Origin of the sequence: Pseudomonas frederiksbergensis, from assembly GCF_900105495.1 — a bacterium.
Lineage (GTDB): Bacteria > Pseudomonadota > Gammaproteobacteria > Pseudomonadales > Pseudomonadaceae > Aquipseudomonas > Aquipseudomonas frederiksbergensis.
The window spans coordinates 3,402,501-3,459,030 of record NZ_FNTF01000002.1 but is presented as its reverse complement, the minus strand read 5'-3'; the positions used below and the strand labels follow the sequence as shown (position 1 = coordinate 3,459,030).

Genomic DNA, 56,530 nt, shown 5'->3' with positions numbered 1-56,530 from the left:
CTGCCACCAGCGAGGCCAGACTTTGCGGCCCACGGCTGTTGGCGATTACCACTTCAATGCCTTGACGCGACAGTGCTCTGGCAAAGGCTGCGCCGATTGCGCCGGCGCCGATGATTCCGATGGTGCTCATGGTTGTTCACTCCGTGGGTTGTCGTTGGAGTGAATACTGCACTTGCCATTAGCGCTTGATTAGCGGGTAATGCCTTGAATGATCTTCAAGCATGACTATCAGGTGATGTCCATGGAAACCCTCGCCAACCTCGAATCCTTCGTCCGCAGTGCCGAGACCGGCAGTTTTTCCGCCGCCGCACGGGTGCTCGCCCTGACCCCTGCCGCTGTCAGCCGCAACGTGGCGATGCTCGAACGCAACATCGGCGTGCGGCTGTTCCAGCGTTCGACCCGCAAGTTGTCGCTGACCGAGGCCGGGGAACGCTTTCTGACGAGCATCGGCGGCAATCTGCAAGCGTTACAGACCGCCATCAGCGCGGTGAGCAGCGACCAAGGCGAGCCGGCGGGCGTGCTCAAGGTCAGTCTGGCGCCGACCTTTGGCATCGATCATGTGTTGCCGCTGCTGCCGGCGTTCCTGGCGCGCTACCCATTGATTCGCCCGGAATGGCACTTCGAAAACCGCCCTGTGGATCTGATTGCCGAAGGGTATGACGCGGCCATTGGCGGCGGTTTCGAGTTAATGCCAGGGGTGGTGTCGCGGACGTTGGCGGCGGCGCATGTGGTGGCAGTCGCCTCTCCCGCCTACCTTGCAGGACGCAGCCTGCCCGAGAGTCCGGCAGACCTGTGCGGACACACCGGCATTGTGATGCGCGGCACCCGCACCGGACGGATTCGCCAATGGCTGATGCACGATGGCGCGGGCAACGAAGCACCGGCCAATCTCAACGAACACATTGTGCTCAACGACCCGGCCGCCATGCGCCAAGCGGCGATCCTCGGCCTGGGCGTGACACTGCTGGTGTTGCCGGATGTGCTGGCGAATATCCAGCGGGGCGAACTGGTGCGCCTGCTGCCCGACTGGCACGCCGACGCGGGACCGATTTCGCTGTATTACCCGAGCCGGACGTTAATGCCGGCCAAGACCCGGGTGTTCATCGATTTTATCGTTGAGGCGCTTAAGCACGACTGATCGTTCCCACGCTCTGCGTGGGAATGCAGCCCGGGACGCTCCGCGTCCCTGCCGAAGCGGACGCGGGGCGTCCATTGAGGCATTCCCACGCGGCGCGTGGGAACGATCAAGCATTGAAGCCCTGATATTTGTATACAAAATCACGACATCTATAGAGCAATCGCTCCCACGCAATGCTAACGTTGCCGCCTCACTCAGGTCGGAGGTACGTGCGTGCTGCTACTCAAACTGCTGGTCATCCCAGGGTTTCTCTTGCTGATTTCCCTGGCCGGTAAACGCTGGGGACCGAGTGTCGCCGGTTGGTTGTCGGGGTTGCCGGTGGTGGTCGGGCCGATTCTGTTCTTTCTCGCCATCGAGCAGGGCCAGGTGTTCGCCGCTCAATCGGCGACGGCAGCGCTGTCGGCGATGTTCGCGATGATTGCCTTTTGCGTGACCTACGCTCAGGTTGCACAACGCGCGAAATGGCCGTGGGCGCTGGTGATTTCGCTGTTAGTCTGGGCCACGGTGGCCGTTGTGCTGTCGTTGATTCCGCCGTCCCTGGTGTTCTCGGTGATCGCCGCCGCGACCGCTCTGCTGGCGGCGCCCTATCTGTTTCCCTCGGTACAGCCGATCATTTCTGGCCCGGCGCCGAAGTCCGACAAATTGCTGTTGCGCATGATTGCCGGTGCCCTGCTCACCCTCGCCGTCACGTTGCTGGCCAGCACCGTCGGCGAACGCTGGAGCGGTCTGCTCGCAGTGTTCCCGGTGCTGGGCAGCGTGATGGCGGTGTTCTCCCAGCAAACCCGCGGCCCCGCGTTTACCGCGGCATTGTTGCGGGCCACCGCAACCGGGATGTATTCGTTCGCCGCGTTTTGCCTGGTGTTGGCGCTGACGTTGCCGAAGTTTGGTTGGTGGGGATTCGCGATGGGAGTGGTGGTTTCATTGGGGATGTTGCTGGTGACGAAGAGACTGCTAATGAGTTCAAAAGACAGTTCGACCGTATCGAAAAACTTGCAGAAGGCCAACACGTAACACCATGGTCTTAAAGAGAACTCTCTAGCCGCAGAATCAGGCGTAACACCGCTGTCCCCCTGCTACAGGGCTGAGGGCTGCCAGAAAGTGGATTCCATGGGATGATTGCGCCGAACGCGCGACCATCCCTGGAGTTTCTGAATGTCATTGTTGAGTAAAAAAGCCGTTGTGCTGTTGTTGACGGCGGTTGCCAGTCTGGGAGCGCTGAATGCGCAGGCCGCCAAGGCCACTGCCAGCGATACCGCGCCAGCACAGAAAGTCTCGATGCTCGGCGGCAAGTTCAAGTTCACCCTGCCCAAAGGCTTCGTCGCCAACCCGTTGCCTGCCGGCGACGCGGCCACCGGCACCGGCGGGGCAACGGGCACCATGTACACCAATCAGGCGACTAAAACTGTCGTGATCGCCGCTGAAAACACCATCCCCGGCGGCCTCAACGTCAAAGACAACGACGGTCAGTTCCTCGACTCCGTGGCGTCTGACTTCGCCACCCAACAAGCCACGGCGCTGCCGGACTTCACCAAGCTCAGCGAAAAGAGCCTGACCCAGAAAGGCACGGGCCTGGGACTGCGACAGATCGACAGCACCGCCACCCAGGGCGGCGGCAAAACCCTCGACACTACGCTGATGGCCGCCTCCAACACGCGCATGGCGATCGTTCAGGTGATTTCCCGCCTCAGTGACAATGCTGGCCACGAGACGCTGGTCAAACAGATCGTCAGCGGCAAGTAAGCGTCAGGGATTGAGACGCTGCAACCAGGCGCTCAAGTCTTGTATCTCGGTGGCAGTAATGCTGTGACCGACGCCAGGGTAGGCATGAAATTCAGGCTTGAGTGACAGGCTCTGCAACAGGCTGTCGGCGTCCGTGCCGTCCTTGTAGGGAAGGAGTGTGTCGGCGGTGCCATGACCAATGAAAATCGCCAGCTGCTGGCGTTTTTCATCGGGTTTCAACCCGGACTTGAGCACTGGCAGAATCCGCCCGCTCAACGCCGCGATCCCGCCCACCGCCTCAGGATGACGCAGGGCCACCTCGTAGGACATCATCGCGCCCTGGCTGAAACCCACCAGGAATACCTTATTAGGTTCGGTGTGATACTTCTTCGCCGCCTGTGCGACAAAATCCAGCAACACTGCGCCGCTGGCCTTCAAATCATCTGTCTCGCCGTCATAGGCGCCATCACCTTTCTGGCGAAACCACTGATAACGGCCCTCCTCTATCACCATCGGTGCGCGTACCGACAGGTAGTTGTATGACGCGGGCAGTTCATCCTTGATGTCGAACAGGTCTTCTTCGTTACTGCCAAAACCGTGGAGGAAAATCACCAGGGGCTGATGGCGCGATTCAGAGTTGGCCTGCTCCAGGTACTTGAGCGGCAGATCGGTTTGCAGCGGGGTTTGAGCGTGGACGGCGGTGGACGCCAGGAGTGTCAGCAGAGCGAGAAACTTCAACATAAACCTTCCTTCACAAGTGCAGGATTCGGGGCAGAGCCTAACACCTCTTTTGGCCTTTGATCGTTCCCATGCTCTGCATGGGAATGCAGCCCGGGACGCTCTGCGTCCCAGAAGCCGAACGCGGAGCGTCCGTTGAGGCATTCCCACGCAGAGCATGGGAACGATCAGTGAGGATCTTCAATCGTTGACGAGTTTCCCGACCCGAATCGGCTCGCGCCCCGCCACCTTCGCCTGCCAGGTCCCCGGTTGCGTATAGCGCCCACGGTCAATCGCAAACAACACCCCACTGGTCCCGGCGCAAACAGTGGTGACCCGATCGTTCAATGGATCGACCACTTCGAACAGCGCATCCCCTTTTTCCACCCACTCACCCGAGTCGCGCAGAAAACTGACGACCCCATGATGCGGCGCGAACAGGTATTGGGTGCCTTCGAACGGCATGCCTTCACAGCATTCGCTCGGGGCCGCAGGCCAAGCGCCTTTGATGAAACCCTGCTCGGCGAGGAAGCCGAGAATCGCCTCGCAATTGGCTTGGGCCTGATCGACGCGGGTATCACCCATGCTGCCCAGTTCCAGCGTTGTCGCCAGGTTGGCCGGCGGTATCGCGGCCTCTGGGAAAGCCCTGGCCAGGCGCAACCACGGGGTTGAACACGACTCATCGAATGAACTGCCGCCGGAGTCTTCGCAGAGCAACGCCACCCCGGCCTTCAAACGCGCCGCCAGGGATTGCCACTGCGGCCAGTGTTGCGGCAAGGCGTACAGATGAATCGCCGCGTCGAAATCACAATGCAGATCGAGAGTGATGTCGGCCTCACAGGCGTGGCGCAACAGCAAACGGTGCATGGCTTCAAGCTGCGAGGCCGGTGCCGGCAAATCGTCGAGTACCTGGCCCATGGTTTGGCGAATCAGCGCAATGTTGGCCGCCGCGTCACTGCCCAAGCGATCACCGATTAACTCGGCCACCGGTGCGCTGAGTTCGACGAAGGAGCGGTTGAAGTTCTTGCCGCTGCCCAGCTCGAAGCGGCCCATGTGGCTGCCTTGCAGGTGTTGATCGAGGCCGATGGGATTGGCCACCGGGACCAGTTCGATCACGCCCTGCAACTGGCCCTGGGTTTCGAGTTCGGCCAGACGCTTTTTCAGTTCCCACGCCGTGCGCATGCCCGGCAGTTCATCCGCGTGCAGGCTGGCCTGGATGTAGACCTTGCGAGTGCCCGCGCCATAACGAAACACGCTGAGGGTGCGTTCGGTGCCCAAGTGACTCCAGGGCAGTGAATGGTCGATGCGTTGCATGGAAACTCCTGAATATCTGAACGGCGAAAATCACCTGTAGGAGCGAGCCTGCTCGCGAAAGCAGTGTGTCAGGCAAAAGACTTACCACTGAAAAACCGCTTTCGCGAGGCTCACTCCCACAGGGATCTTATTTCAACAGAGAGAGCATAAAAAAAGTGGCAACCGCGTCAACGGTTGCCACTTTTTTGAACGGCGTGATTAATGGCCGTAAACGTCAAAGTCGAAGTACTTGTCTTGCACTTGCTTGTACTTGCCGTTGGCGCGGATTTCGTTGATGGCAGTGTTGAATTTCTCAGCCAAAGCGGTATCGCCCTTGCGCACGGCAATACCGGCGCCGCCGCCGAAGTACTTGGCGTCTTCGTAGGTCGGGCCGACGAAAGCGAAGCCTTTGCCGGCGTCGGTTTTCAGGAAACCGTCGTCCAGGTTGACCGAGTCGGCCAGCATCGCATCGAGACGACCGGCGACCATGTCCAGGTTGGCTTCCTGCTGGGAGCCGTAGCGAACCAGGTTGATCCCGGCCGGCACCAGCACTTCAGTGGCGAAGCGGTCGTGGGTACTGGCGCGCAGCACACCGACTTTCTTGCCTTTGAGTTCGGTCAGCGGATCCTTGATGTCGGTGCCTTCCTTCATCACGAAGCGCGCCGGGGTGTGGTAGTACTTGATGGTGAAGTCGACGTTCTTTTTGCGATCGTCGGTGATGGTCATGGAGGACAGGATTGCGTCGATTTTCTTGACCTTCAGCGCCGGGATCAGACCGTCGAACTCTTGCTCGACCCAGGTGCATTTCACTTTCATCTGCTCGCACAGTGCGTCGCCGATGTCCACGTCGAAGCCGGTGAGTTTGCCGTCAGCGGTTTTCATCGAGAATGGCGGGTAACCGGCTTCGATACCGAGGCGGATCGGCTTGGCGTCTTCGGCCACGGCCGTCAGGGACAACATCGACAGTGCCAGGGCACCGAACATCACTAGCTTCTTCATTTATAACTCCTGTGTGCGGAGGCTTTTATTGGCAGCTTTCGATTGGCATTCGGTGGCGGGTTCCGATTGGAAAGCACCGAAGTGGCCGGCAGTCTAGAGCGGCTTCAGGAGGGTCAATTGTGTTTAAGCGACAAATACTTATAGAAAAGCAGCCGAGGGATACGAGTCCCTTGAAGCGTGCGCCAAGCCGGTGCAAAGACTGTAGGACAAGTCCTTTTTTCAGACAAAACCTACAAGTAAAAACTACAAGAGAGCCCTTATGGCCACGTTGAACCTGATCCAGCACCACCCTGCCGAAGGTCCCGGCGCCATTGCCACGTGGGCCACGTCCCGAGGTTTGACCTTGAACGTGTTTCGCGCCGACCTCGGCCAGTTGCCGCCAGTCAGTGCAGCGCCCGTCATTCTGTTGGGCGGGCCTTATGAGTCCAACGCCGGGCCGGCCTGGCTGGAAGCTGAACGCCAGTGGTTGGCCGGCAGCCTGGATCAAGGCGCGGCGGTGTTTGCGATTTGTCTGGGGGCGCAGTTACTGGCGCGGAGCCTGGGCGGGAATGTGCGACGGATGGATCGATGGGAGACCGGCTGGACGCCCGTGACCTTTGTCGATGGCCAGACGTTACAAGTGCTGGAATGGCACGAAGACGCCATCGACCTGCCGCCAAACGCGCAGTTGCTGGCCAGCAGTGATCAGTGCGAGCAGCAGATGTTTTGCGTCGGGCCGACGCGGGTGGGTTTGCAGTTTCATCCGGAATGGACGGCTGAATCGGTGGCAACGCTCAATGAACACTTTGGCGACGAGTCACCGCTACCTCGGGGTCAACAGGACAGCGCCGCCTATGCAACCGTGTTCGAATGGTTGCAGGTGACGCTTGATGGGTGGTGGTCGGCACAGGTTTAAAGAAGCAAGATCAACAGATCGCAGCCTCGTTTCACTCGACAGCTCCTACAGGTCTACGCGATTGCCTGTAGGAGCTGTCGAGTGAAAACGAGGCTGCGATCTTTTCGACTACATCAACATTCGCAACCGATCACGCTGCTGGCAGGCCGTTGCACAGCAACGCTCAACTCAAACCCTTCATCCAGCCACCCGGTCACCCCGCCGATCATTTCCTTGACCGGGTACCCCAGCGCCGCCAGTTTCACCGCAGCCTTGTTGGCACCGTTGCAGTGGGGCCCGGCGCAATACACCACGAACAGGCTGGTTTTCGGGTAGGCCGCCAGGCTTGCAGCGTTCAGCAGTCGCCCCGGAATATTGATCGCTCCCGGCACATGGCCACGCTCGAACGCGAGCGGGCCGCGCACGTCTATCAGGACAAAATCCACTTCGCCGGCCTGTTGGCTGCCGTGAACGTCGGAACAGTCGGTTTCGAAGGTCAGACGGTTACTGAAATGCATCAGGGCGATGGCCGATGGGGCGGCGGGAATCTCTCGGACCAGGCTGGTCATGGGCTGTACTCCAAAGTCTCGGTGGGTGTGAGAAGACTTTATCCACCCGGCGCTTGCGGCTACAGTGGCGCACAAGACACTCACCGGGAACTTTCCGCCAAATGCAGCCCACCCCAGGATTGGTCGCGATTCTGGCCTACGACGGCCTCTGCACATTCGAGTTCGGCATCGCCGTGGAGATCTTCGGCCTGGCCCGTCCGGAATTCGACTTCCCTTGGTACGAGCACCGGATCGCCGCGGTCGATCAGGGCCCGATGCACGCCATGGGCGGTATTCAAGTGCTGGCCGATGGCGGCATGGAGCTGCTCGAAGATGCCCGGACCATCATCATTCCCGGCTGGCGTGACCGCAGCGCCCCGGTGCCTGAGGCATTGATCGCGGCCCTGCGCCAAGCCCATGCGCGGGGTGCGCGGCTGCTGTCGATCTGCTCGGGTGTGTTCGTGCTGGCGGCCACCGGTTTGCTCGACGGTCACGGCGCCACCACGCACTGGCGCTACACCTCTGAGCTGGCCGAGCGGTTTCCGAACATTCTGGTGGACCCGGACGTGCTCTATGTCGATTCAGGTCAGCTGATCACCTCGGCCGGCAGCGCTGCCGGTATCGATGCCTGCCTGCATCTGGTGGCGCGGGACTTCGGTACGCAAGTGGCCAACTCGGTGGCGCGGCGGCTGGTGATGTCGCCGCAACGCACCGGCGGCCAGGCGCAGTTCATTCCGACACCGGTCAGTCCTACGCCGCGTAGCGATTTGTCGCGCGTCATGCAGTGGGCACGCGAGCGTTTGCATGAACCGCTGGAGGTGCGCGAGCTGGCGAGTGAAGCGGCGATGAGTGAACGGACGTTTCTGCGCCGCTTCACTGAAGCCACCGGCATGCCGCCCAAGGCCTGGTTGCAGCATGAGCGCCTGGGCCGGGCTCGCGAGCTGCTTGAAAGCACGAGCCAGAACACCGACCAGATTGCCCAGCGCTGCGGATATCGCTCGGTGGAGAGTTTTCGGGTGGCGTTTCGCAGCGTGGTCGGCGTGCCGCCGTCGGTGTATCGGGAGCGGTTTGGAGTCAAAGGCGATTTTTTGAGGTGTTCTTTAGGGCCTCATCACGAGCAGGCTCGCTCCCACAGTTGACCGAGTTGTCTGGACGGACGCGGTCTAATGTGGGAGTGAGCCTGCTCGCGATGAGGCCAGCCCAGACAACAATTTTCTCAAGGCTTGCGCAACAGATAGGTATCCATAATCCACCCATTCTCCAACCGGGCCGCCTTGCGCACTCGCTCGATCTCATCCGCCACATCCTTGAGCTTGCCGCTGATCAAAATCTCATCCGGCGTGCCCAAGTAAGCCCCCCAATAAATCTCTGTCTCCTGATCCGCCACCTGATGGTAGGAATCTTCTGCATCGAGCATCACCACCAGGCTGTCGGCATCACTCACCTGCCCCGCCGCCAGCCGTCGGCCAGTGGTGATTTCAATTGAGCGGCCAATGCGGTTCAGCGGCACTTTATGTTGCGCCGCCAGCGCCTGGACACTGGTGATGCCGGGGATCACTTCAAATTCGAAGACGCACCGGCCCGAGGCCAGAATCGCCTGCAAGATCCGGATGGTGCTGTCGTACAACGCCGGATCGCCCCACACCAGAAAACCGCCGCACTGCTCGTCAGTCATTTCCTCGCTGATCAACCGTTCGAACGTCCGCTGTTTAGCCAGATTGAGATCTTCCACGCTGGCCTTGTAGTCCACATCACCGCGTTCGCGCTCCGGGCTGTGGGCTTCGACGAAGCGGTAGTCGCGATCGGTGATGTAGCGTTCGCAGATCTCTCGGCGCAGGTCGATCAGCTTGTCCTTGCTCTGCCCCTTGTCCATGAGGAAAAACACGTCGACGAGGTTCAGCGCTTTCACGGCTTGCATGGTGATGTAGTCGGGGTTGCCGGCGCCGATGCCGATGACCAGAAGTTTTTTCATCAATAGGCTCCTTCAGGCTCAGTGCCCAACAAGCGTAAACGCCAACGGCCGTTGAACCGCAACTCGATGGCCGACAGCGGTTCAACATCGATCAGGTTGAACGCTGCGCTTTGCAGCACCTGCGTCAGCGCGGCGCGAATCACAAACGGATGGGTGATGGCAACGATGTGTCCCGGTGTGGCCTCCAGGGTTTTCAGCCACGCGGCCACCCGTCCTGCGAGTTGCGCCACCGACTCGCCGCCATGGGGCGCCGAATTCGGATCATCGAGCCAGGTCTGCAGCGCTTCGGCTGCGTTTTTTTGCAGATCGTCGATCCGCACGCCTTGCCAGCGCCCGAAATCGCAATCCCTCAATGCCTCGACAATTTCCACGGCGCTGCCGAACAGCTCGGCGGTTTGCCGGGTTCGCAGTTCAGGTCCACATACTAGTCGCGGCGTCCCCTTGAACTGAGCACGACGCGATCCCCTTGCCGATTGCCAATCCATTTCTATTGGCTCATTTGTAGGAAAACACGCCAATTTTTGTGCGACGGTTCGAGCGTGGCACATCAAAGTCAAACGGGTTGCCTGCACGAAGGATCACTCTGTCGATGGAATGGAAAACGGCAACACGCCGCAAACAATTGGCCAATTGTGCCGCAAGAAGCGCGATCCAGGGCGTTTCGTTTGATCGGGCAAACACAGGTTTCAACCCACACCCGCCTGAAAAAATCAGCGATATCCGACACCACTATGGGCGATGGCCTACAAGCTCTGTCGACTTCCATGTAGCCCACAGCCCACGGGGTTTTCGCCCTTTTTTCTAACGTTAAAAATCCATTGAAAAATTCACTAGACATGTTGAGTCCGCTACATAAATACTGTTTTAGCAATTTATGAAATGAAACCGACATATCCATCCAGCAGGAGCCCGGATGCCTTCTCTCAGAGACCTGATCACCGATCCCGGCCTGGACCTTACGCCGTCGGAACGCAAAGTGATCCGTGCCTTGCTGGACCAGTACCCGCGTAACGGACTGGGCCCGATGTCACGTTTGGCCGAACATGCCGGTGTCAGCGATCCCACCATCGTGCGACTGGTCAAAAAACTGGGTTTCAGCGGTTATGCCGATTTCCAGGATGCCCTGCTCAGCGACATGGACCACCGCCTCCGTTCTCCCAGCACCCTGTTGCAACCCCGTGCTCATCTTCAGAAAGGCGACGCCTGGAGCCAATATCTGGCGCACAGCCATCGAGCGCTGGTGGACACCCATGCGCTGACCCAACCCGAAGATGTGCGAATTCTGCTGGAATGGCTGCTCGACACCCGCCATCAGGTGCATTGCTTCGGCGGGCGCTTCAGCAGTTTCCTCGCCAGTTATTTACTCAATCACTTGCGCTTGCTGCGTCCGGGCTGTTTCGCCCTGGAAGACAACGCGCAACTGCCCGACCGTTTGTTCGACGTGCAGCGCCAGGACGTGGTGCTGGTGTTCGACTATCGCCGCTACCAGTCACAGGCCCTGCGCGTGGCCAATGCGGCGAAAAGTCGCTATGCACGCGTGGTGTTGTTCACTGACATCTATGCTTCACCGTTGCGGGAAATGGCCGACCTGATCATCAGTGCGCCAGTGGAATCGGTGTCGGCCTTCGACACCCTGGTTCCGGCGCTGGCCCAGGTCGAGGCGCTGATCGCCTGCCTGACCCTGCGCAGTCCGGACCTGGCCGATCGCCTGGAAGGCATCGACGCCCTGCGGACCGACTTCGACACCCACCTGCTGGAGGAAAAATAAGGATGTTCAAGCTCCCCCACCACTCACCTCGGGATTTGCCCTTCGTCACCGATCACACCGCGCTGTTACTGGTGGACATGCAACGCGCCTGGCTTGAGCCGCAGTTCGACCCGCACCTCAACGGGCCGGATGCCGAATACTTCCTGACCCGCACCCACATGCAGGTGGTTCCCAATCAACGCCGGCTGCTCAGCGCTTTTCGCAGCGCCCGGCAAAACGTGCTGCACACGATCATCGAAAGCCTCACCGCCGATGGCCGCGACCGCTCGCTGGACCACAAGCTCTCGGACATGCACTTGCCCAAGGGCAGCCCGCCAGCACGGATCATCGACGACCTGACCCCGGCAGAAAACGAAATCGTGCTGCCCAAGACCTCGTCCGGGGTCTTCAATTCCACCAACATCGACTACGTGCTGCGCAACCTCGGGACGCGGCACCTGATCATCGCCGGCATCGTCACCGACCAGTGCGTGGACATGGCCGTGCGTGATGCCGCCGACCGCGGTTATCTGGTGACGCTGGTGGAAGATGCCTGCGCGACTTACACGCCTGCGCGGCATCAGGCGTGCCTGAATGCAATCAGGGGTTACTGCTGGATTACCGACACCCAGACCGTGCTCGGCCGGTTGCAGGAGATGCAGCCATGAGCGAGCGCCTGCTGCCACTGCCCATGACCACCCTCGTCACCACCGACCTGATCGGCGTCACGCGTGGACGCTCCTTTCCCACGGACGAACTCGAGCGCTATCTAAAGATGGGGTGTGGCTGGGTGCCGGCCAACAGTGCGCTGACCCCGCAAGACATCATCGCCTACGCCAACCCGTGGGGCGCTTATGGTGATTTGCGACTGATGCCCGATCTGCTCAGTCGAGTGACGGTCGACAACGGCCCGGATGCCAGTGCCCCGGCACTGGATTTCATGCACAGCGACATTTGCGAAACCGATGGCCGCCCGTGGGGAGCCTGCCCGCGTACGTTGTTGCGCAACGAGGTGGAGCGTTATCGCGCCGAATTGGGCTTGCAAATCAATGCAGCGTTTGAGCATGAATTCAACTTGAACACCGGCGACGTTGAACACCTGGCGTTTTCCCTGCAAGCCCAGCGTCAGGGGGCCGAGTTTGGCGGTTGGCTGCTCGGCGCCCTGCGGGCCGGTGGCGTCGAGCCGGAAATGTTCCTGCCCGAGTACGGCAAGCATCAATACGAAATCACCTGTCGCCCGACCCTTGGAGTGGCCGCTGCCGATCGCGCGGTGAACGTGCGTGAAATCACTCGCGAGATCGCCCGGCAAATGGGCCTGGCGTTGAGCTTCGCGCCCAAGACCTCGGAGCATGCGGTGTGCAACGGCGTGCACCTGCACGTCAGCCTGCTGGATCTGGCTGGTCAGCCGGTGATGTATGACGCCGGCACCACCAATGGCTTGTCGACTCTCGGCCAGCACTGGGCCGCCGGCATCCTGCATTACCTGCCCGCACTCTGTGCGTTTACCGCGCCGACGCCGGTATCCTACGAGCGTTTGCAGCCCCACCACTGGAGCGCATCCTACGCGTGCCTCGGGCAACGCAACCGTGAAGCGGCGCTGCGAATCTGCCCGACGACAAGCCTGGGCGGCAAATCGGTGGCGTCGCAATACAACCTGGAATTTCGCGCCATGGACGCCACGTCCTCGCCGCACCTGGCCATGGCTGCGCTGCTGATTGCCGGCCGGTTGGGCATCGAACAACGCCTGGCCTTGAACGCAATCACCAATGAAGTCCCCGACGCACTGAACGAAGAACAACGCCAGGCGCGCGGCATCGTCGCCCTGCCCGCGTCCCTTGCCCAGGCCCTGGATTGCCTGCGCAACAGCGAGGCACTGATCGAGGCCCTGCCGAGCGCGTTGCTGGAAACCTACTTCGCCCTGAAAACCGAGGAACTGACCCTGACGGAACAGCTGTCGCCCGCCGAACGCTGTGAGCACTATGCGCGCCTGTACTGAATCTGCTGAGTTCGGTCTTTACACCGGGCCCGCGTACACCCTGAGTCGGGAAGACTCCGATCACCCGTTGATTCTGGTGTGCGAGCACGCCAGCCGTTTTATTCCCGCCGGGTTGAATGACCTGGGCTTGAGTCACGAGGCGGCCCGCGAGCACATCGCCTGGGACATCGGCGCCCTGGCGCTGGCCGAGGGTTTGTCCCGCGCATTGGGCGCAACCCTGTTGGCGGCCAATTATTCGCGGCTGCTGGTGGACCTCAACCGACCGCTGCAAGCCCCGGACAGCATTCCGGCACAGAGCGAAATCTATCAGGTGCCGGGCAACCGGGACCTGGATGAAGCCACCCGCGAGTACCGTCGGCAATCCTTGTTCGAGCCGTTTCATTCGCGTCTGACTGACTTGATCGACGAGCGTGTCGCTCAAGGACGAGCGCTGCGGGTGGTGGGAATTCACAGTTTCACACCGGTCTATCACGGCCAGCCCCGTACGCTGGAAGTCGGCGTGTTGTTTGGCAAGAGCATGGAATATGCCCAGCGTTTGATCGATGGCTTGGGCCGGCATCCATTGAAGGTTGCCGGTAATGAACCGTACAAAATCAACCCGCTGGGCGACATGACCGTGCCGGTCCATGGCGATGCACGAGGGCTGGAATCGGTGTTGATCGAGGTGCGCAACGACCTGCTGCGCACGCCTGAAAATGTCCGTCGTTTTACCGAATACCTGGCGCCACTGTTGTAAAGCAATCGCTTCAAACTCGCAGCTTGCAGCTGCTTTCATCCCAAGGAGAAAGGCTTCATGGAAATAGAAGAATTCGGCTACAAGCAAGAGTTGAAACGCAGCCTGTCGCTGACCGACCTGGTGGTGTACGGGATGATCTTCATGATCCCCATCGCACCGTTCGGTGTGTATGGCTACGTCAACGCCGAGGCGCCAGGGCTGGTACCGCTGGCGTACATCATCGGCATGGTGGCGATGCTCTTCACGGCCCTGAGTTACGGCAGCATGGCACGGGCCTTTCCGATTGCCGGTTCGGTTTATTCCTACGCGCAACGGGGCCTGAACCCGCACGCAGGGTTTATCGCCGGCTGGCTGATGCTCCTCGATTACCTGCTGATTCCGCCGCTGCTGTATGTGTACGCGGCCATGGCCCTGAATCATTTGTACCCGGACATTCCGAAGGTCGGTTTCATCCTGGCCTTCCTGGTCAGCGCGACCTTCGTTAACTTGCGCGGCATCACCTTCACCGCGCGAATGAACATCATCTTTCTGCTGGCGCAACTGGTGGTGCTGGGGATCTTCCTGTTCTACGCCTGGAACGCACTGCACAGTGGCGGCGGTAACGGTCAGCTGACACTGGCGCCGTTGTACAACCCCGAGACATTCAACTTCGCCCTGCTGATGCAAGCGGTGTCGATTGCGGTGCTGTCGTTCCTCGGTTTCGATGCGATTTCCACCCTCGCCGAAGAGATCAAGGGTGACCCGGGCCGCAGCGTCGGCAAGGCCGCGCTGATCACGCTGGTGGTCATGGGCGTGATCTTCGTCGTGCAGACCTGGATTGCGACCGATCTGGCGGCCGGTATGGGTTTCAAAACGGCTGACACGGCTTTTTATGAAATCGCTGAACTCGCGGCCGGCAGCTGGCTGGCCACCCTCACCGCCGTGGCGACCGCACTGGCCTGGGGCGTTGCGGTGGCAATCACCTCCCAAGCGGCAGTGTCTCGCCTGCTGTTCGGCATGGCCCGGGACGGCAAGTTGCCAAAGGTTCTGGCCAAGATTCATCCCAAACACAACACGCCGTACGTGAGCATCTACCTGGTGGCCGTGCTGTCGCTGCTGATCTGCTACCTGTTCATCAACTCGGTGGACACCCTTACCTCGCTGGTGAATTTCGGCGCACTGAGCGGTTTCATGTTGCTGCACCTGACGGTCATCAACTACTACTGGCGCCGGCAGAAATCCGGCCAGGTCATCCGTCACCTGATCTGCCCGGTGATCGGCTTCGTTATCGTCGCGGCGATCATGTACAACATGGGCGTCGATGCGCAGAAACTCGGCCTGATCTGGATTGCCCTGGGCCTGGTCTACCTGTTTGTACTCAACAAGCTGGGCAGCCGCGCAGCACTGCCTGACCCAAGCAACGGCTGACAAGAAAAAGAGCGGCGTCTGACAAAAATTCAGGCGACCGCCGATTGAACGCGTGGAAACCGACAGTGATAGTCAGGTTCGGTGTCAACCGCTGAACCCTTTGATACAGGAGTGCATCCATGCTGGTCTTACGTCCAGTCGAGTTAACCGACCTGCCCCAGTTGCAGCAACTGGCGCGCGACAGTCTGGTAGGCGTTACGTCCTTGCCGGACGACACCGAATGCCTGCGCGAGAAGATTCTCGACTCCTGCGCCTCGTTTGAAAAAGACGTTGAGAGTCACGGCCCGGAGAACTATTTCTTCGTGTTGGAAGATCTGACCCGAGAGCGCTTGGTGGGCTGCTCGGAGATCCTCGCCACCGCCGGTTTCAGCGAGCCGTTCTACAGCCTGCGCAACCGGCATTTCACCAGCGCCTCGCGGGAGCTGAACATCGAGCACGGCGTGCCCGCGTTGTCGTTGTGCCACGACCTCAGCGGCCATACCTTGCTGCGCGGTTTTCATATTGACGCAGCGCTGGTGCGCACACGGTTCTCTGAACTGCTGTCCCGGGCGCGGCTATTGTTCATCGCCGCCCACGCGCGACGCTTTTCCGAAGCCGTCATCACCGAGATCGTCGGCTTCAGCAGCGATGACGGGCACTCGCCGTTCTGGGATGCGGTGGGCAAGCACTTTTTCGACCTGCCCTACGTCGAGGCCGAGCGACTTTGCGGCCTGGAAAGCCGTACTTTCCTCGCCGAACTGATGCCGCAATACCCGATCTACGTGCCGATGCTGCCCCAGGCGGCGCAGGACTGCATCGGCCGCATCCACCCCGATGGCCAGGAGGCTTTCGATATCCTCGAGCGCGAAGGCTTCGAGACCAACAGCTACATCGACCTGTTCGACGGCGGTCCGACGTTGTATGCGCGCACTCCCGGCATCCGCTCCATCGCCCAGAGCCAGACCGGCACGGTGAAACCGGGTGCGTCCATCGATGCCCGTGGCAGCTATCTGGTGTGCAACGATTCGCTGAAGGACTACCGCGCCATCGTTGCCGATCTGGATTACCAGGCCGGGCAACCTGTGAGGTTGAGCGGCGAAATGTGCGCCGCCCTGAACGTGACCGAAGGCAGCCCGATCCGGCTGATCGCCCTGTGAGCATCACCCGGCCCCGCGCCCAACGACAGCGCCCGAGCGGGCGTGCAGAAGGAGTTGCATCATGATTGTCCGCCCGGTTCGCGTCACCGACCTGCCCGCCTTGCTGGACCTGGTGCACCAGGCCGGCCCCGGCTTCACTACCCTGCCGGCCAACGAGGAACGCCTGTCCCACCGGGTACGCTGGGCTCAACGAACCTTCGCCGAACAGGTCGAACGCGCCGATGCTGATTACCTCTTCGTGCTCGAAGACGACGACCAGCAATTGGTGGGTGTCAGCGCCCTGGTCGGCGCCGTAGGCCTGCGCGAGCCCTGGTACAACTACCGCGTCGGGCTCACGGTCAGTTCGTCACCAGACCTGGGTATCCGGCGTCAGATTCCGACGTTGTTCCTGAACAATGAAATGACCGGCCAATCGGAGATTTGCTCGCTGTTTCTACGTCCTGATCAACGCCAGGGCAGTAACGGTCGATTGTTGTCGTTGGGGCGGCTGTTGTTTGTGGCCGAGTTTCCGCACCTGTTCGGCGACAAACTCATCGCCGAACTGCGTGGCAGCGCCGACGAACAAGGTTGTTCGCCATTCTGGGACAGCCTGGGCCGGCACTTCTTCAAGATGGATTTCAGCCACGCCGATCACTTGTCGGGGCTGGGCAGCAAGTCGTTCATCGCTGAACTGATGCCACGCCAACCGCTTTACACCTGCCTGCTCACCGAACAGGCCCAGGCCGTGATCGGCAAGGCGCACCCGAACACCGAACCGGCCCTGAAAATCCTCACCGCCGAAGGTTTTGCCCATAAGGGTTACATCGACATCTTTGACGCGGGCCCGGTGATCGAAGCCCCGGTCTCGAATATCCGCACCGTGCGCGACAGCCAACCGCTGGTGCTGGCCATCGGCACACCCGACGAGCAGGCCCCGGTGTGGCTGATCCATAACCGTCGCCTGGAAAACTGCCGCATCACCGCCGCCCAGGGCAGACTGGTGGGCAACAGCCTGATCGTCGACCGCCTCACCGCCAAACGCCTGCAACTGCAACCCGGCAATTCGGTGCGCGCCGTGCCACTGCTTAATCAACAACAGCAGCAGTCAGTGGCGGCGTGACCGACGCAGGTCCATTCGCCTCTGAAAATCGTCATCATCCTTTCCCCGCCCGCGTGATAGCCTTTTGTTCCTTCGGCGTTGACACTTTTGCTCAAGCCTTTCCATGCCCTTTGCAGTGGTGGAACTCATATGTCCAGGCTTTCTCATCAAGATTTACGCCGTAACTTTCGCGAGCTTTTCGCCTCCAGCGCCTGCTATCACACCGCCTCGGTCTTCGACCCGATGTCGGCCCGCATTGCCGCTGACCTGGGTTTTGAGGTAGGGATCCTGGGCGGTTCAGTCGCATCGTTACAGGTACTGGGCGCGCCTGACTTTGCCTTGATCACCCTCAGCGAATTCGCCGAGCAGGCCACTCGCATTGGCCGCGTCGCCCAACTGCCGGTGATCGCCGACGCCGACCACGGCTACGGCAACGCGCTCAACGTCATGCGCACCATCGTCGAACTCGAGCGCGCCGGCGTCGCCGCCCTGACCATCGAAGACACCTTGCTGCCCGCCCAGTTCGGCCGCAAGTCCACCGACCTGATCGGGGTGGCGGAAGGCGTCGGCAAGATTCGTGCAGCACTGGAAGCCCGGGTCGACTCGGAAATGGCAATCATCGCCCGCACCAACGCCGGCATCCTGCCGGTACAGGAAGTCATCAGCCGTACCTGTCATTACCAGCAGGCCGGTGCGGACGGGATTTGCATGGTGGGCGTGCGGGACTTCGACCATCTCGAACAAATCGCCGAGCACCTGAGCGTGCCGCTGATGCTGGTCACCTACGGCAACCCGTTGCTGCGCGACGACAAACGCCTGGCCGAACTCGGCGTGCGGGTCACCATCGATGGTCACGGCGCCTACTTCGCCGCGATCAAGGCCACGTATGACAGCCTGCGGGAACAGCGGCAGATCTTTAATCAGGCGTCGGACCTGAATGCGACAGAGTTGACTCATACCTATACGCAGCCTGAGGAATACATCCGTTGGGCGGAAGAGTTTATGAGCGTTAAGGAATGATTCCTCTCTGATTTCGGCTCCTGAAGCGACTTGTAATTCGGCCGGTAGACGCAATGTCACCGGCGGGATTGCAAGATCTTGAGCCGAATGGCTGTCATCTGTCGCCCCCAAAATACACACTTAAAAACAAACACCAATATTTAATAACAACTCCAAAGTTGATATTAAATATCGCCCTCTATAATCTCCAAACCGTTAAATAACAAAAAATATTTAACCCAGACAGCAACAAACTCAAAGCAATATCGCTACTTATACGACAAGCGCTTTATCCTCACTCAACCCCTATCAAAGGAAACCTTATGAAAACCACTACCAGCAACTGGGAAAACTCCCCGCTATTGCGCGCCGAAGCCAAAGTCATCACCACACCGACAAAATCCACTCACGAGTCCAACTGTCCTGGTTGGGACGGGCTTCGATTTAACGTAGGCAACATTCACGAAATCAAGAAATACCGTAACGTATCAGCCCAGGATTAAGACCTTATAACGATTTACCGGGGTCGCACCCAGCCAGATGTTCGTACCTGCCTGGAAGCACCATCCCCCATTTGTTAAACCGACGTCAGTGGCCACACCATTCAGCCTCTGACGTCTCTTAACAACTGATGGGCTTGATGAGTTAAAAGCAACTACCCTAACAATAATAGACTGAACTATTCCATTTGCTAAAACATCTGTTCCGCCTCATTAGAAACCATAAAAAGCCAAGCAGAATTCTTCATGATAAAAACGTTGCTCGACCCTGACCTTACACCTTCACAACTTATCACCAGCATCAAGACACTGGACATGAGTGTCGAAGTAAAAAATCTCGCAGACCAGCTACCCGAACAAACAGCACACACTTTAGATTCATCTCGCCGTGCTGAAATCATGAAACTGACGAACATCCATACCGGAACATTGACATTACATTGTAATAAAAATGGCAATATCAGCCTCAAGGCACCTGATAACACACCGGCGTCCGAGCAACTTTATTCCGTACCCGGCAACAGTGTTTTATTTGCGATCAACGCAGAATCGTTTTGTATTCAGCTTTACGCGCTCGAAGAAGATCATCTGACTCGCGCAGAGCTGGTCATCGTAGATGCCAGTAACCCGTTGTTCATCGACGGCACGAAGGTCCTGTTCGATAGCAACCCGACTGGATACGGGCATCCGGCATTTATCGGCAGCATCAACCTGCCAGACAGAAGCGCAGACATCAGTGTTTTCGACCGTGTTTCATTGAACAAAATCGCCTGGTTCCCTCATGACGATAGCGCCGCACGGTACCTGGTGAGCCTTGAGCTGCTTGAAGCCGCACAGGATCCCGGGGCATTCAGAGTGGCCGAAGAATTGATCTATCACTACCACCCCGCTGTCGCCTGGAAGGCATTTCAGGTAATACAGCAAACGGATCCCCGCGCCGCATTGCATTACATACCGCTGTTGAGAAATCTGCAAAACAGCCGCCTGAATCTTTTACTCGACCAGAGTGAAGCGGCATGAAACTAAAGACTTTCGTTGAGCGTATGACGACTTACGATCTGGAGCGAGACAAGCCAAAGATCGTGGAAGATCTGCGTCAACTGGCAACAAACCGTACGTTGCTGAGCGAGCACCTTTACACCACTATTCAACAAGCGGGTTTCAGTACCAAAAACAGTCTATACGGCGCTTATGCATTTGTACTGCACTACAACGATCTGTTTACTGTCCGATTGGGTTTTTGGTCTCCGGTCACGTCAAAAGATGAAAGTGAAACGTTCATCTATGACCTGAACCACACCCATGACTTCGAACTCTATGCCGTGGGTTACGGCGGTGACGGCTACACAACCGTCTCGCGAAAGATACTGGATCAAACTCCGTTACAAGCCGGAAGAAGGCCCGTACTCGGTGAAGAGCGAGTACTTAAACTTGCACCCGGGGAAGTTCTGCACATGCTTCCACTACAGGAAGTGCACAAACAGCTTCCACCGAAAAGTATGTCCGCATCGTTGAGTTTGCTTATTCATCCTCAGCAATCGGTTAAAACCGAAGAAGCCTGGTGCTTCGACGAAAACTACGTACCGACTTACCCCGGTATCGCCATGCAGGAAACAGCGCTCTATGAAAATACGCTGTCACTGCTTGAACGAGGATAGTTACTGACTACCCTCCAAATTTAAAAAAGGAATGAATATGAACAAACCACTGAACAACTGGAATGAAACTTCGCTTCTGCGCGCCGGGACTGCCGTAATCAATACGCCAGTCAAGACAACAATGGAAGTTCCGTGCGCCGATTTCATGCCTCGTTATAACGTGGGCAATATCCACGAAATCAAGAAATTCTGGAGCTTGCCAGCCAAAGACTGATATCGCTCTCGTTAAGTGCACTACCAAGGCTGCCGACCCACAAGGTCGGCAGCCTTTTCTTTGATCGTTCCCACGCTCTGCGTGGGAATGCAGCCCGGGACGCTACGCGTCCCATCCAAAGCCGAATGCAAAGCGTCCGTTGAGGCATTCCCACGCGGGAGCGTGGGAACGATCACGTTTCACACCGAATCAAGTAATGAGTGATGTGGTGCGCCATCGCTGCAACAAATGACGCGGTTGCGACCGGTGGCCTTGGCTTCATAGAGCGCCTGGTCGGCGTCGTTGAGCCACAGGGTCGCGTCAGTGTGTGCCGGGTTGAAGGCGGCAAGGCCGATGCTCAGGCTGACTCTCAGCGCCGGGCTCTGCTCATAGCCCAAGGTGGCGAAGCGATCACGCAGCACATCCATGGCGGCCGCCGCGCTCGTGAGCGGAAGGTCCGGGAGGATCACGCAGAATTCGTCGCCGCCGTAGCGCCCGGCAACATCCGCCGCGCGCAGGTTCTGCTTGAGCATTTTGCTCAACTGACGCAGCACGATATCCCCGGCAACGTGGCCGTAGGTGTCGTTGATGGTTTTGAAATGGTCGATGTCGATCAGCGCAATCGCCCCGCCCTGCTGCTGACGTTTGCAACGCTGGAATTCGATTTCCAGTTGATCCTTCCAGGCGCCGTGATTCAACAGGCCGGTGAGGCTGTCGGTGCGGCTCAGTGCCAGCAATTCACGCTTTTGTCGACCGAGGGTGTGGGCCTGGCGGAAGCAGATCCAGCCCAATGCCAGCGGGTACAAACACATCAAGGGCAAACAGGCATACATCTGCAGTTGGCTGGTCTGTGGGACAAAGGTGGGGGAGAAAACCAGCAGTCCGACGCCCATCCCGAGAACTTGCGCCACGGTTCCCGCCAACAGGAAACGCAAACCGCCAATGGCCACATTGTTCATTGCCATCATGGCCAGGGTGGTCGCGGCGGGCAGCGGATTGAAGTGCATGGCTGCGACCCAAAAACCACCGAGAAAGGCATCCACCAGCAGGTTGCGGTGTTCGGCGTGATAAGGCACTGACGCGCGGCGCGCCCATTGATAAGCCAGGTGCGGCCAGAGTACGGCATTGAGCAGCATCGTCACCCAGACCCACGGTGCAGGGTTGAGTGGATACATCGCCGCGCTCACAAGCAACAGCCCCAGGGCTAAACCCAGGATTCGCGATGTATAGAGCCTCCTGGCCAGTGAAAGTCCTTTTCCTCCCGTTTTTCCCATAGAGGCCTCTGCGCCACTGAGACGGAACCTGAAAACACAAGGGGTTCAAGTGTGGTGAGAGTCTATCAGGGAAGCGGCAAATAGCCATCACCGGCGGGCGGCCTGAATACCAAGGCATAGCCATGAGGCGGGCGCCCAATGTTTGGCACCAGCCTGCCCGACTTCCCCAACCTGTTTATCTTCATCGGCCCCAACACAGGCATCGGTCACACCTCGGTGCTGTTCATCATCGAGTCTCAGATGAACTACATTCTTGATTGCATCCGTACGTTAAAAGAACAGGGTTTGCGCAGCATCGAAGTACGCTCCGAAGCAGAACGTACCTACACTGAAATGATCCACCGGGAAATGGAACGCACGGTATGGAAGTCCGGGGGCTGCACAGTTGGTATCAAAGCAAGAGCGGTCATGTGATTGCGATGTTTCCGGGGTTCAGTTTCAGCTATCACCGGTTGACCAGAGCGCTGAAACCCGCCGATCACATTCTGTCCTGATCACGTAAAAGGAAGATGCCTGATGCTTTTGTTGGTTGTCGCAATCGCGGTTTTCGTGGCCTGGAGCTGGTTGAGTTACCCGGCCATCGGTCATTGGCTCTATGACTTGAACATGTCGGTAGAGGCGAAGCTGTATGGACTGCACAAAATTGTCGTGCCGATCGCCGAAATGACCGTCTCGACCTGGCAAGGCGGGCCGTATGAAGCGTCCAGCAGCGTGCTGATGCTCCACGGCTACAGCGCCGACAAGAATGTCTGGCTGCGTTTTGCCCGGCACTTTGTCGGCAACTATCGGGTGATCATTCCCGACATCGCCGGGCATGGCGAAACCGGCTTCAAGGCGGGCGGCGGTTACGACATTCCCTTGCAGGCCAAGCGGATGATCCAGTTGCTCGATGTTTGCGGCGTCGAGAAAGTCCATGTAATCGGCAATTCGATGGGCGGTTACATGGCAGCGTGGCTGGCGGCCACTTACCCGGATCGCATTGTTTCGGTGGCCCTGATCGATCCGGCAGGTGTCACCGCCCCCGAAGCCAGCGACCTGGAGCGGCATTTGGCCAAGGGCCACAACCCGTTCCTGATTCACTCGCGGGAAGAATTCCAGCGTTTCTACGCCATGACCATGGCTGAACCGCCGTGGGTACCCAAGGTGGTGCTGGACGCCATCGCGCAACGCTATGAACAGAGCCGCGATGAGCTGGAGGAAATCTTCAACGACTTCCGTGCCAGTCCGCCGATGGAGCCGAAACTGCCCGACATCAAGTGCCCGGCACTGTTGCTGTGGGGGCACAAAGACCGCTTGATCGATGTCAGCAGCGTGGCGATCTGGAGCAAAGGCATCGCCGATCTGCGAGTGGAAGTCTGGGACCACACAGGCCATATGCCGATGGTGGAACAACCGACGAACACGGCACGGTTGTACCGGGAATTTTTGGCATCACTGCGCTCGGAACTCCCGGTGTAGCAGCCGAACACCGCCCCCCTGTAGCAGCTGCCGAGCCTGCGAGGCTGCGTTCGGCTGCGCAGCAGTCGTGAAATCAGGCACCGCGGTGTGTCAGGAGGAACGTGCATATAGGGTTTGCGACTGCTTCGCAGCCGAACGCAGCCTCGCAGGCTCGACAGCTGCTACAAGCTGCTTCAGCCAGCAGTCCTTTGCAGAATGAAGTTCGTAAGATTCTTCGTTTGTCGGCGCCGCACAAGGCTGCGATCTTTTCTCGCATCCTTTACGTCACCGCGCCAGGAATTCTTTCATGAGTCATCCGAACTTCATCAGCCCTGACCTGATCCGCCAACGCTTTTCCAAAGCGATGTCCGACATGTACCGCGAAGAAGTGCCGCTGTACGGCGCGCTGATGGAACTGGTGGAACAGACCAACCGTCACGTGCTGGACAGCGATCCACACATCGCCCGACAGTTGCACAGCACCGGTGAAATCCAGCGCCTGGACCTGGAGCGGCATGGCGCGATCCGTGTCGGCACCGCTGATGAACTGGCGACCCTCGCCCGGCTGTTTGCGGTGATGGGCATGCAACCGGTGGGTTATTACGACCTGACCCCGGCCGGCGTACCGGTCCACTCCACGGCTTTTCGCGCGGTGCATGAGGCGGCGTTGCAGGTCAGCCCGTTCCGGGTATTCACTTCCCTGCTGCGCCTGGAACTGATCGAAGACCTGGAACTGCGAGCATTCGCCCAGTCAGTGCTGGATAAACGTTCGATCTTCACGCCCACCGCGCTAAGCCTCATCGACCGCGCCGAAACCCAGGGCGGTCTTACGGAACAGGAAGCCCGGGACTTCGTCGAACAGGCACTGGAAACGTTCCGCTGGCACCACACCGCCACCGTGACCGCCGAGCAGTACCGCAAGCTCTGCGCCCAGCATCGCCTGGTCGCCGACGTGGTAGCGTTCACCGGCCCGCATATCAACCACCTGACGCCGCGCACCCTGGACATCGACATCGTCCAGGCGCAAATGCCTGTTCACGGCATCACCCCCAAAGCGGTGATCGAAGGCCCACCCCGCCGTCAGTGCCCGATCCTGCTGCGCCAGACCAGTTTCAAAGCCCTGGACGAGCCTGTCGCCTTCACCGATCAGACCCGGACTCACGGCAGCCACAGCGCCCGTTTCGGCGAGATCGAACAACGCGGCGCGGCGCTCACCCCCAAAGGCCGGGCGCTTTACGACCGATTGCTCAACGCTGCCCGTGATGAACTGAAAGACTTCCCCAATGAGGCCAATGCCGCACGTTACAACGCGCTGATGGCGCAGCACTTTGCGCAGTTCCCTGACACCCTTGAGGGCATGCGTCGAGAGGAACTGGCGTACTTTCGCTACTTCCTCACGGAAAAAGGGTTGGGTGCGGATGAATTGAAATCGTGGTCGCTGGAGGATCTGCTCAGCGGCGGCTATCTGCGGGTTGAGCCGTTGGTGTACGAAGATTTCCTGCCAGTCAGCGCTGCGGGGATTTTTCAGTCGAACCTGGGAGATGCCGCGCAAACCCACTATGGCGTGCAATCGAACCGGCAGGTGTTCGAGATGGCGCTGGGGCGATCGACAATTGATGAATTGGCGCTGTATGCCGAGACGCAACGACGCTCGATCGAGGAATGCCGCGAGGCAATGGGATTGTAGAGTCTGGCTTGACCTTGTGGCGAGGGAGCTTGCTCCCGCTTGAGTGCGCAGCACTCACAAAAATCTGCAATCGTTCGCAGAAAGCGGGGCCGCTACGCAGCCCAGCGGGAGCAAGCTCCCTCGCCACATGAAAGTGTCCGGCCAATATTTTAGCCGTCCGGGGATTAAGCCAGCTTCGCCAACAACGCCTCGGCGGCAGCCTCGGACGACGCCGGATTCTGACCGGTAATCAGCAAACCATCGGTGAGCACATAACTGGCCCAGTCAGCACCTTTGGAATAGACACCACCCTTCTCCTTAAGCATGTCCTCCACCAAAAACGGCACAACCTTCGTTAGTTGCACAGCCTCCTCTTCAGAATTGGTAAAACCCGTCACACGCTTGCCTTTGACCAGCGGCTGGCCATCCGCGTCCTTGACGTGACGAAACACACCGGGGGCGTGGCAGACGGCCGCAACCGGCTTGCCCGCCTGGTAAAACGCCTCGATCAGAGCAATCGAAATTTTGTCTTCGGCCAGATCCCACAGCGGGCCATGGCCGCCCGGATAGAAAATCGCGTCGTAATCTTCAGCTCTCACGCTGCTCAGCAGAGCGGTAGACGCCAATGCGGACTGGGCGGCGGGGTCTTTGCGAAAGCGCTCGGTGGCTGCAGTTTGCGCGTCCGGCTCGTTGCTTTTTGGGTCCAGCGGTGGTTGCCCCCCTTTGGGCGAGGCCAGGGTCAACTGAGCGCCGGCGTCCTTGAAGGCGAAATACGGTGCGGCGAATTCCTCCAGCCAAAAGCCGGTTTTCTTACCCGTGTCACCCAATTGATCGTGTGACGTTAGAACCATCAGGATTTTCATGTCGTGCTCCTTGAGTTCGCAGATGTTCATTGATCTCGGCGCTGAGTTTGACCTCCAGGCCGCCACATTCGTTGCACCTGTCACCCTAGCGGTTCGTCCTGATAAGGCAGCGAATGATGGCCAACCGCTTTGATGCGCAAGAAGTTGCGCACTCAACGCAAAGAAAACCCATTCGGGACCGCTGATCGCCCGGCCTGGCAGGCGCTCCAGCCAAGTGCGCAAGAAGTTGCCCAGCACTGCGCAACTTCTTGCGCACATTCACAGGCGATCGCTGCCGAACATGCTTCAAACGGTCTAAAAAAACTCTCAACCACCTGATTTATATAGCGTTAACCGTTTATGGCACGGACCTTGATAACAGTCAGGCACCCACCGGGGCGATACTGCCTCCCGGGCACCCTTAACATTAGCAAGGAGCACATCCATGGCTACACCCGCGTACATGTCCGTCACTGGCGAGAAACAAGGTCTGATCACTGCCGGCGCATTTACTGCCGACTCGGTTGGCAATACCTACCAGGAAGGTCACGAAGACCAGGTCATGGTTCAGGCTTTCAGCCACGACGTGATCATCCCGCGTGACCCACAGTCCGGCCAACCGACCGGTCAGCGCGTTCACAAGCCAGTCGTGATCACCAAGGTCTACGACAAGGCTTCGCCACTGCTGCAAGCCGCTCTGACCTCCGGCGAGCGCATGAGCGAAATCGTTATCCAGTGGTACCGTACTTCGGCTCAAGGTACCCAAGAGCACTACTACACCACCAAACTGGAAGACGCGATCATCGTCGCCATCAACAACAAAATGCACAACTGCCAGGATCCGTCGAACTCGCACTTCACGCACCTGGAAGAAGTGCAACTCACCTACCGCAAAATCACCTGGACCCACGAAGTATCCGGTACTTCGGGTTCCGATGACTGGCGTCAACCGGTCGTCTGACTCAGGCTGACCGTCTCAAGCATCGGCCAGCTCTGCTGGTCGATGTTGTTTCTGTCCTTCCAGAGTTTTCACCTTGCTGGTCCAGTGACGGAACTGAACCGTCAATAGTGTTGCAATACTGGCGCAGCAGTCTCAGCGAGCAGTTTTGACAGACCGAATATCATCACGGCATGCAAATGCCGCATTGCGGTTCCGTTGATTCAAGCGCTTCACCATGAAAAATTTTCCACCCGGCGCCAAAAAAAAAACGGACGATCTAATGATTGCCCGTTTCATGTATTTCTAGTCAGCAAACTTTTCTCAACCTCGTACTTAACCCCCCACAGACGCCTGCATAACCGCGCTTGCGGATAAGTTTGGTGGTGTGATTGAGAAAGCGAAATGGCAATCGGGGGGAGTTCAGCGAAACAGCGTATTGCTTGCGGGGGAAGTGTATCGAACCTCGATAAGGTGTTCGCCCAGTGTAATGGCCTGGCAATCCATGCACCGGTAAAGAGCCCTGACACTGGGCGAACGGGAAGTATTTTAATGGAAGTTATCGAATATGTCCGCGTATATGAACATGAAATTTATCGAAACAACTTTCGATTAAATGTCGGTCCAAATATTATTTTTACCGATCATCAGAACTCACCAGTTAGACCATCAAAATTGATTGTTCTTATACAGAAAAGTTGTACAAGAACAATCGATATATAGAGTTAATACTCAACTTTCGTGCTTGCTGGTCACTTCCAATATGTCGGTATAGGTCACAACGACACTCTGCCCAACTTTCAGATCTTTCAATTTCGCTTGAACTTCGGGTCTTACAACGTCGACAGTCTTGGACTCGCCAGCGGGGGTTTCGAAGGTTACCTGGTTTTTCTTCACATCGATTTTGGAAATTTTCAGTTGGACCTGCACCTGACGGTAGGCTTCGCCGCCCGGGTTGTCGCTGCCGGGGGCTGCACGGACTTCACCCGCGCGTTCGACGGTGCCTGGCAGGCCTTTGTCGATATCGGTGTCGAGGTAGGCGGCGACAGCGCTAGTCACCTTGACATCCACTTGGTCGCCGACTTTCAGGTTGCCGAGGTTTTTGGCCTTGTCGGTCAATTGCACATGGACCTGACGACCTTCCGGCCCCTCCAGAACCACCTGATGTTTGGCAGCATCGACCGAGACGACTTTGGTGACGACCTGATCGGCAACCACGACGGCAGACAGCGGAATGTCCGCAGCCATGGCGCTAAGGCTGGCGGCAGACAACAAGGTAGCGAGGGTGATGGCTTTAGTCAGTGCATGAAGTTTCATAAGCGATGCATTCCCTGTGAATTGGAGGCAGCAAAGAGCGCTGGACCACCGTCCGGCGCCCTTTGTGCAGATGAGCATAGACGCTGATCAGGGAGTGTTCGCAGTTTCTTGTGCGGTGGATTCGCCGCTCTCTGTGCCCTTGCCGCTTTCCTTGCGCCGGGTCGGATCGGTCGGGCGCAGGGCGTCGTTATCGCGCTCGACTTCACCCGGTGGCCGCGGTTCGTCAGGGTGCTCAGTGGGGGTCGTCGGTTTCATGGGGGTCTCCTCAGGCTTCGGGATCGTCAACCTCATGGGCAACATTCACGGCAGGCGAATCTTTATGGGATTGATCCGCCTTGGCCTTCAAGTCTTGCCATTGTTCCAGGTCAATGGCGCCCTGCCCCAGCAAGTCGTCTGCTACCCGCAGCAGTTCAACGTAATGGGCGTCAGGGGATTGTTGCCAGTAGGCCTTGTCCTCGAACAGACGCTGCCACGAATCAAGGTCTGGCGGTTTCAGGTCTTCGCTCATGGCGGTCTCCTGTGAACGGGCTTCTAGAATTAGGAGGCTAGCGCTCTACCGAGAGTTCCGACTCAATACCCGGTCATTTCCAGATAACCCTGCCCACCATGGCTGCCGCTCAATTGCACCGGACCTTCCCAATAGGGAATGCGCAAAGCCATCCACGCATTGGGATTGAGTGCGCTGATCGTGATGTCGAGATGTTTGTCGGGGATTTTGATCGACCAGCGCACCGGCATCGAACGTCCGGCGACGTTGGCGGTGTCTTGCGGTGTGAGGCTGATATCGGCGGCATGCAGTAGCTGCGTCTGGCCCTGAGCGTCGATCCAGGTGCCGGTGAGGTAAGGCGCGCCGTCCTTGTGCCGCATGCGGTAGAGCATGACTTGTTCGCCGCTGTCCAGGTGCAGGGAAAACCAGTCCCAGCCTGTCTGGTTGGCGGTCAGGGGCTGGCTGCTCCATTCCCGGTCGAGCCAGGCCGGGCCACTGACTCGATAGGTTTTGCCGTCGATTTCCAGCGTGCCGCTGGCCTGGAAAAACGGCTGACTGTAGTAGTACGACGCTTGCCCTTGTTCGGACTTCTGACTGAAGCCTTTGTCGCCCTGAAGCACCAAGGGACCCGTGGAGCTCAGCCGCAATTGATAGCCAAAATGCTTGTCCCGGGCGCTGAGTTGAAGATCCGTCATAGGGTCGGAAGCCTGACTGCTGAAACGCCAATCATCGATCCACGCGTTGAACGGCGCGAGACTCACACCCGCCTGACCAACGCCACCACGGGCGTAACGTTCGGCGGCGTGATGCACCATCGCCGACGTCACGGCCGCATGGCCAAGCCAGATAATTTGATTGCCCCAGCCAGCGACCTCGGGCGTTGCTTTCAAGGCGCTGCGAAACAGCGTCCATTGCGCGCCGAACTCGCGCCCCTGATCGTCCTTGAGGTTGGCGGTGACGTACCACCATTCGATGCGAAAACCGTCATGAGGACCGTGATCCGCCGGAAAGCTGAACACCCGACCGGGCACCACCGGGGTGAATGCTGCCGCTTGCTTGCCGAGACCGGCGAAGCCTTTCTCGACAGGCGCCGAGTCATCGCAGCCGCTCAACAACGCCAATAGCAACACACCGACCTTAATCTTCACGAGCGAACGTCCTCAGCAGATCCGCCGGTTGCGTGCGGTACAACGAATACAGCGGCCACGCCGACGCCAGCAAAGTCGCCAACAGCGCCAATCCCATCAACTGCAACAGCTGCAGCGGAAACACCCGCAGCGGCAAGCGCCAGCCAAAGGCCTGGACGTTGATCACCGTGTCCAGGCACCACGCCAATGCGATTCCCAACGGCAATGCCAGCACCAGCGTCAGCACCGCCAACAACCAGGTCTGTCCCAGATTGAGCAGCATCAATTGCTGGCGAGTCACGCCGAGCGCCCACAGGGGCGCGAGTTGCCCGAGGCGGCTCTGGCTTTGCGTCAATAGGCTGATGAACAGCGCCACGCCCGCCACACAGAGAGTCAGGCTGTTGAGTGCGGCAGTCGCGGCAAAGGTGCGTTCGAACACTTGCGTGGACCAGCCCTTGAGCCGGGCCTGGTCGACGATGCGGCTGTCCTCCAGCGTGAAGCGGGTTTGCAGCGCGGTCAGGAAATCAGGGATCAACGTCGGGTCGATGCGCAAGTTGAAACGGTTCGGGGTCAACAGCGGCCAGCCGCGCAGCAGATGGTCGACGTTGACCAGAATATGGCCTTTGGGATTGCCGTAATCGGCGTAGATGCCGACGATCCGTGGCGACCAGGTGCCGTTTGGTGTGGGAATCGTCAAATGATCGCCAAGGCGCACCTTCAGCCGGCGGGCCAGTTGCTCGCTGAGCATCAGTGCGTCGTCCTTGGCCAGTCGGTCCCAAGGGTTGTCGCCCAAGGCTTCCAGCAGCGGCCAATGCTGGCGATAGGTCGGGTGATCGATCACGCCGAAGACGTCCGCCGGCCAGCCTTGCAACTGGATCGACACTTGCCAGTTGGGCAGCACGGCCGTGAGTGCGGGTTGCTGCTTGAGCCAGGTTTGCAACTCTGTGGCCTGGGCCGGATTGCGCGGATTGACGTACAGTTCGGCGGTCAGGCGTTGTTCGAGCCAATTGCTGAAAGTCTCACGAAAACCGGCGGTCATGCTGCCCGCTCCAATGTTCGCCGCCAGTGCCAGCAACAGCGCCATCAGCGCCAGGCTCAGGGTCGGCAGTTGCTGGCGGCAGTCGGCGAGAAACCATTGGCCGAGCACCGAGCGACTGCGATGCAGCACCCGGTTCAACACCCAATTGAGCACCACCGGCAACGCCAGCGCAGCACCGATCAGCAGTGCCGCCATCAGCACGAAGCCACTGCCCAGGCTGTCGCCAAAGATCAACGCCAGCACTGCAATCACCGCGGCGATCACGGCAACCCAACCCTGACGTCGCAACCAGCGTGCGTGAGCCTGATGCCAGGCTTGCGGGTCGGCCAGGGCCAGCAACGGCAGGCGTGCGGCCCGCAACAAACTGTTGGCCCCCGCCAACAACGCGCCCAACAGACTCAGGCCGACGCCGCTGAGCCACCACCACGGACTGAGGCTCAACTGCCCCGCCACTTCGGCGCCGTACAAACCGCGCAAACTCGCGGCGACATCCGGCAACAGCACGCTGGCCAGCAGGTAGCCGCTGGCGACCCCGACCAGTCCTCCGATCAACGCCAGACCGCCCAGTTCAACCGCCAGACAGGCAATCAGCATCCGTGCACTGACACCGCAGGCACGCAGGGTTCGGAGCAAACCACGGCGTTGTTCCAGCGCCAGGCCGATCGCGGCGTGGACGATGAACAGGCCGACCACGAATGACAGAAAACCCAGCGCATCGAGGTTAAGGTGAAAGCTTTCGGTCAGGCGCGCCAAGTTGTTCTCTTCGCCACTGGTCTTGAGCTGCAATTGACCCTTGAATTGCTCAGGCAGCGGCGCGGTGAAATCCTTCGGCAGCAGCAGGCGTGACAGCTGATCCGGCAGGCCGAGAATCTGCTGGGCGAAGCCGATGTCCACCAGCAACACACCCGGGGCCATATCAGGCTGGGCACGCAGCGGCGGCAAGGCCTGACCACTCAAACTCTCCGGGCGATCACCCTCGTGCAAACCCAGTGCCTGCAACGTCTGCGGCGAAACCCAGGTGCTGCCCGGCGGGCTGAAAAACTCGACAACCTGCTCGATCGGCAACGCCTGCCCCGCCACCGAGGAACCGGCGGGCAGCGACACCGGCTCGATGCCCATCAACTGCAAGCGCTGGTCGTCATGCTCCTTGAGCGTCACCCGACCTTGCAGGACCGGCGACACCGGCCAGCCCAAACGACGCAGGTCGACAAACACTTGCTGAGAAAAAGTCGCGCCACTGGGCGCACTGAGGCTGGCCTGGGGTTCACCGCCGATCAGCTGACTGGCCCGGGCATAGCTTTCCCGCGCCTGGCTGTTCAGCGCCTGCACGCCGGTCAGCAGGCTGGTGGCGAGCCAAAGTCCGGTCAGCACACTGAAAAACTGCACCGGGTGTTGCCGCCAATGACTGAGCAGCGCCCGCAGCGTCTCGCGAAAGATCGGCACCTCAGCGCTCGTCCGCGCCAGCCAGACGACCACCGTGGAGCACCACTTTTTCCGCCAGCCGCGCCGCGACCCGCGGGCTGTGGGTGACCATCAACAAAGTGGTGGGGCTATCGTCGAGCAACTCCAGCAACAACTTCAAAACCTCATCGCTGGTGGTTTCATCGAGGCTGCCAGTGGGTTCGTCGGCCAGCAGCAGTTTTGGCTGCGACGCCAGGGCCCGGCCCAGCGCGACCCGTTGCTGCTGGCCGCCGGACAACTGTTCCGGATAACGCCGCAGCAAATCAGCCAAGCCCAGGCGTTGCACCAGATGCGCCTGCCAGCGCGGATCATGGCGTCCCGCCAATCGCGCCTGGAAGGCCAGATTGTCCTCCACGCGCAAACTGCCGATCAGGTTGAACTGCTGAAACACCAGGCCGATTTCGGTCCGCCGCCAGTTCGCCAGTTGCCCTTCGCTCATCTGCTCCAGCCGATGCTCGCCGCTGCGGATGCTGCCGCGATCGACCTTGTCCAGCCCGGCAATCAGGTGCAGCAAAGTGCTCTTGCCACTGCCCGACTCCCCCATCAACGCCAGGCTACTGCCGGGTTTCAAGGTGAGGTCGACACCTTGCAGAACCGGCAGCGGGCCCTGGGGAGTGGCGTAGCTTTTGAAGACGCCTTGGACCGAAAGCATGGGGGAAACCGTTCGATGTGCGTGGAGCAAGGATAGCGGACGGCAGCGGCACCGCGAAATGCCTGAAACCTATCGCTTCACGGCCACCCACGTAAAACACAACGGCAGCTGCGCCGTCTGCTGCTCATACCGATCATAGAGTTCCTCGCGGTTGGAATGCGGGTACTCCTTGAAGTGACTGATCTGCAATCCCGCCTCAATGGCGCCGGTGAAGATCGCGCCCAAGGTGTGGACGAACCAGTAGGACATCGCGGCCTGTTGATCGACTTTGCCTTCGTAGACGATCGGCTGGTCCTGCACGAAAGGTTCGCTGCGAAAGTACGAGCTGTCCGGTCGATACGGATCGATGGACTCAGGGTCGAACATTTCGAGGAACGGGTGGGTTTCGTACACCACCAGACTGCCGCCAGGCTTGAGGGTTTGGGCGACATGGCGAAAAAACTCGCCGATGTCCGGCATCCAGTTCAACACGCCGATGGTGATCAGGGCCACGTCGAAACGGCCATGAAGTTCTGTCGGCAAGTGATGGATGTCTGCCTCGATGAACTCAGGCGCATGGGGCGAGCGTGACGCCAGTTCCCGCGCCTGATCGAGGAATGCCTCAGACTGGTCGACGCCTGTGACGCTGCGGGCACCCAGCGCAAACAACGACAAGCTTTCGCGGCCATTGTTGCAGCCCAGTTGCACCACGTCTTTACCGTCGACACCGACCTGTTCCAGTAACCCTCGGAGGGTGTCGTCCATGCAGCAAAAATCCCGGTGGCTGACCGCCGTCAAACGGGCCTGCCATTCGGGGGTGTCCTTGTGGTGTCGGGCTGAGTCATTCCAGGCATCGCGGTTGCTGGCGATGGCTTTTTCTTTTGTCGGCATTTCCATTGCGCGCTCCAGACTGGGGGGCATTCATTAATTGCGTGCTGACACTATAACCGCTCTACAACCCACCCTCAGCCTGATCTAGCCGTTCACGCAAGAACTCGATCAACACCTGCACCGGTCGCGATGCTTGACGGTGCTGCGGATAGACCGCCGACAACGTCAGCGGCGCGCAACGAAATGCGTCCAACACCGGCACCAGCCTGCCGTCCTTCAACGCCGAACCCACAATGAAGGTCGGCAAGTACGTAATCCCCATACCGGCAATCGCCGCATCCCTGAGCAGTTCACCATTGTTCACCCGCATCCGCCCGGTGACATTGACCACCAACGGCTTGCCCTGCCCTTCGAAACGCCATTGCACCTGACGACCATGGCCGTAAGGCAGGCAGTCATGTGCGTGCAAGTCTTCGGGTCTGAGCGGCGTGCCGCGCTCGGCCAGGTAAGCCGGGCTGGCGCAGTACACCCGCTGGATGGAGGCGATGCGTCGGGCGATCAGCGTCGAATCCTCCAGAATGCCGATTCGCAGCGCCAGGTCATAACCCTCACTGAGCAAATCCACCGATCGATCACTGAGGTCGACCTCTACCGTGACGTCGCGATAACGCTGCAAAAACACCGGCAGCAAACAGCCCAAATGCGCCACCGCAAACGACAATGGCGCGCTGATACGGATCGTGCCGCGGGGCTCAGTGGTCTGGCCGGCGATGCCCTGCTCTACTTGCTCGACTTCGCCCAGCAGACGCAAGGCTGACTCGTAATAACTCTGCCCCAGTGGCGTCACGTCCAGTCGCCGCGTGGAGCGATTGAGTAGCCGCACACCCAGACGCTCTTCGAGCTGCATCAACCGCCGGCTGACGAACTGCTTGGACAGGCCCAATTGATCGGCCGCCGCAGTAAAGCTGCCGGAGTCCATGACCTGGCAAAAAATACGCATATCTTCGAACGGGTTCATTGTCACGCTCTGATTGACAGTCAGACACTATATAGCCGCTTTTTGTCTCAGACGAAAATGCCCGCACATTGGCGGGCATCTTTCATTGTGGCGGGACTTACTTCGAAGACAGCACCGAGTAGCTGTTCATCAAATTGCGGTAGTTCGGAATGCGCGGCGACAGCAGGTTGGCCAGGCCTTCCATGTCGTTGCGCCAGTCGCCTTGCAGTTCGCAGGCCACCGAAAACCAGTTCACCAGTTGAGCACCGGCCGCCGCCATGCGCGCCCAGGCCGCTTGTTGCACGGTTTCGTTGAAGGTACCCGAGGCGTCCGTAACAACGAACACTTCAAACCCTTCCGCCAACGCCGACAGCGTTGGGAACGTCACGCAAACGTCGGTGACGACGCCGGCGATGATCAGTTGCTTGCGGCCAGTGGCTTTAACGGCTTTGACAAAATCTTCGTTGTCCCAGGCGTTGATCTGGCCTGGACGCGGGATGTACGGCGCGTCCGGGAACTGCTCTTTCAACTCGGGAACCATCGGGCCGTTCGGACCGTTTTCGAAGCTGGTGGTCAGGATGGTCGGCAGCTTGAAGAACTTGGCCACATCGCCCAGGGCCAGCACGTTGTTCTTGAATTCGTTCGGCGAGAAATCCTGAACCAGCGAGATCAGGCCCGTCTGGTGGTCGACCAACAGCACAACGGCGTCATCTTTGTTCAGGCGTTTGTACGGAACGTTGCTCATGTGAAACTCCTCGATGGATGGGTGTGACATACAACGCCGACGTGGAGGGCCGGCGCTTTTTTGTGATCGTCAGAACGCGAAGCACGAGCAGCCAAACGCGCCCCAGAAACCCGCGAAATCGCTGACCGGCGCATTCGACAAGCGCGCCTTTTCATGGCTATGGGAATGCACGCCGCACGGCCCGCTGCAATGGTGCACCTGCGCCTGCAATGGCGAGGTCGGACGCCAGTGCCCCGGTACATTCACCACCGGCGACCAGTCCGGCAGCACCGGTACGCTGGCCGGCCCGAGTTTTTCAAAATCACCGGCGGCGTACACCACCTTGCCGCCGACCACGGTCAACACCGACTCGATCCACTTGATCGCTTCTTCGTCGACGCTGAAAAAATCCGCGCTCAGGGCCGCGATGTCAGCCAGTTGGCCGACCTTGATCATGCCTTTCTTGCCCTGCTCGGAAGAAAACCAGGCGCTACCGTGGGTGAATAGCTCCAGCGCCGTTTGACGAGACAAGCCCTCGGCATGCAGTTCCAGGCCACCGACCGTGCGGCCGCTGACCATCCAGTACAGCGAGGTCCATGGGTTGTAGCTGGACACTCGCGTGGCATCGGTGCCGGCGCCGACCGGTACACCTTCGGCCAGCATGCGTTTGATCGGCGGGGTCGCTTCGGCGGCTTTGGCGCCGTAACGCTCGACGAAATACTCGCCCTGGAAGGCCATGCGATCCTGAATCGCGATACCGCCACCCAGCGCCCTCACCCGCTCAATGTTCTGCGGCGTAATGGTTTCGGCATGGTCGAAAAACCATGGCAAACCGTTGAACGGAATGTCGCGGTTAACCTTTTCGAACACGTCGAGCATGCGGCTGATGGATTCGTTGTACGTGGCGTGCAAACGGAACGGCCAGCGTTGCTCGACCAAGTGGCGCACCACCGGTTCCAGCTCGTCTTCCATTGTTTGTGGAAGGTCCGGACGCGGCTCGAGGAAGTCCTCGAAATCCGCCGCTGAAAACACCAGCATTTCCCCGGCGCCGTTGTGCCGCAGGTAATCGTCGCCTTGATGCAGGGTCACGCTGCTGGTCCAGTTCTTGAAGTCAGTCAGTTCTTCTTTCGGCTTCTGGGTGAACAGGTTGTAGGCGATCCGCACTGTGAGCTGCTGGTCCTTGGCCAACTGCTCGATCACCTGATAATCGTCCGGATAATTCTGGAAACCGCCACCGGCATCGATGGCGCTGGTCAGGCCGAGACGGTTGAGCTCGCGCATGAATTGGCGGGTCGAGTTGACCTGATATTCCAGCGGCAACTTTGGCCCCTTCGCCAGCGTCGAGTACAGAATCATCGCGTTAGGACGGGCGACCAGCATGCCGGTCGGCTCACCGTTGGCATCGCGCACAATCTCGCCACCTGGTGGGTTCGGCGTGTTGCGGGTGTAACCGGCCACGCGCAACGCGGCACGGTTGAGCAAGGCGCGGTCGTACAGATGCAGGACAAATACCGGTGTATCCGGCGCGGCCTGATTGAGTTCTTCGAGGGTCGGCATGCGCTTTTCAGCGAACTGGAATTCGTTCCAGCCACCGACCACCCGCACCCATTGCGGCGTCGGCGTGCGGTCGGCCTGATCCTTGAGCATGCGCAGGGCATCGGCCAGCGACGGCACCCCTTCCCAGCGCAGTTCGAGGTTGTAGTTCAAACCGCCGCGGATCAGGTGCAAGTGCGAGTCGTTGAGGCCGGGAATGACACAGCGCCCCTTGAGGTCGATGACCTGCGTGCCCGAACCGCGCAGGGCCATGGCTTCGGCGTCGGTGCCGACCGCGACGAAACGACCATTGCTGATCGCTACGGCGCTGGCGCGTGGGTTTTCACGGTCAACCGTATGAAATTGGCCATTGAACAAAATCAGATCGGCGTTCATCACTTTTCCTTGGGCTGAGTGGAAGAGGACAGCCAAGGCGCGAACAAACGCGTCGCCATCGGCATGAACAGGTACACCACCGACACGACGATGGTCAGCGTGATCAGGAACGTCGCGACCACGTAATTGGACAGGAAGGTATTGAGCTGCAGCAGCGGGCCCCAGATCAGCGGCACCAGCAAGGTGTGCGGCAAAATCACCAACAACGTCACCACGGCCTGCTTCCAGCGCGGCGGTGGTGGCGAAGCGGCGTCGGCTTGCGGTGCGAACCAGAATTCGTTGACCGGATTGACCTCGGTCTGGTCGCCGTCGGCGAGCATCGGTGCGGCTTCGTTGACCAGTTCCAGCCGTTGCGGTGAATCGAGCCAGCGCTGCATCGATTCGGTGGAGCAAAAGCGCAGCACGCAGGTGTACAGGTCGAGGCCGGCGCTCTTGCCGCGGATCACATCGACGCCCAAGTGCCCTTCCTGCTGCCCGGCAATGCTGACAATGTTGCGCAACCAGGCTTCGTACGGCGCTTCAAAACCTGCCTTGATCCGGTGCTTGATGACCAGGGTCACGACTTCCTCGAAACGATTGGATTCAGGCATAACGCAAAGCTCCGGCGAATCGAACATTGAGCGCCAGCCGTCCCGGCCCGGCGATAAGAACGCTGGTGAACAGAATCAACAACAGCCAACCGAACTGCCCTTCATCAAGACTCCATTGCGCATGCACCACCAGCAGCGCAATCAGCAACACCGCCAAAATCGGCAGACACGCCAGACGCACCAGCACCCCGGCGATGATCAGCAGCGGGCACAACACCTCGGCAAAAATCGCCAGCATCAGCGTGGCGTTCACACCCAGATGGAAAGGGTCTTCGATGACTTGCAGTTGAGCGTTGTAGTTAAGCAGTTTCGGCAAACCGTGCACCCACAGCAGAAACAAACCACCGCTGACCCGCAAAAATAACAGCCCGAAATCCTGGGCTCGTTCATCCCATCGCGACGTGTTCATGGGCTACCTGCACAAATAAAAAACCACCGGTGTTCATGCGCCCGGACTTGGTTTGATAGTGCCGGTGTGAGGTCGGAAAAAATTGGATGTGTGTGCTCTTTTTGTGGATGAGCCCGGCGACACGATCCACCGCAGATCCCACAGAGATTGGATTCGGCAGGAAGAGATTGGTCGGCTGTCAGGCCGCCATCGCGAGCAGGCTCGCTCCCACAGAAGATCGGCGTACGCCGTTCGCCTTTCGCCCTTCACCACTCAACAGGCCGAGCGTTAGCTCGCCTGCAGCTTTTGATCTTGATCTACCCGCCCCTTCGGAAGGTTGAGTGGAGGTGTTCATCTGGGGGGGGCGCGCAGCGCCGTTCGACGAAGTCGAACACATCGAGAGGAGGTTGAAGCGAAGCCAACCGGAGGCGATGCCCCCAGATGAATGCCGGAACGAAGGAACGCCGAGCCTAGGCGAGGGGCCGGACGCTTGGGGCGAGCCTTTTTGGGTACTTTTTTGGCGTTTGAAAAAAGTGCCTCGCCGTAAGGGCGAAACCGCCAGCCGCCGTTACCGCAGAAATGGATATGTACACCTCAAAGAAATAGGTCGGCTATCAGGCCACCTTCGCGAGCAAGCCCGCTCCCACAGTTGGACTGGGTACATCAGGATATAAACAGGTCGGCCCGAAGACCGCCACGGTCAAGCCGAAATAGGCAAAGGCCTGGACATGAACTCACTGATCCGCGACCGCAACCACCGTTCCGCCGGATCGTTGTCATGCACCCCGCTCCAGGCCATCGAAAGCTGCGCCGCTTCAATCGGAAACGGCGGGGCTTCGGCCCGCAACGCACACCCCTCGACCAACGCACACGCTGCGTAATCCGGCACGGTGGCGATCATCTCGGTCCCGGCCAGCAATGCCCGCAATCCACTGAACTGCGGAACGCCCAACACCACCCGCCGACTTCGTCCGATCTTCGCGAGATCAAGGTCAATGTTGCCGCTCAAATCCCCCGAAAACGACACCATCGCATGGGGTCGTTCACAGTATTCATCCAGCGACAGCGTCCCCGGCCGCTTGTCACCTCGCAGCACCTTGCATGGAATATCCCGCAACGTCTTGCGTTTGGCATTGGCCGGCAGATCCGTGGTGTAACTCACTCCTACCGAAATCTCCCCAGACGCCAGCAATGCCGGCATGAGCAGGTAATTCGCCCGCCGAACGACCACTATGATCCCTGGCGCCTCTTCCCGGAGCTGGCTCAACAATGGCGGAAACAAGCCAAACTCGGCGTCGTCCGACAGCCCGATGCGAAACACATCGCAGCTTGTAGCGGGGTCGAATTCTTTAGCTCGGCTCACTGCCCCGGAAATCACATCCATCGCCGGCTGCAGCTCCTTGAGAATCGCCAGTGCCCGCCCTGTCGGCTCCATCCCGCGGCCGTTGCGCAACAGTAGCGGATCGTCGAACAGGTCCCGTAACCGCCCCAGCGCCGCACTCACCGCTGGCTGCCCCATGAACAGTTTTTCGGCAACACGGGTGAGGTTCTTTTCAAACATCAACGCTTCGAAAATCACCAACAGGTTCATGTCGACGCGGCGCAGATCGTTACGGTTCACAGGCAGATTTCCTTGTGTGTTCAGCCAGGCACTTGGCGCTGGGGCGAAAACCACCAGATAACGTCGATTTTGCACGGTTCGCATCTGCAGAAATTGCAGCAATGTGCTGAGTCCGTGCTGTTGGTTACCCCCGCACACCGACGGAATTAACAACGTTTAACTCGCCTGCCAGAACCCTGCGGCCAAAAATGAAGCTCACCGACACGGACATTTGTCATGGCCCGCTCACAGCAAAACGTCACCCGCGAGACGACCACTGAAACGCGAAAGAAAACGACCGGCGGCCTGACTCCTTGGCGCGAAAGCCTGGTCAAGCAACTGATTCTCGAGCGCCTTGGTGAGACCGTGGAAGTGACCGAACTGGCCCGCGCCTGTGCTCTTTCACGCAGTCATTTCTCCCGCGCGTTCAAGTGCAGCACCGGGCTCTCGCCTCAAGACTGGATTCGCAACCAGCGCATCGCCCGCGCCAAGCAAATGATCCAGAGCACCGACCTGACGCTGACGCAAATCAGTCTCGAATGCGGCTTCTGCGATCAGGCACATTTCTGCCACATCTTCACTCGCAATGAAGGCATCACTCCATTTGCGTGGCGTTGCCGCACCGTGCGCTCCCTGGCTCACCGTCCCGCCTGCACCGCTCAACTTCACGCGCAACAAACCCGCTAACACATTTCTTGTAGCAGCTGTCGAGCCCCGGCGAGGCTGCGTTCGGCTGCGAAGCAGTCGTGAACTCAGCCCCCCGGTGTTTTCAGGCAGGCGGCGCGCTCGCATTTTGCGACTGCTTCGCAGCCGAACGCAGCCTCGCCGGAGCTCGACAGCTGCTACAAAGCTTCCATGGCAGGATCGGGGGGCCAGGGATTAACGCTTAGTCCTTCAAAAACGCCAGCAGATCGGCGTTGAGCTGATCCTTGTGGGTATCAGTCAAGCCATGAGGCGCGCCGGGGTAGATCTTCAACGTAGATCCTTTCACCAGTTTTGCAGACGCAATGCCCGACGCTTCGATCGGCACCACCTGGTCAGCATCGCCATGCACCACCAGCGTCGGAATGTCGAACTTCTTCAGGTCTTCGGTGAAGTCGGTTTCGGAGAATGCCTTGATGCAGTCATAAGCGTTCTTGTGGCCGGAGGTCATGCCTTGCATCCAGAACCAGTCGATCATGCCCTGGGATGGCTTGGCGTCCGGTTTGTTGAAGCCGAAGAACGGACCGCTGGCGAGGTCGATGTAGAGCTGCGAACGGTCGGCCAGGGACGCCTGACGAATGCCGTCAAACACCTCGATCGGCAGGCCGCCAGGGTTGGCTTCAGTCTTGAGCATCAGCGGCGGCACCGAAGAAATCAGCCCGGCCTTGGCCACGCGTTCGGTACCGTGGCGACCAATGTAGCGCGCCACTTCACCGCCGCCGGTGGAGAAGCCGAACAGCACGGCATCTTTGAGGTCCAGCAACTCGATCAACTGCGCCAGATCATCGGCGTAGGTGTCCATGTCGTTGCCGCTCCACGGCTGGCTGGAGCGGCCATGACCGCGGCGATCATGGGCGATCACCCGGTAGCCTTGGGCGGCCAGGAAGATCATCTGCGATTCCCAGCTGTCGGCGTTCAACGGCCAGCCATGGCTGAAGACAATAGGCTGACCGGTGCCCCAGTCCTTGTAATAAATCTCGGTGCCGTCTCGGGTCGTGAACGTGCTCATGCATTGTCTCCTTAGTGAGTGTTGGGGGATCAAACCGTTGAGTGGCTCATGCGTTCAGCCAGCCGCGCCACTCGTTCGCCCAGATGGACAGCGGTCTTTGGGGGGCAGTGGGCGTTAGGGGTCACGGCTTCGGTCATGAAACGGGTGTGCCGGGAGCCACTGTGATAGACCTCCACGTTGCTCATTCCGGCGTCCTCATGACATGTTTAGTCCCTGCTATGGAGTTTTGGGCGTAGACGGGACGCAGGACGAGTTAAACGTTGTTAATTTTCCCTGGCGCGCCAAAAGCCTCAGCGATACCTTCAAGACTGTCTCGCCCAATATTTGCGGAACTCATGAACAAGGGCGGGAAACCAGCAGTCCTGGCGGACAGCGCAGCGTCATCCGGCCAGCGCATTGCGTTGCCGTAAAAACCTGACGAATATGCTCGAAAGCCGCGTATCAGACGGCTGCAAGCAGGAGTGACACGTTGAGCCTTCCCCCCGACCAAGCCATCCATTTCGGCCCCTACCGGATCTATCCCGGACAACGTCTGGTCATGGAGGCCGACCAGCCCCTGCGCCTGGGTCGACGCGCCATGGACATTCTGTTGATCCTTTTGGAACACGCCGGGAATGTGGTCAGCAAACAAACGCTGATCGCCAGGGTCTGGCCGAAAAACATAGTGGAAGACATCAACCTGCGGGTGCACATGGCGGCCTTGCGCAAGGCCCTCGGTGACGGCCAGGCCGGCCAGCGTTACATCATCACTGTGGCGCAGCGTGGGTACAGCTTTGTGGCGCCATATTCTCTGGAGCACATCGAGCACCCTCCGGAGAGAGAAGCGCCCGCGCCGAGTGGCCACAACCTGCCCGTTCGTCGAACCCGCATGATCGGCCGCCAGTCTCTCGTCGATAGCCTGGTGGTCCAGCTGTCGCGCCAGCGTTTCATTACCCTGGTCGGCCCCGGCGGGATCGGCAAAACCACCGTGGCCCTGCGTGTCGCCGAACAACTGATCGGGCGCTACCGGGATGGCATTCGCCTGCTGGACCTGGCGCCGATCAATGATCCGTCGATGATCACCGTTCACCTGGCGACATTGCTCGAACTGTCTTTGCACGACGCTGAGCCGATGAGCGGCCTCGCCGCATTTTTGCGCGACCGGCAGATGCTGCTGGTGATCGACAATTGCGAACACCTGGTCGACGCCATCGCATTGCTGAGCGAGAGCCTCCTGCGCGCCGCGCCAGAGGTGCACATTCTGGCCACCAGTCGTGAGAGCCTGCGGGCCGAAGGTGAATGTGTCCAGCACCTGGAGTCGCTGGACTGCCCTCCCCCCATTGCCGTGCCAGACCGCGCTCAGGCCTTGACCTTTTCCGCCCTGCAGTTGTTCGTCGAACGGGCGATGGCCAGCCACGACAGCTTCGAACTGACCGATAACGAACTACCGCTGGCAATTGAAATCTGCCGGCGTCTGGACGGTATTCCGTTCGCGATCGAATTGGCGGCCACACAAGTCAGCAGCCTCGGATTGAGCGGATTACTGACCCAACTCCAAGGCAGTTTTCGCCTGCTCACCCAGGGTTGTCAGACTACGCTGGGCCGACACCAAACCCTGCGCGCCACACTGGACTGGAGCTTCGAGCTGCTAAATGCCTGCGAACAAGCCTGCCTGCGCCGACTGGGTGTGTTCAGAGGCGGGTTCACCCTGGAATCGGCGGCGGCGGTGATCGTCGGCGAACACATCGAACCGCAAGCAGTGTTTGGCTCGATCACGCAACTGGTGGCCAAATCGCTGCTGAACGTGGAGGTGGGTGACGAAGAGGTGTTCTACCGATTGCTCGACACCACCCGCAGCTATGCCCTGGAGAAACTTGACCAGGCCGCCGAACTGCCCGATACCCGGGAACGTCACGCCAAGCGCTGTCTGGCGGTGATGAATCAGGCCCAGCACGACTGGGAGCTGATCCAGACAGGCGTGTGGATCGAGCGTTATGCCCGTGCTCTGGAAGATATTCGTTCGGCCCTCGACTGGTGTTTTAACGCGCAAGGACCGCGGGCACTGGCAATCCGCCTGACGGCAGCTTCCACCCCGCTTTGGCAGGAACTGTCGCTGCTCAAGGAGCACGGCTTGTACGTGGGCCGGGCGCTGGCGCTGCTCGATGCAACGTCCGATCCCTGTCCACAGCTGAAAATAGCCTTGCATCTCGCCCTTGGCAGCGCCTGTTATCACACTCAGGTCGGCACAAAAGAAACCATCGAGGCATTCGTCAGTGCCAGAATCCTGGCCGAACATTGCGATGATTTGGCCGGTCAGTTGCGGGCGGTGTCCGGGCACATGGCGGTCAACCTCTGTTGCGCCAACTATCAAATGGCTCTGGAACAGAGCCGGCAATTCGATCGGCTGGGGCTGCACGGCGATGCGGTGTTGTCCCTCAGCATGCATCGCTTGCGGGTGCTGGCGTTGCACTTTGCCGGGGACCAGCCGCAGGCCCGGCGGAACGCAGAGCAGGTGCTTCAGCGCATGGCCCAGAGTGGCCACCTCAACCGCTTCACCTACGGTTTTGGCGTGCACTACGACCAGAGCGTCGCCGCCCTGACGATTCTGGCGCGCATCCTCTGGTTGCAAGGGCAACCGGAACAAGCCTGGCGCACCGCCCGGCAAGCGCTGGACATTGCAACCCAGATCAACCACGGCACGTCCATCTGCTACACCCTGGCGCTGGCCGGTTGCCTGATCGCTCACTACAACGGCGATACCCGTACGGCTCGTGAACTCTTGCACCTGCTGCTGGAACAAGCACAGAAACACTCGGTACTGCTGTTCTACACCTGGGCCCGACACTATGCGCAGGTGATCGACCGCGCCGAGGCACACTTGCCGCTTCAGCCGGGCCAGGGGCTGATCAAGGACATCATGGTCACGCTGGATGGCAGTTTCGTCGATGATGCCCTGGTGCAACGCGCCGACACCGGTACGGCCGGCTGGAGCACGGCGGAAGTTCTACGGGCCCGGGCTGATGCACTGCTGGCCGAGGGTTGTCCTCTGAAAACCGAAGCGGCCGAGGCACTGCTGATCAGGGCATCAAGCGTGGCGAAACATCAGGGTGCCCTGGCTTGGGAACTGCGCAGCGCCACCTCACTGGCGCAACTTTGGCAGCGTCGAGGCCTGTATCAGCAAGCTCATGAGCTGCTGGCACCGATCTACAATCGGTTCACCGAGGGATTTTCTACACCGGACTTGAGCAAAGTCCGTCGATTACTCGACGAGCTCCATGGGCAACTGCACGCCTGAGACCCAGCGCGCCCGGCTGATGTAATGCGAATGGCGCCTCTCAAACACTCGCAGGTGGCCGCTGTGTTCGAGCTTCTCAAGAGCATAGGTACGCGTGGTGTTGAGAAAGCGATAACGGGTCGTGCCGTTGACCTGATCCATCGAGAGCAACGATTTGGCGACCAATCGCGTCACCAGTGCCGCCAGTTGATCGGGCTTCATCTCCACGCAACTGCACACGCCAATCGCGGCATCGAGAGTGAAGGACATTTTGAACACCGACAGGCGCTGCAACACGGTTTGTTCCGGCAGGCTCAGCCGTTCATAGCTCCAGTCCAGGGCAGCTTTGAGCGTCTGATGTCGGGGCACCGCCGTGCGCAGACCTTGAGTCAGCAACTGAAGACAGTTATCCAGCTGAGCTTGCAAACCGACCAACGCCAGCGCATGGATCCGCACCGCAGCCAGTTCAATGGCCAGTGGCAAACCGTCGAGCCGCCGACAGATTTCACGGACCGCCTTGAGGTCTTGTTCGCGCAAGGCAAACCCTTGTTGACGGGTTCGGGCACGACTGACGAACAGCTGCACTGCCGAATACCCCATGGCTTGGGCGACACTGTGCAACGCCGACGCGGGCGGCACCGCCAGAGACGGCACACGCTGAACCGTTTCCCCTGCTGCCTGCAAAGGCTCGCGGCTGGTCACCAGAATGGACAGCCGAGGCGCCGACACCAGCAAATCCTCGACCAGGGTTCGACAGCGTTCCAGCAGGTGTTCGCAGTTGTCCAGCACCAGCAACGCGTGCCAGTTTGCCAGCACCTCCAGCGTCGTGCCGATCTCCCGTTCAAGGGTCTGGATCAGATGATCGACCACTCGCGCGGGATCATCGATCGCCGCGAAATCAACCAGCCACACACCCTCTTCATAGTGCTGCAACAGCAGTTCGGCGACACGCAACGCCACGGTGGTTTTGCCGACGCCACCGGGGCCAACCAGCGTCATGAGACGCCGGATCGGCAACTGCCGGACCAGACTGCCGACCAGCGAATCTCGACCGATCACCGGCGTGAGCCGCGCAGGAAGGTTGTGCTGATTTTTTTGCACGGTATCGATCAAGAGTCCCGTGCCCACGGATGCATGGTGCACCGGGGCGATAAAACTGTAGCCGCGCTGGGGAATGTTGATGATGTAGCGCTGGCCATTCTGCCCGTCGCCAAGCGCCCGACGCAGGGCTGCAATGTGCACGCGCAGGTTGATTTCCTCGACCACCGACGTCGGCCAGACGCGGGCAATCAGTTCGTCCTTGTTGACCACGTTACCGGCGCGCTCGACCAGCACCTGGAGGATATCCAGTGCACGACCGCCCATGCGCAGCGGTCGATCGCCTTCAAGGATCAGCCGTTGCCGCAGGTGGAATGCATAGGGGCCGAATCGCAGCACCGCATCGCTGTTTAAATCTCTGAGGCTGTTCATGCACATTCACGTGCTGAAACCTGGCCCGGCTCACAGTGCAGCACCATCACTTGCACCCGCCTTCCAGGCTCCCGCACCTCCGTCGCAAAGCGTTCAGGCTATCTTGGCAGGCATCAGTGACGGTACAACTGCCACGGTGGGAGCGTCACAGCCATCACGGTGCGCATAACGGACAAGAAGGCTCTAGCTGAACTGTTCGCGGTATTGGGTCGGCGTCAAACCAAGCTTTTCACTGAACAGGAAACGCATGTGCCGCACGCTGCCGAAGCCACTTTTGAACGCCACTGTCTTGAGCGGCAAGTCGCTGGTTTCCAGCAGATTCCTGGCGCTGTCGATACGCGCACTTTGCAGAAATTCCATGGGCGTCATGTTCACTTCCCGAGCAAACATCCGGGCGAAGTGCCGCGCACTCATGTTCGCGAGGCTGGCCATGCGTTCGATGCTGAATGCTTCATCGATATGTTCGAGCACATGGTTCTGCACGCGAGTGATCGGCGTTTCCTGTGGTGCGACAGCGGCCATCAACGGGCTGAATTGCGCCTGCCCTCCCTGGCGTTTCATGACCACCAGCAATACCTTGGCGACGTCCTGGGCAACTTTCTTGCCGTGGTCTTCGGCGACCACCGACAGCGCCAGGTCAATGCCGGCAGTGACGCCGCCGGAGGTGATGAGGTTGCGGTCTTGCACGTAAATCTGATCGGTCTCGACGGTAGCCTTCGGGAAGCCTTTGATCAGTCGTTCGGTGTAATGCCAGTGGGTGGTCACGCGATATCCATCCAGCAAACCGGCATGGCCCAGCACGAACGCGCCGGTGCAGATCGAGCCGTATCGCTCGGCGCGACCGACCGCGGCTTTGAGCCAACACAACAACGGTGGATGTTTTTCGTTGTAGGCACCCGGACCGCCCGGCACCAGCAACAGGTCATACGCGTGATCGGCCTGATCGATGTGCAAATCGGCCTGGACGCTGACGCCGTTTGAGGCACGCAGTGCGCCATGCTCGGTGCCGATGGTCGACAGTTCGTAACGATCATTCGGAGCCAGATATCGATTGGCGATGGAAAACACCTCCATCGGGCCTGCCATGTCCAGCAGGAGAAAGTCCGGAAACAACACCATAGCCACGGTTTTCATGGGTTCAAAATCACTGAAGTCAAAAGAAAATCCATCTGCCAAACACCACCCCAGGGTTTGGTGTCGGTATCAGAAGGATGCTGCGCATTATGGCCAAATATGGCATTCAACGCCGGAGAAGAATCCGTCATCGCCTCTTGATAACTGTCAACCTAAAAGGGACAGTATTTCAATTTTCACCTACTTATTGCACCAACGAGTAACCATTAACCTTCTCCTTACTCGGACGAATCAACGTCCCCATAGGAGATTTCATCATGCTGACCCTTCGCAAAGCTTCGGATCGCGGCACGGCCAATCACGGTTGGTTGAAGTCGTTCCATACCTTTTCCTTCGCCAACTATCGCAACCCGAAAGAGCAGGGTTTTTCCGACCTGCTGGTGATCAACGATGACCGGGTTGCCGCCGGTAAAGGTTTCGGCCAGCACCCACACCGCGACATGGAGATTTTCTCTTATGTGCTTGAAGGCGCTTTGGAACACAAAGACACCCTGGGCACCGGCTCGGTGATCCGCCCCGGTGATGTGCAGTTGATGAGCGCCGGCAGCGGCGTGGCGCACAGCGAATTCAACCACTCGGCCACCCGGCCGGTGCACTTCCTGCAAATCTGGATCGTGCCAGACGTCAGCGGCGCCAAACCGCGTTATCAGCAAGAGCATTTCAGCACGCAGAAGAAACGCGGCCGTCTGCAACTGATCATCTCCCCCGACGGGGCGAATGGCTCGCTGAAGGTGCGTCAGGATGCACGGGTGTATGCCGCGCTGATCGACGGTAAGGAAAGCGCTGCTCTGGAATTGGCCACGAACCGCTACGCCTATGTGCACGTGGCCCGTGGCAATGTCGAGCTCAACGGAGTGCCGTTGCAGGAAGGCGATGGCGTGCGGGTTCGCGATGAACAGGTGCTGACCTTGTGCAACGGCGTCGATGCCGAAGTGCTGGTGTTCGATCTGCGCCCTCAAGAACTGCCGGACATGCCATAACGGTCACCCGCGATCCCTGTAGCAGCTGGCGAAGCCTGCGTCCGGCTGCGAAGCAGCCGTGAAATCAGACGCTGTGGTCTTTATGACACACCGCGTTCGCTGGATTTACGACTGCTACGCAGCCGGACGCAGGCTTCGCCAGCTGCTACTGGGTTTTGCGTTTTATTCGCCGGTGCCAGAAAACACCGCGACAATTTCATCAATCACTACACGGACTCTGGCTGTGTGCCGCAGGTCTGCGTGGGTCACCAGCAGCAGGTCATACGGCACCAGTCGCGTGCGCTCCGGCCACAACCTGACCAGGCCGTCCCTCTCCCCCCTGTACACCGGAATTTCCCCGAGCCCGATCCCCGCAGCAATGAATCGGCGCACCAGCAGACTCAGGCTCGAAACAATGCGCCCGCAGCCCAGCGGTTCCGAGACCTGCGTCATGTCTTTGTTGCCTTGCAAATACGGTTGATACACCACCAGATCATGCCCCTCAAACGCCGAACCCGGCAGCGGCACGCCGTAGGCATCGACAAGATCGTCGACATCAACGTGCCGTTGCTGGTGGTCCATGGCCTGGCCGACCCGTTCATGCCATCGCGATTCAGCCAGCAGTTGTTCAATGCCGCCAACGAACCCAAACACCTGTTATTGGTGCCCGGTGGTACGCACAACAACAGCATGAGCCGGGGCGGTACCCAGTATCGCCAGGCGCTCGACGGCTTGATCAAAACAAAACCATCCCAGGTTGCCGGGCCGGGCGTGGATCGGGTTTCTCAGGAGTCTTGAGGTCTATCGGTAACCGCGCGCCTGCAAATCAAACAACTGCGCATAGCGTCCGCCCGCAGCCACCAGGCTGTCGTGATCGCCCCGTTCAAGGATCGCTCCCTGGTCCAGCACGATGATGTGATCCGCATTGCGCACACTGGAAAACCGGTGAGAGATCAACAACGTCATCCGGCCTTCAGTGTGCTCACTGAAATGCTCGAATACCGCGGCTTCCGCTGCCGGGTCAAGGGCAGAGGTGGGCTCATCCAGAATCAGGATATCGGCGTTGCGCCGCATGTAGGCGCGCGACAACGCGATCTTCTGCCATTGCCCGCCGGACAGCTCCTGGCCCCCGGCGAACCACCGCCCCAATTGCGTGGCATACCCTCGATCCAGCCCCTCGATAAAGGGTGCGGCCATGCCCGCGACGGCGGCCTCCTGCCAGCGCTGTTCATCGCTGAACGCCAGGGTATCACCGACACCGATATTCTCACCGACAGAGAATTGGTAGCGGATGTAGTCCTGAAAAATCACCCCGATACGCCGCCGCAGCGCGTCCTCTTCCCACGCTTGCAGATCGCTGCCGTCCAGCAGGATGCGGCCCTGATCAGGACGGTACAGCCGCGTCAGCAATTTGATCAGCGTGGTCTTGCCCGAGCCGTTCTCCCCCACCAACGCCACACTGTGGCCGGGCACAAGGTGTAGATCGATGCCTTCCAGCGCGGCGCGACTGGCGCCCGGATAACGGAAACCGACGTTTTCGAAACGCAGGCCATCACCGGGCACGGCGCCCATGGTGAGGTTGCCGGTATCCGCCACAACTGGTTCAGCCAGGTATTCATAAAGACTGGAGAGGTAAAGGCCATCCTCGTAGAGACCGCTGATGGCACTCAAGCTGCTGCTGACTGCCGTCTGTCCCTGCTTGAACAACACCAGGTACATAGTCATCTGCCCGAGGCTGATGTTGCCGTGGACGGTATCGATTACGACCCAGGCATAGGCCAGATAAAATGCGCCGGTGCCCAGTAGACCGAGGACAAACCCCCAGCCATCCCGACGTAGCGTCAGGCGCCGGTCTTCGGCATAAAGCCGTGCGAACGTGTCGCGATAACGTTGCAACAACAGCGGCGCGAAACCGAACAGTTTGACCTCTTTGATGTAGCCCTCATGGGAAAGCAGCGTCTCGATGTAATTCTGTTGTCGACTCTCCGGCGCACGACGAGTGAACAGTCTGAAAGCATCGCCGGAAAAATGCGCTTCGGCGAAGAACACCGGCAACGCGCCAATAACCAGCAGCACCAGAGCCCAAGGCGAAAAATGCACCAGCAACACACCGAAGCTGATCAAGACGATCAGATTCTGGATCAGCCCCAACGACTTCATCACCAACGCCAACGGCCGGGTCGAGGCTTCACGGCGCACCCGAACCAACTTGTCGTAGAACTCGGAGTTTTCGAACTGCACCAGCGATAACGTCTGGGCCTTCTCCAGAATCATCGTGTTGACCTTCTGTCCCAACTGCACCCGCAACAGCGATTGCTGAACCGACAGCGCCCGTTGAGTCCCGGACAGCAACGCGAGCACGCCCGCTTCAAACAGCACATAACGCACGACCGGCCACAACGGCGCACTGCCCTGTTGTGCGTGCAACTGCATAGCGGTGACGACAGCATCGACAATGCGTTGGCCTAACCAAGCGGCCAGCGCGGGAAGCACACCGGCGATCAATGTCGCCAGTACCAACCCCAGAAACAGTCCGCGAGACGTTGCCCAGACCAGCAGCAAGGCGCGTCTCGCCTGGTCGAGTAAGGAAGTGAAACGATCAAGAACAGGGTTCACTCAGTGAGCTCCCCCTGATACCGGGCCCGATACCGTCCGGGACTTTCCCCCGTCCACTTCTTGAACGCCCGGTGAAACGCGCTTGGCTCCTGAAAGCCAAGCTGTTCGGCAATATCGCTGATACTCGCCTTGCTCTGACGCAGTTGCTCAAACGCAACACCACGTCGTACCTCATCCTTGATCTCTTGATACGAACACCCTTCTCGCTCCAGTTTTCGGCGAAAGGTGCTGGGGCTCAGGTGTTGCTCCTGGGCGAAGGCCTGCAAGGTCGGCCATTGGCTGTAATGACTGTTACGCAGGCGCTGATGGACCTGCGACGCCAGTCCGTGCTGATTACGAAAACGGATCACCAGCCATTGTGGCGCGGTGCGCAAAAACACTTTCAGTGAGGCCAGATCCTGGACCACCGGCAGACGCAGATAATGACTGGCGAATTCGATTTCGGTGCGCTCGGCACCAAAGGTAAGGTTCGGTCCCCAGAGTAAACGGTCATCGCTGAGCGACACACGCTCATGGCGAAAATCTGCGCGATCAATAGGGATGCGCCGCCCCCCCAGCCAGCAGAGCAGACTGATCATCAACACCAGAAACGTCTCCTCGCCCAAACGACTGACGTCGCTGTTTGGTGAGTGGTTTTGCAAGCTGATCACCGCACGTTTTCCGCGCACCGTCAGCGTGCCGCGAAAGTCGTGGAGGAACAGCGCGAAGTTGGCCAGGCACTGGCGCATGGCTCTGTGCAGGTCAGGTTCCTGAATCAATGCCCGGCAGATCAGGGCGAAACCGCCCGGCGGCATGCCATGGGAGTCGAGCCCGAAGAACTCATCGTTGAGCTCGCGGATCTGAATCAGCCACAACGCGGCAAACGCACTCGCCGGTACGCGCGCGGTAGGCTGCGCAATCAACGCCGGATCGATGCCGGCCTGTTCAAGCGCAGCCCTCTGACGTTGCGGATTGTTTCCCAGCCCATGGATCATTGCCTGCACGAAGTAGGCGGAAACCGAGTCCTTTTCCCGCATGTGAACGCTTCTCTCCCCATCACCCGAATGGCAAAAAACACCAGTGCCGTTGAACAGTTTCGGCATAGGACAACCGCCCTGCCGGCTCTAGACTCGCGGCCAATAGTACGCCTTCGGCCACTACGGCGGCCAAGGTATCGCGGGATTTGATCGGAAGGACAGGACATGAATCTGCAAAACATTGGCGTGATCGGCGCAGGCACCATGGGCAATGGCATTGCGCAAGTCTGTGCCTTGGCCGGTTTTAACGTGACCTTGCTCGACATCTCCGAGAGCGCCCTGCAAAAGGCCGTCGCAACCGTCGGTAAAAACCTTGATCGACAGATCGCCAAGGAAACGCTGACGCAAGAGCAAAAACTCGCCGCCCTCGACAAGATCCGCACCAGCACCGACTACAGCAACCTGCAGAACGTGCAACTGGTGATCGAAGCCGCGACCGAAAATCTCGAGCTGAAACTGCGTGTGCTGCAACAGATCGCCGCGCAGGTCAGCGACGATTGCGTGATTGCCTCCAACACGTCTTCGCTGTCCATCACCCAACTCGCTGCCAGCGTGAGCCAGCCTGAGCGCTTCATCGGTCTGCACTTCTTCAACCCGGTGCCGGTGATGGGCCTGATCGAGGTGATTCGCGGTTTGCAAACCAGCGATACCACCCACGCCCTGGCGCTGGACATGGCGACCACGCTCGGCAAAACCGCGATCACCGCGGGCAACCGTCCGGGTTTCGTGGTCAACCGGATTCTGGTGCCGATGATCAACGAAGCGATCCTGGTGTTTCAGGAAGGCCTGGCCAGCGCCGAAGATATCGACGCCGGCATGCGCCTGGGCTGCAATCAGCCGATCGGGCCACTGGCATTGGCGGACCTGATTGGCCTGGACACCGTGCTGGCGATCCTCGAAGCCTTCTACGACGGCTTCAACGATAGCAAGTACCGTCCTGCTCCACTGCTCAAGGAAATGGTTGCCGCCGGTTACCTGGGGCGCAAAACGGGGCGTGGCTTCCATGCCTATGCCTGAGCGTTGCTCGCGCTTTGCCGAGTACCGGGACAAGGTGTTGGAGCTGTTCGCCTGCAAAGGTTTCGGACAGGTCGGCATGCGCGAGCTCGCGACCTGCCTGGGACTCGCTCCCGGCTCGTTGTATCACCATTACCCCAGCAAACAGCACTTGCTGCTCGACCTGATCGAAGAGTTCTACGAAGAGCTGTTGGCAACCTTGGGGAGGATCGAGCAAAAGGCGCCGGCAAAACGTGACAAACTCCAGGCTCTTATCCGAGCGCATTTGAACCTGCATCAGGAAATGCCTTGGCATTTTCGTCTGGCAGAGCGTGACAGCGGCTGCCTGAATGAAGAGCAACAGGAACGGGTTCGGCAACTGCGCGAACAATACCAGCGCAAATTGCTGCTGATGCTCGGCGCCCGGTCCCGCTTCAGTGAACAGGGTCTGCTGGCCGCCGGACATGCAATCGCAAACTTACTCAACGGTGCGCCCGGATGGTTGGCGCAACATTCTCTGGACGAGCGAGAGCACGTTGAGCTGTTGGAGAGTCTTGTGAGTGGAGCCATCGAACGTTTGCTGCGTCCCTCGGCTCCACGCGCAGCAGCTTGAGTCCAGGACGATTTCCCCAGTGACCGCGGATCGACATAGGCATCGGAAGCCATAAGCCATGCTGTTTCAATAGAAAAAACATCTAAACAATTCCTGCCAGTCACCACCTCTAACGCTTTGCTAATGGGAACCCAATCACTGCGGAGCCGGAGGTGAATTCAGCCTCCCTCCGCTTACTCGTTAACGGGAGCAAAGCATGAAAATCAATCCCTACCTGATCTTCAACGGCGACTGCAAAGCCGCCTTCACCTTCTATGCCCAAAACCTGCCAGGCCAGATCGAAGTCATGATGACCTTCGGTGAAAGCCCCGCGCGCGAACACTTTCCGGCGGACTACCACAACCTGATCATCCACACCCGCTTGCTAGTGGGCGATCAGGCGCTCATGGGCTCAGACACAACACCTGATCGCCCTACTGACGAAATGAGCGGCTGTTCGGTTTCACTGAATGTCGACAGCATTGCGGAGGCTGAACGGGTGTTCTCTGCATTGTCGGACGGTGGCAAGGTTGAAATGCCACTGGAAACCACGTTCTGGGCGGCTCGGTTCGGCATGTTGGTTGATCGATTTGGTGTGTCGTGGATGGTGAACTGCGAAAAGGATCAGTGAATTCACTTTTTCAGACCTGAAAAAGCCCAACCTGAAAAGGTTGGGCTTCTTGGCAACTGCCGGCATGCGATCAAGTACCGGCGATGTCCGTTCGCATTTTCCTGCGGACAAAACAAAACCCCTACCTGCATACGCAGATAGGGGTTTCGGAATTTGATCTTGACGATGACCTACTCTCACATGGGGAAACCCCACACTACCATCGGCGATGCATCGTTTCACTGCTGAGTTCGGGATGGGATCAGGTGGTTCCAATGCTCTATGGTCGTCAAGAAATTCGGTAGCCAGGTCGTGGGCCTTTGCAGGTTCACGCTCCAGCGAATGGGTATGTGATAGCCAGGTGTTTTGTGAGTATCTCGAACTTTCGGTTCGTTTCGTCTTCACACACCGCAATCTGGTGCCCTTTGCCTTTCAGCTCGAAGCATGCAAATTGCTTGGGTGTTATATGGTCAAGCCTCACGGGCAATTAGTATTGGTTAGCTCAACGCCTCACAGCGCTTACACACCCAACCTATCAACGTCGTAGTCTTCGACGGCCCTTCAGGGGACTCAAGGTCCCAGTGAGATCTCATCTTGAGGCTAGTTTCCCGCTTAGATGCTTTCAGCGGTTATCTATTCCGAACATAGCTACCCGGCAATGCCACTGGCGTGACAACCGGAACACCAGAGGTTCGTCCACTCCGGTCCTCTCGTACTAGGAGCAGCCCCTCTCAAATCTCAAACGTCCACGGCAGATAGGGACCGAACTGTCTCACGACGTTCTAAACCCAGCTCGCGTACCACTTTAAATGGCGAACAGCCATACCCTTGGGACCGGCTTCAGCCCCAGGATGTGATGAGCCGACATCGAGGTGCCAAACACCGCCGTCGATATGAACTCTTGGGCGGTATCAGCCTGTTATCCCCGGAGTACCTTTTATCCGTTGAGCGATGGCCCTTCCATACAGAACCACCGGATCACTAAGACCTACTTTCGTACCTGCTCGACGTGTCTGTCTCGCAGTCAAGCGCGCTTTTGCCTTTATACTCTACGACCGATTTCCGACCGGTCTGAGCGCACCTTCGTACTCCTCCGTTACTCTTTAGGAGGAGACCGCCCCAGTCAAACTACCCACCATACACTGTCCTCGATCCGGATAACGGACCTGAGTTAGAACCTCAAAGTTGCCAGGGTGGTATTTCAAGGTTGGCTCCACGCGAACTGGCGTCCACGCTTCAAAGCCTCCCACCTATCCTACACAAGCAAATTCAAAGTCCAGTGCAAAGCTATAGTAAAGGTTCACGGGGTCTTTCCGTCTAGCCGCGGATACACTGCATCTTCACAGCGATTTCAATTTCACTGAGTCTCGGGTGGAGACAGCGCCGCCATCGTTACGCCATTCGTGCAGGTCGGAACTTACCCGACAAGGAATTTCGCTACCTTAGGACCGTTATAGTTACGGCCGCCGTTTACCGGGGCTTCGATCAAGAGCTTCGCGTTAGCTAACCCCATCAATTAACCTTCCGGCACCGGGCAGGCGTCACACCCTATACGTCCACTTTCGTGTTTGCAGAGTGCTGTGTTTTTAATAAACAGTCGCAGCGGCCTGGTATCTTCGACCGGCATGGGCTTACGCAGTAAATGCTTCACCCTCACCGGCGCACCTTCTCCCGAAGTTACGGTGCCATTTTGCCTAGTTCCTTCACCCGAGTTCTCTCAAGCGCCTTGGTATTCTCTACCCAACCACCTGTGTCGGTTTGGGGTACGGTTCCTGGTTACCTGAAGCTTAGAAGCTTTTCTTGGAAGCATGGCATCAACCACTTCGTGTTCTAAAAGAACACTCGTCATCAGCTCTCGGCCTTGGAATCCCGGATTTACCTAAGATTCCAGCCTACCACCTTAAACTTGGACAACCAACGCCAAGCTGGCCTAGCCTTCTCCGTCCCTCCATCGCAATAACCAGAAGTACAGGAATATTAACCTGTTTTCCATCGACTACGCTTTTCAGCCTCGCCTTAGGGACCGACTAACCCTGCGTCGATTAACGTTGCGCAGGAAACCTTGGTCTTTCGGCGTGGGTGTTTTTCACACCCATTGTCGTTACTCATGTCAGCATTCGCACTTCTGATACCTCCAGCAAGCTTCTCAACTCACCTTCACAGGCTTACAGAACGCTCCTCTACCGCAT

54 protein-coding genes, 2 rRNA genes and 3 pseudogenes (2 of these 59 only partly in view) are annotated in these 56,530 nt (G+C 59.0%); 28 read left to right on the top strand and 31 right to left on the bottom strand.

The genetic code is table 11. The features are described 5' to 3' along the window. Positions 1-130, bottom strand: the beginning of a protein-coding gene (locus BLW70_RS16370) for an NADPH-dependent F420 reductase (protein WP_074875597.1). 473 nt of this gene lie to the left of the window's left edge; only the first 130 of its 603 coding nucleotides appear in the window; it begins with the start codon at positions 128-130; the stop codon falls past the left edge of the window. A 111-nt stretch (positions 131-241) separates the two neighbouring features. On the opposite strand from BLW70_RS16370, the gene BLW70_RS16365 reads away from it, so the two are divergent. The 3 genes from BLW70_RS16365 (at position 242) to BLW70_RS16355 (ending at position 2,878) form a co-directional block, all read left to right on the top strand. After that, complete coding sequence (locus BLW70_RS16365; RefSeq protein ID WP_074880615.1) at positions 242-1,138, top strand: LysR family transcriptional regulator; 897 nt, start codon at positions 242-244, stop codon at positions 1,136-1,138. A gap of 213 nt (positions 1,139-1,351) precedes the next feature. Next, the gene (locus tag BLW70_RS16360) at positions 1,352-2,149 is read left to right on the top strand and encodes a hypothetical protein (RefSeq protein ID WP_074875595.1); all 798 of its coding nucleotides are present in this window, start codon (positions 1,352-1,354) and stop codon (positions 2,147-2,149) included. Between the two features lie 141 nt (positions 2,150-2,290). Then, positions 2,291-2,878, top strand: coding sequence for a DcrB/PsbP domain-containing protein (locus BLW70_RS16355; protein WP_074875593.1), 588 nt, complete (start codon positions 2,291-2,293; stop codon positions 2,876-2,878). A gap of 3 nt (positions 2,879-2,881) precedes the next feature. On the opposite strand, the gene BLW70_RS16350 is transcribed toward BLW70_RS16355, so the two are convergent. From BLW70_RS16350 to BLW70_RS16340, 3 genes are all read right to left on the bottom strand, one after another. Continuing rightward, the gene (locus BLW70_RS16350) at positions 2,882-3,598 is read right to left on the bottom strand and encodes an alpha/beta hydrolase (protein WP_074875591.1); all 717 of its coding nucleotides are present in this window, start codon (positions 3,596-3,598) and stop codon (positions 2,882-2,884) included. 177 nt (positions 3,599-3,775) lie between these two features. Continuing rightward, positions 3,776-4,888, bottom strand: a complete 1,113-nt coding sequence (locus tag BLW70_RS16345; protein WP_074875589.1) for a succinylglutamate desuccinylase/aspartoacylase family protein — start codon at positions 4,886-4,888, stop codon at positions 3,776-3,778. Positions 4,889-5,086: 198 nt separating this feature from the next. Beyond that, entirely contained in the window at positions 5,087-5,866 is a 780-nt protein-coding gene (locus BLW70_RS16340) for an ABC transporter substrate-binding protein (RefSeq protein ID WP_074875587.1), read from the bottom strand. A gap of 259 nt (positions 5,867-6,125) precedes the next feature. On the opposite strand from BLW70_RS16340, the gene BLW70_RS16335 reads away from it, so the two are divergent. After that, a complete protein-coding gene (locus BLW70_RS16335; RefSeq protein WP_074875585.1) occupies positions 6,126-6,761 on the top strand; it encodes a type 1 glutamine amidotransferase in 636 nt (211 codons plus the stop codon). A 113-nt stretch (positions 6,762-6,874) separates the two neighbouring features. Here the strand turns inward: BLW70_RS16335 and BLW70_RS16330 are convergent, their stop codons facing one another. Next, a complete protein-coding gene (locus tag BLW70_RS16330) occupies positions 6,875-7,309 on the bottom strand; it encodes a rhodanese-like domain-containing protein (RefSeq protein ID WP_074875583.1) in 435 nt (144 codons plus the stop codon). A 101-nt stretch (positions 7,310-7,410) separates the two neighbouring features. Between BLW70_RS16330 and ftrA the strand changes: the two genes are divergently transcribed. Continuing rightward, entirely contained in the window at positions 7,411-8,427 is a 1,017-nt protein-coding gene (gene ftrA, locus BLW70_RS16325) for a transcriptional regulator FtrA (RefSeq protein ID WP_074875582.1), read from the top strand. Positions 8,428-8,504: 77 nt separating this feature from the next. Here ftrA and cobF read toward each other — a convergent pair whose 3' ends face one another. Beyond that, positions 8,505-9,260 (bottom strand): precorrin-6A synthase (deacetylating), encoded by a 756-nt coding sequence (gene cobF / locus BLW70_RS16320; protein WP_074875580.1) that lies wholly within the window; start codon positions 9,258-9,260, stop codon positions 8,505-8,507. Next, positions 9,260-9,832, bottom strand: a complete 573-nt coding sequence (locus BLW70_RS16315; RefSeq protein ID WP_074875578.1) for a histidine phosphatase family protein — start codon at positions 9,830-9,832, stop codon at positions 9,260-9,262. Before BLW70_RS16315 ends, cobF begins: the two co-directional genes overlap by 1 nt. Positions 9,833-10,173: 341 nt before the next feature. On the opposite strand from BLW70_RS16315, the gene BLW70_RS16310 reads away from it, so the two are divergent. From BLW70_RS16310 to BLW70_RS30825, 12 genes are all read left to right on the top strand, one after another. Further along, positions 10,174-11,028 carry a MurR/RpiR family transcriptional regulator gene (locus tag BLW70_RS16310; protein WP_074875576.1) on the top strand — a complete coding sequence of 285 codons (855 nt, stop codon included), beginning with the start codon at positions 10,174-10,176 and terminating at the stop codon, positions 11,026-11,028. Positions 11,029-11,030: 2 nt separating this feature from the next. Next, positions 11,031-11,675, top strand: coding sequence for a cysteine hydrolase family protein (locus BLW70_RS16305; protein ID WP_074875574.1), 645 nt, complete (start codon positions 11,031-11,033; stop codon positions 11,673-11,675). Then, entirely contained in the window at positions 11,672-13,003 is a 1,332-nt protein-coding gene (locus BLW70_RS16300; protein ID WP_074875572.1) for a glutamine synthetase family protein, read from the top strand. The genes BLW70_RS16305 and BLW70_RS16300 overlap by 4 nt, the downstream gene beginning before the upstream one ends. Continuing rightward, a complete protein-coding gene (locus BLW70_RS16295) occupies positions 12,987-13,739 on the top strand; it encodes an N-formylglutamate amidohydrolase (RefSeq protein ID WP_074875570.1) in 753 nt (250 codons plus the stop codon). Before BLW70_RS16300 ends, BLW70_RS16295 begins: the two co-directional genes overlap by 17 nt. Positions 13,740-13,796: 57 nt before the next feature. After that, positions 13,797-15,146: an APC family permease gene (locus tag BLW70_RS16290; protein ID WP_074875568.1), complete on the top strand. Its 1,350-nt coding sequence runs from the start codon at positions 13,797-13,799 to the stop codon at positions 15,144-15,146. Positions 15,147-15,265: 119 nt separating this feature from the next. After that, on the top strand, positions 15,266-16,282 hold the full coding sequence (locus BLW70_RS16285; protein WP_074875566.1) for an arginine N-succinyltransferase: 1,017 nt from the start codon (positions 15,266-15,268) through the stop codon (positions 16,280-16,282). A gap of 61 nt (positions 16,283-16,343) precedes the next feature. Continuing rightward, positions 16,344-17,381, top strand: coding sequence for an arginine N-succinyltransferase (gene astA, locus BLW70_RS16280; RefSeq protein ID WP_074875564.1), 1,038 nt, complete (start codon positions 16,344-16,346; stop codon positions 17,379-17,381). A gap of 129 nt (positions 17,382-17,510) precedes the next feature. After that, the gene (locus BLW70_RS16275; RefSeq protein WP_074875562.1) at positions 17,511-18,380 is read left to right on the top strand and encodes an isocitrate lyase/PEP mutase family protein; all 870 of its coding nucleotides are present in this window, start codon (positions 17,511-17,513) and stop codon (positions 18,378-18,380) included. Between the two features lie 302 nt (positions 18,381-18,682). Further along, entirely contained in the window at positions 18,683-18,862 is a 180-nt protein-coding gene (locus BLW70_RS16270; RefSeq protein ID WP_074875560.1) for a hypothetical protein, read from the top strand. Between the two features lie 312 nt (positions 18,863-19,174). Beyond that, complete coding sequence (locus BLW70_RS16265; RefSeq protein WP_328586403.1) at positions 19,175-19,879, top strand: hypothetical protein; 705 nt, start codon at positions 19,175-19,177, stop codon at positions 19,877-19,879. Then, positions 19,876-20,517 carry a transposase gene (locus BLW70_RS16260; RefSeq protein ID WP_074875556.1) on the top strand — a complete coding sequence of 214 codons (642 nt, stop codon included), beginning with the start codon at positions 19,876-19,878 and terminating at the stop codon, positions 20,515-20,517. Before BLW70_RS16265 ends, BLW70_RS16260 begins: the two co-directional genes overlap by 4 nt. Before the next feature lie 37 nt (positions 20,518-20,554). Beyond that, entirely contained in the window at positions 20,555-20,731 is a 177-nt protein-coding gene (locus BLW70_RS30825) for a hypothetical protein (RefSeq protein ID WP_162842856.1), read from the top strand. Positions 20,732-20,910: 179 nt separating this feature from the next. Here the strand turns inward: BLW70_RS30825 and BLW70_RS16255 are convergent, their stop codons facing one another. Further along, entirely contained in the window at positions 20,911-21,984 is a 1,074-nt protein-coding gene (locus BLW70_RS16255; RefSeq protein WP_074875555.1) for a diguanylate cyclase, read from the bottom strand. Between the two features lie 132 nt (positions 21,985-22,116). On the opposite strand from BLW70_RS16255, the pseudogene BLW70_RS16250 reads away from it, so the two are divergent. The 3 genes and pseudogenes from BLW70_RS16250 to hglS form a co-directional block, all read left to right on the top strand. Then, a pseudogene (locus BLW70_RS16250) lies at positions 22,117-22,478 on the top strand (flavin-containing monooxygenase); the annotation flags it as partial. Positions 22,479-22,500: 22 nt separating this feature from the next. Further along, entirely contained in the window at positions 22,501-23,442 is a 942-nt protein-coding gene (locus BLW70_RS16245; protein WP_074875552.1) for an alpha/beta fold hydrolase, read from the top strand. Positions 23,443-23,728: 286 nt separating this feature from the next. Continuing rightward, a complete protein-coding gene (hglS, locus tag BLW70_RS16240; protein ID WP_074875550.1) occupies positions 23,729-25,108 on the top strand; it encodes a 2-oxoadipate dioxygenase/decarboxylase HglS in 1,380 nt (459 codons plus the stop codon). A 164-nt stretch (positions 25,109-25,272) separates the two neighbouring features. Here the strand turns inward: hglS and BLW70_RS16235 are convergent, their stop codons facing one another. Continuing rightward, positions 25,273-25,950, bottom strand: coding sequence for a type 1 glutamine amidotransferase domain-containing protein (locus BLW70_RS16235; RefSeq protein ID WP_074880613.1), 678 nt, complete (start codon positions 25,948-25,950; stop codon positions 25,273-25,275). A gap of 424 nt (positions 25,951-26,374) precedes the next feature. Here BLW70_RS16235 and BLW70_RS16230 point away from each other — a divergent pair, with 424 nt between their 5' ends. Further along, on the top strand, positions 26,375-26,890 hold the full coding sequence (locus BLW70_RS16230; RefSeq protein WP_074875548.1) for an Hcp family type VI secretion system effector: 516 nt from the start codon (positions 26,375-26,377) through the stop codon (positions 26,888-26,890). A gap of 708 nt (positions 26,891-27,598) precedes the next feature. Here BLW70_RS16230 and BLW70_RS16225 read toward each other — a convergent pair. The 13 genes from BLW70_RS16225 to BLW70_RS16170 form a co-directional block, all read right to left on the bottom strand. Next, entirely contained in the window at positions 27,599-28,183 is a 585-nt protein-coding gene (locus BLW70_RS16225) for a hypothetical protein (RefSeq protein WP_074875546.1), read from the bottom strand. Between the two features lie 87 nt (positions 28,184-28,270). Continuing rightward, on the bottom strand, positions 28,271-28,438 hold the full coding sequence (locus BLW70_RS30820) for a hypothetical protein (protein WP_162842855.1): 168 nt from the start codon (positions 28,436-28,438) through the stop codon (positions 28,271-28,273). Positions 28,439-28,448: 10 nt separating this feature from the next. After that, entirely contained in the window at positions 28,449-28,691 is a 243-nt protein-coding gene (locus BLW70_RS16220; RefSeq protein WP_074875544.1) for a hypothetical protein, read from the bottom strand. Positions 28,692-28,753: 62 nt separating this feature from the next. Then, complete coding sequence (locus BLW70_RS16215; protein WP_074875542.1) at positions 28,754-29,818, bottom strand: lipocalin-like domain-containing protein; 1,065 nt, start codon at positions 29,816-29,818, stop codon at positions 28,754-28,756. Next, positions 29,808-32,279: an ABC transporter permease gene (locus BLW70_RS16210; RefSeq protein ID WP_074880610.1), complete on the bottom strand. Its 2,472-nt coding sequence runs from the start codon at positions 32,277-32,279 to the stop codon at positions 29,808-29,810. Before BLW70_RS16210 ends, BLW70_RS16215 begins: the two co-directional genes overlap by 11 nt. A gap of 1 nt (position 32,280) precedes the next feature. Beyond that, positions 32,281-32,949, bottom strand: a complete 669-nt coding sequence (locus BLW70_RS16205) for an ABC transporter ATP-binding protein (protein WP_074875540.1) — start codon at positions 32,947-32,949, stop codon at positions 32,281-32,283. Between the two features lie 69 nt (positions 32,950-33,018). Continuing rightward, entirely contained in the window at positions 33,019-33,825 is an 807-nt protein-coding gene (locus tag BLW70_RS16200; RefSeq protein WP_074875538.1) for a class I SAM-dependent methyltransferase, read from the bottom strand. A 55-nt stretch (positions 33,826-33,880) separates the two neighbouring features. Then, positions 33,881-34,777, bottom strand: a complete 897-nt coding sequence (locus BLW70_RS16195; protein WP_074875536.1) for a LysR family transcriptional regulator — start codon at positions 34,775-34,777, stop codon at positions 33,881-33,883. 97 nt (positions 34,778-34,874) lie between these two features. After that, positions 34,875-35,501: an isochorismate family cysteine hydrolase YcaC gene (ycaC, locus tag BLW70_RS16190; RefSeq protein ID WP_045061273.1), complete on the bottom strand. Its 627-nt coding sequence runs from the start codon at positions 35,499-35,501 to the stop codon at positions 34,875-34,877. Positions 35,502-35,570: 69 nt separating this feature from the next. Further along, the gene (locus BLW70_RS16185; RefSeq protein ID WP_074875534.1) at positions 35,571-37,409 is read right to left on the bottom strand and encodes an amidohydrolase; all 1,839 of its coding nucleotides are present in this window, start codon (positions 37,407-37,409) and stop codon (positions 35,571-35,573) included. Then, positions 37,409-37,999, bottom strand: coding sequence for an antibiotic biosynthesis monooxygenase (locus BLW70_RS16180; RefSeq protein ID WP_074875532.1), 591 nt, complete (start codon positions 37,997-37,999; stop codon positions 37,409-37,411). Before BLW70_RS16180 ends, BLW70_RS16185 begins: the two co-directional genes overlap by 1 nt. Further along, the gene (locus BLW70_RS16175) at positions 37,992-38,408 is read right to left on the bottom strand and encodes a DoxX family protein (protein ID WP_074875530.1); all 417 of its coding nucleotides are present in this window, start codon (positions 38,406-38,408) and stop codon (positions 37,992-37,994) included. The genes BLW70_RS16180 and BLW70_RS16175 overlap by 8 nt, the downstream gene beginning before the upstream one ends. 679 nt (positions 38,409-39,087) lie before the next feature. After that, positions 39,088-40,008, bottom strand: coding sequence for a LysR family transcriptional regulator (locus tag BLW70_RS16170; protein ID WP_074880608.1), 921 nt, complete (start codon positions 40,006-40,008; stop codon positions 39,088-39,090). Between the two features lie 216 nt (positions 40,009-40,224). Between BLW70_RS16170 and BLW70_RS16165 the strand changes: the two genes are divergently transcribed. Beyond that, complete coding sequence (locus BLW70_RS16165; RefSeq protein WP_074875528.1) at positions 40,225-40,674, top strand: helix-turn-helix domain-containing protein; 450 nt, start codon at positions 40,225-40,227, stop codon at positions 40,672-40,674. Positions 40,675-40,873: 199 nt separating this feature from the next. On the opposite strand, the gene BLW70_RS16160 is transcribed toward BLW70_RS16165, so the two are convergent. Beyond that, on the bottom strand, positions 40,874-41,698 hold the full coding sequence (locus BLW70_RS16160) for an alpha/beta fold hydrolase (protein ID WP_074875526.1): 825 nt from the start codon (positions 41,696-41,698) through the stop codon (positions 40,874-40,876). A gap of 29 nt (positions 41,699-41,727) precedes the next feature. Then, a complete protein-coding gene (locus tag BLW70_RS30715; protein WP_158242635.1) occupies positions 41,728-41,883 on the bottom strand; it encodes a hypothetical protein in 156 nt (51 codons plus the stop codon). Between the two features lie 284 nt (positions 41,884-42,167). Here BLW70_RS30715 and BLW70_RS16155 point away from each other — a divergent pair, with 284 nt between their 5' ends. Continuing rightward, positions 42,168-44,972, top strand: a complete 2,805-nt coding sequence (locus BLW70_RS16155) for an ATP-binding protein (protein WP_074875524.1) — start codon at positions 42,168-42,170, stop codon at positions 44,970-44,972. Here BLW70_RS16155 and BLW70_RS16150 read toward each other — a convergent pair. Continuing rightward, the gene (locus BLW70_RS16150) at positions 44,937-46,421 is read right to left on the bottom strand and encodes an ATP-binding protein (protein WP_074875522.1); all 1,485 of its coding nucleotides are present in this window, start codon (positions 46,419-46,421) and stop codon (positions 44,937-44,939) included. The two genes, BLW70_RS16155 and BLW70_RS16150, sit on opposite strands and share 36 nt — an antisense overlap. Positions 46,422-46,604: 183 nt before the next feature. Beyond that, positions 46,605-47,555, bottom strand: coding sequence for a GlxA family transcriptional regulator (locus BLW70_RS16145; protein WP_074875521.1), 951 nt, complete (start codon positions 47,553-47,555; stop codon positions 46,605-46,607). Between the two features lie 257 nt (positions 47,556-47,812). Between BLW70_RS16145 and BLW70_RS16140 the strand changes: the two genes are divergently transcribed. Beyond that, entirely contained in the window at positions 47,813-48,535 is a 723-nt protein-coding gene (locus tag BLW70_RS16140) for a pirin family protein (RefSeq protein WP_074875519.1), read from the top strand. Between the two features lie 162 nt (positions 48,536-48,697). On the opposite strand, the pseudogene BLW70_RS16135 reads toward BLW70_RS16140, so the two are convergent. Next, positions 48,698-49,057, bottom strand: a pseudogene (locus BLW70_RS16135) (LysR family transcriptional regulator); the annotation flags it as partial. Here BLW70_RS16135 and BLW70_RS16130 point away from each other — a divergent pair. Further along, positions 49,052-49,312, top strand: a pseudogene (locus BLW70_RS16130) (alpha/beta hydrolase); the annotation flags it as partial. The pseudogenes BLW70_RS16135 and BLW70_RS16130 sit on opposite strands and share 6 nt — an antisense overlap. A 3-nt stretch (positions 49,313-49,315) precedes the next feature. On the opposite strand, the gene BLW70_RS16125 reads toward BLW70_RS16130, so the two are convergent. Together BLW70_RS16125 and BLW70_RS16120 are read right to left on the bottom strand one after the other, a co-directional pair. Continuing rightward, positions 49,316-51,130, bottom strand: coding sequence for an ABC transporter ATP-binding protein (locus BLW70_RS16125; protein ID WP_074875518.1), 1,815 nt, complete (start codon positions 51,128-51,130; stop codon positions 49,316-49,318). Next, on the bottom strand, positions 51,127-52,146 hold the full coding sequence (locus tag BLW70_RS16120; RefSeq protein ID WP_074875516.1) for an AraC family transcriptional regulator: 1,020 nt from the start codon (positions 52,144-52,146) through the stop codon (positions 51,127-51,129). Before BLW70_RS16120 ends, BLW70_RS16125 begins: the two co-directional genes overlap by 4 nt. A gap of 165 nt (positions 52,147-52,311) precedes the next feature. On the opposite strand from BLW70_RS16120, the gene BLW70_RS16115 reads away from it, so the two are divergent. The 3 genes from BLW70_RS16115 to BLW70_RS16105 all read left to right on the top strand — a co-directional run bounded on the left by BLW70_RS16115 (position 52,312) and on the right by BLW70_RS16105 (position 54,362). After that, entirely contained in the window at positions 52,312-53,163 is an 852-nt protein-coding gene (locus BLW70_RS16115; protein WP_074875514.1) for a 3-hydroxybutyryl-CoA dehydrogenase, read from the top strand. Beyond that, complete coding sequence (locus tag BLW70_RS16110) at positions 53,150-53,752, top strand: TetR/AcrR family transcriptional regulator (RefSeq protein WP_074875512.1); 603 nt, start codon at positions 53,150-53,152, stop codon at positions 53,750-53,752. Before BLW70_RS16115 ends, BLW70_RS16110 begins: the two co-directional genes overlap by 14 nt. A 196-nt stretch (positions 53,753-53,948) precedes the next feature. Next, positions 53,949-54,362: a VOC family protein gene (locus BLW70_RS16105; RefSeq protein ID WP_074875511.1), complete on the top strand. Its 414-nt coding sequence runs from the start codon at positions 53,949-53,951 to the stop codon at positions 54,360-54,362. A gap of 157 nt (positions 54,363-54,519) precedes the next feature. Here the strand turns inward: BLW70_RS16105 and rrf are convergent. Next, positions 54,520-54,635: ribosomal RNA gene (gene rrf, locus BLW70_RS16100) — 5S ribosomal RNA — on the bottom strand. A 172-nt stretch (positions 54,636-54,807) separates the two neighbouring features. Next, positions 54,808-56,530: ribosomal RNA gene (locus BLW70_RS16095) — 23S ribosomal RNA — on the bottom strand (it continues 1,169 nt past the right edge of the window).

Bases quoted from the DNA above. Each gene is read 5' to 3' on its own strand.
- ftrA (WP_074875582.1), top strand. From the start codon at position 7,411: ATGCAGCCCACCCCAGGATTGGTCGCGATTCTGGCCTACGACGGCCTC.
- cobF (WP_074875580.1), bottom strand. From the start codon at position 9,260: ATGAAAAAACTTCTGGTCATCGGCATCGGCGCCGGCAACCCCGACTAC.
- BLW70_RS30715 (WP_158242635.1), bottom strand. From the start codon at position 41,883: ATGAGCAACGTGGAGGTCTATCACAGTGGCTCCCGGCACACCCGTTTC.
- BLW70_RS30825 (WP_162842856.1), top strand. From the start codon at position 20,555: ATGAACAAACCACTGAACAACTGGAATGAAACTTCGCTTCTGCGCGCC.
- BLW70_RS16345 (WP_074875589.1), bottom strand. From the start codon at position 4,888: ATGCAACGCATCGACCATTCACTGCCCTGGAGTCACTTGGGCACCGAA.
- BLW70_RS16225 (WP_074875546.1), bottom strand. From the start codon at position 28,183: ATGAAACTTCATGCACTGACTAAAGCCATCACCCTCGCTACCTTGTTG.
- BLW70_RS16115 (WP_074875514.1), top strand. From the start codon at position 52,312: ATGAATCTGCAAAACATTGGCGTGATCGGCGCAGGCACCATGGGCAAT.
- BLW70_RS16245 (WP_074875552.1), top strand. From the start codon at position 22,501: ATGCTTTTGTTGGTTGTCGCAATCGCGGTTTTCGTGGCCTGGAGCTGG.
- ycaC (WP_045061273.1), bottom strand. From the start codon at position 35,501: ATGAGCAACGTTCCGTACAAACGCCTGAACAAAGATGACGCCGTTGTG.
- BLW70_RS16205 (WP_074875540.1), bottom strand. From the start codon at position 32,949: ATGCTTTCGGTCCAAGGCGTCTTCAAAAGCTACGCCACTCCCCAGGGC.
- BLW70_RS16165 (WP_074875528.1), top strand. From the start codon at position 40,225: ATGGCCCGCTCACAGCAAAACGTCACCCGCGAGACGACCACTGAAACG.
- BLW70_RS16340 (WP_074875587.1), bottom strand. From the start codon at position 5,866: ATGAAGAAGCTAGTGATGTTCGGTGCCCTGGCACTGTCGATGTTGTCC.
- BLW70_RS16285 (WP_074875566.1), top strand. From the start codon at position 15,266: ATGCTGGTCTTACGTCCAGTCGAGTTAACCGACCTGCCCCAGTTGCAG.
- hglS (WP_074875550.1), top strand. From the start codon at position 23,729: ATGAGTCATCCGAACTTCATCAGCCCTGACCTGATCCGCCAACGCTTT.
- BLW70_RS16330 (WP_074875583.1), bottom strand. From the start codon at position 7,309: ATGACCAGCCTGGTCCGAGAGATTCCCGCCGCCCCATCGGCCATCGCC.
- BLW70_RS16110 (WP_074875512.1), top strand. From the start codon at position 53,150: ATGCCTATGCCTGAGCGTTGCTCGCGCTTTGCCGAGTACCGGGACAAG.
- BLW70_RS16235 (WP_074880613.1), bottom strand. From the start codon at position 25,950: ATGAAAATCCTGATGGTTCTAACGTCACACGATCAATTGGGTGACACG.
- BLW70_RS16160 (WP_074875526.1), bottom strand. From the start codon at position 41,698: ATGAGCACGTTCACGACCCGAGACGGCACCGAGATTTATTACAAGGAC.
- BLW70_RS16310 (WP_074875576.1), top strand. From the start codon at position 10,174: ATGCCTTCTCTCAGAGACCTGATCACCGATCCCGGCCTGGACCTTACG.
- BLW70_RS16195 (WP_074875536.1), bottom strand. From the start codon at position 34,777: ATGAACCCGTTCGAAGATATGCGTATTTTTTGCCAGGTCATGGACTCC.
- BLW70_RS16120 (WP_074875516.1), bottom strand. From the start codon at position 52,146: ATGCGGGAAAAGGACTCGGTTTCCGCCTACTTCGTGCAGGCAATGATC.
- BLW70_RS16140 (WP_074875519.1), top strand. From the start codon at position 47,813: ATGCTGACCCTTCGCAAAGCTTCGGATCGCGGCACGGCCAATCACGGT.
- BLW70_RS16200 (WP_074875538.1), bottom strand. From the start codon at position 33,825: ATGGAAATGCCGACAAAAGAAAAAGCCATCGCCAGCAACCGCGATGCC.
- BLW70_RS16260 (WP_074875556.1), top strand. From the start codon at position 19,876: ATGAAACTAAAGACTTTCGTTGAGCGTATGACGACTTACGATCTGGAG.
- BLW70_RS16230 (WP_074875548.1), top strand. From the start codon at position 26,375: ATGGCTACACCCGCGTACATGTCCGTCACTGGCGAGAAACAAGGTCTG.
- BLW70_RS16295 (WP_074875570.1), top strand. From the start codon at position 12,987: ATGCGCGCCTGTACTGAATCTGCTGAGTTCGGTCTTTACACCGGGCCC.
- BLW70_RS16175 (WP_074875530.1), bottom strand. From the start codon at position 38,408: ATGAACACGTCGCGATGGGATGAACGAGCCCAGGATTTCGGGCTGTTA.
- BLW70_RS30820 (WP_162842855.1), bottom strand. From the start codon at position 28,438: ATGAAACCGACGACCCCCACTGAGCACCCTGACGAACCGCGGCCACCG.
- BLW70_RS16350 (WP_074875591.1), bottom strand. From the start codon at position 3,598: ATGTTGAAGTTTCTCGCTCTGCTGACACTCCTGGCGTCCACCGCCGTC.
- BLW70_RS16365 (WP_074880615.1), top strand. From the start codon at position 242: ATGGAAACCCTCGCCAACCTCGAATCCTTCGTCCGCAGTGCCGAGACC.
- BLW70_RS16355 (WP_074875593.1), top strand. From the start codon at position 2,291: ATGTCATTGTTGAGTAAAAAAGCCGTTGTGCTGTTGTTGACGGCGGTT.
- BLW70_RS16185 (WP_074875534.1), bottom strand. From the start codon at position 37,409: ATGAACGCCGATCTGATTTTGTTCAATGGCCAATTTCATACGGTTGAC.
- BLW70_RS16305 (WP_074875574.1), top strand. From the start codon at position 11,031: ATGTTCAAGCTCCCCCACCACTCACCTCGGGATTTGCCCTTCGTCACC.
- BLW70_RS16180 (WP_074875532.1), bottom strand. From the start codon at position 37,999: ATGCCTGAATCCAATCGTTTCGAGGAAGTCGTGACCCTGGTCATCAAG.
- BLW70_RS16150 (WP_074875522.1), bottom strand. From the start codon at position 46,421: ATGAACAGCCTCAGAGATTTAAACAGCGATGCGGTGCTGCGATTCGGC.
- BLW70_RS16220 (WP_074875544.1), bottom strand. From the start codon at position 28,691: ATGAGCGAAGACCTGAAACCGCCAGACCTTGATTCGTGGCAGCGTCTG.
- BLW70_RS16290 (WP_074875568.1), top strand. From the start codon at position 13,797: ATGGAAATAGAAGAATTCGGCTACAAGCAAGAGTTGAAACGCAGCCTG.
- astA (WP_074875564.1), top strand. From the start codon at position 16,344: ATGATTGTCCGCCCGGTTCGCGTCACCGACCTGCCCGCCTTGCTGGAC.
- BLW70_RS16275 (WP_074875562.1), top strand. From the start codon at position 17,511: ATGTCCAGGCTTTCTCATCAAGATTTACGCCGTAACTTTCGCGAGCTT.
- BLW70_RS16335 (WP_074875585.1), top strand. From the start codon at position 6,126: ATGGCCACGTTGAACCTGATCCAGCACCACCCTGCCGAAGGTCCCGGC.
- BLW70_RS16105 (WP_074875511.1), top strand. From the start codon at position 53,949: ATGAAAATCAATCCCTACCTGATCTTCAACGGCGACTGCAAAGCCGCC.
- BLW70_RS16255 (WP_074875555.1), bottom strand. From the start codon at position 21,984: ATGGGAAAAACGGGAGGAAAAGGACTTTCACTGGCCAGGAGGCTCTAT.
- BLW70_RS16300 (WP_074875572.1), top strand. From the start codon at position 11,672: ATGAGCGAGCGCCTGCTGCCACTGCCCATGACCACCCTCGTCACCACC.
- BLW70_RS16265 (WP_328586403.1), top strand. From the start codon at position 19,175: ATGAGTGTCGAAGTAAAAAATCTCGCAGACCAGCTACCCGAACAAACA.
- BLW70_RS16145 (WP_074875521.1), bottom strand. From the start codon at position 47,555: ATGAAAACCGTGGCTATGGTGTTGTTTCCGGACTTTCTCCTGCTGGAC.
- BLW70_RS16270 (WP_074875560.1), top strand. From the start codon at position 18,683: ATGAAAACCACTACCAGCAACTGGGAAAACTCCCCGCTATTGCGCGCC.